Consider the following 51,423-nt stretch of genomic DNA (forward strand, 5'->3'; position numbering starts at 1 on the left):
TCGGCCACCAGGTTTTCGGTCTCCTTGCGAAGACCCGGTACGACGGCGCCGAGCAGAATGGCGCTGCGCACCGATGCCAGTGCATCCTCCGGCGTCACCAAAATCGCCGGCGGCGGGTTGCGCCCCATCCGCTGCAGAGCGGCGAGAACCTCGGCGAGCACGCCGCGGCGCGCGTGCAGCGACCTTCGCACGGCGTCTTCCTTGGTCCGAAGATCGCTCAATTTCTTTTCGCCGTCGACGATCTGCTGCTCAAGATCCTGGCGCTTCTTGGCAGACTCAACGATCGCAGCCCGCAGGGTCTCGTTGGTCTTGTCGATCTCGGCGATGGTCTCCGTCAGCGCATTGGCGCGCTCCTGCGACAGCGTAATGGTCTTCGAAAGTGCGTCGAGCTCGCTGCGCGTGCTGTTGCGGCGAAGGGTGAGGTCGGCGGCAGGATCGGGCGGACCCTGCTCTTGCCCGGCCATCGTGGCCCCGGGCGGTGTAACTTCCTGGGCGCCCGCGGGCAGGCCGATCGCAAGCGCGAACGCAAAGGCCGCCGCTTTCCGGCCAAGCCGTCCTGCGTCGTCTCTTCCCATGCTGAAAACGCTGGCTCTGCCTCGGCGCGTCATCCGTTGCGTGCGTCCATTCGAAAATATGAGGAAAAAACCTAATCTGATTTGGCGCACACGACCAAGCATATTCTCGTTATCAGTGCGTGTTGGCGCGAGCGGGATGTCGGCGGAAAATTGCTGCCCTAGACCCGGTGATAGGGGTGGCCGGAGAGAATGGTGACGGCGCGGTAGAGCTGCTCGGCGATCAGGATGCGCACGAGCTGGTGTGGCCAGGTCATCTTTCCGAGATTGAGCACCGCATCGGCGCGGGCATGAAGGCTGGGGTCGAGGCCATCGGCGCCGCCGATCGCCACCATCAGGTCACGCTTTCCGCTGTCGCGAAACGTGCCGAGAAGCGATGCGAAACCTTCGGAATCGAGCGCTTTTCCGCGTTCGTCGAGAAGTACAAGCAGACTGCCCTCGGCAAGCGCCTTCTCAAGCTGGGAGGCTTCTTCCCGCTTGCGCGTCTCGGCATTCGACGCACGGCTTTCGTTGACCTCGACGACGCGAGACAGCTCAAGACCGATCGCCGGACCGGCCTTGGAAAAGCGATCGAGATAGCGGGCCGCGAGATCCTTTTCCGGCCCCGCCTTGAGGCGGCCGACTGCGAAAAGTCCGATACGCATGACCCTGTCCGTCCTCGCTTATGCTGCACAGCGCACTGCATAGTTCCTGAAATCGGATCGATTCAAGAAGAATCTTATGCAGCGTCGTTACGCGCCTTGTCCGATGTCCGGTCCGATGACTACGATCAGCCGCAACGAACTCCCGGCCGACAACGCCGCTCAAAGCGGCGCCAGCCTTTCGAATTCATGCATGACCGTATCTCGGCTCGTCCGGCATTCAGCTGCGCGGCGACCCGGTCGGTCTCAATGCAAGGTGCCGTCCTCGATCTCAGGAGCCGCCCACATCTTCTCGATGTTGTAGAACTCCCGGATCTCCGGCCGGAAGATGTGTACGATCACATCGCCGGTGTCGATCAGCACCCAGTCACCGCCTTCCAGACCTTCGACACGGGCGTTGCCAAAGCCCCCATCTTTCAGGTCGGTCGTCAGGTGATCGGCAATAGCCATCACATGCCGTGTCGATCGCCCGGAGACAACGACCATGAAGTCTCCCAGCGCCGATTTTCCGGCAATGTTGATGCTGACGATATCTTCTGCCTTCGAGTCCTCTAGGCTTTCGAGGACCAGTTGAAGCGCACGGACAGCGGCTTCGTCGCTAGATCCCGTGCTGCGCGGGAATGCGGAGACCGCATATCCCTTGGCGTGTGCTGTTGTCAGGGTCTTTCCTTTCCACATGAACAAAACAGGCACTTTCGATTCGAACAAAGATCGAACCGTCCATGAATGTAGGCATCAAACGGTAGCGGTTTCAAGACAGCAGAACTGAATCATGGGAATTCACACAACCCGACCGCGCCGCGCGCCTGATGAAGGTTGCTGTACCCCGAATGCTGCCGGTGTTCACCCCTAAATCGATTCCGACCTGGAGGGGGCCGCCGTCGCCGCCCGAAGCGCTGTCGAACTCATCGATGAGCGCGGTCCATGGATGAAGGTCCAGGCGGGCGCGGCGTGAAAAGCGAGACGCCGTGCGTGGTCCTCGTCGATGCGGGCATAATCGAAGGTCCTGGCCATGCGCGAGGAGAGATAGGCAAGTGTCGAACCCGGCCGATCGATGACGGCGATCGGGAAGGTTCGGGCGATCTTCTGCCAGTTCTGCCAGCGGTGGAAGCTCCTCAGGTTGTCGGCGCCCATGATCCAGACGAAGCGGATGTCGCGGTTGCGGGCGCGCACGATCTCCAGAGTGCGGGCGGTATAGCTCTGCCCGAGCGCCTTTTCGAAGGCCGTCACCTTGATGCGCGGGTCACGCGCGATCGCTTCGCTCATGGCGATGCGGTCGGCGAGTGGCGCCAGATTGTTGTGATCCTTGAGCGGGTTGCCCGGAGTCACCATCCACCAGAGCTGGTCGAGCCCGAGGCGTTGGATCGCCGTATCGGCAACCAGCACATGACCCTGGTGCGGCGGGTTGAAGGATCCGCCGAACAGGCCGACCACCATACCGCTTTCGACATGGGGCATGCGCAGGTAGCGGGCGTTCACTGTGCCCGCCGTCACCTCAGGGCCTGACCTGTCCAGCACCGCGCACCCGATATTTGAAGGATGTCAGCTGTTCGACGCCGACCGGTCCGCGCGCATGCATCTTCCCCGTCGCGATACCGATCTCGCCGCCCATGCCGAATTCGCCGCCGTCTGCAAACTGCGTCGAGGCATTGTGCAGCAGGATCGCAGAATCGATTTCCGCAAAGAAGCGCTCGACCACGACCGGATTCTCGGCGATGACCGCTTCCGTATGCGCCGACGACCAGGTGGCGATGTGTTCTATCGCGCCGGAAATACCGTCGACCAGCTTCACCGAGATGATGGCGTCGAGATATTCCGTCGCCCAGTCCTCGTCGGTGGCGGCTTTCAGTCCATCGACGGAGCCTGCGAGTTCGTCGGACACGCGCACTTCGCAACCAGCCGTGAGCAGGGCCTTGAGCAGCGGCTTGGCGAGGCGGTCGGCGTCGTTGCGGTCGATCAACAGCGTTTCGGCAGCACCGCAGATGCCGGTGCGGCGCATCTTGGCGTTGACGACGATCCTTTCCGCCATGGCAAGATCAGCCGAGGCGTCGACATAGATGTGGCAGAGACCTTCGAGGTGAGCGAAGACCGGCACACGTGCCTCGTTCTGGACGCGGGCGACCAGGCTCTTGCCGCCGCGCGGCACGATGACGTCGATGGCGCCGCGAAGACCCGACAACATGGCGCCGACGGCAGCGCGATCGGCGACCGGCACCATCTGAATGGCATGTTCGGGCAGGCCGGCCGCCTTCAGCCCTTCGACCAGGCAGGCGTGGATTGCGCCCGAGGAGTGGAAGCTGTCGGAGCCGCCGCGCAGGATCACGGCATTGCCGGCCTTGAGGCAGAGCGCGCCGGCGTCGGCAGTCACGTTGGGACGGCTCTCATAGATGACGCCGATGACGCCGAGCGGCGTGCGCACGCGCTCGATATGCAGGCCGTTCGGCCGGTCCCATTCGGCAATGATCGCACCGACCGGATCCTTGAACTCCGCAATCGCGCGGATGCCGTTCGCCATGTCGCGGATGCGGCCTTCGGTCAGTGTCAGGCGGTCGATGAAGGCGCTGGCGACGCCGGTCTCGCGGGCGTTTTCGAGGTCGATCGCGTTGGCGGACAGGATCTCTTGGCTGCGCGCGACGATTGCGTCGGCCATGGCAATCAGGGCGGCGTGCTTGCGTTCGGCGCTGGCAATGGCGAGCGGTCGGCTGGCGGCCTTGGCCCTGCGGCCAATCTCCAGCATGATGCTTTCGACATCGTCCTTGTTCTTCACCTCGTCAAGCATGGACCTCATCCTTCCGGCTGCCCTCTACCTCAGCACGTTTTCCGGTCATCACCATATCGTCACGGTGCACCATGGCGGCGCGGCCGGCATAACCGAGGATCGCGGCGATCTCGGCCGATTTCTTGCCGGCGATCTGGCGCGCCTCGTCGGCGTCGTAGCCGGCGAGACCACGGGCGATTTCGCGGCCGGACGTGCCGATAATGGCGATGGTATCACCGCGGCTGAAGCTGCCGGTGACGTCGCGCACACCGGCGGGCAGCAGGCTCTTGCCGGAGCGCAGCGCCTCTTCGGCGCCGGCATCGACGGCAAGCGTTCCAGCCGGCAGCAATTGGCCTGCGATCCAGGTCTTGCGCGCCGTGACCGGCGAGCCTGACGGGGCGAACCAGGAGGAACGCGCGCCCTCTTCGATTGCCGCCAGCGGATGGTCGGGCTTGCCCGAAGCGATGATCATGGCGCAGCCGGCCGTCGTTGCGATCTTGCCGGCATCGATCTTGGTGCGCATGCCGCCGCGCGACAGCTCGGACGCCGCACCGCCGGCCATGGCCTCGATCTCGGGCGTTATCTCGGCGATCGTTTCGAGGAAGCGTGCGTTCGGGTCGAGATGCGGCGGGGCGGTATAGAGCCCGTCGATATCGGAGAGCAGCACCAGGAGATCGGCGCCGACCATGGTGGCAACGCGGGCAGCGAGGCGATCGTTGTCGCCATAACGGATTTCCGTGGTCGCCACCGTGTCGTTCTCGTTGATGATCGGCACGGCGCCGAGCTTCAGCAACTGGTTGATGGTGGCGCGGGCGTTGAGGTAGCGGCGGCGCTCCTCGGTATCGCCGAGCGTCAGCAGCACCTGGCCGGCAACGATGGCATCGGTGGAGAGGCTTTCCGACCAGGCGCGCGCCAGCGCGATCTGACCGACGGCGGCAGCGGCCTGGCTCTCCTCCAGCTTCAGCGCGCCTGCGGGCACGTTGAGTACGGTACGGCCGAGCGCGATCGCGCCCGACGAGACGACAAGCACTTCGACACCCTTGGCCTTGAGGCCGGCGATATCGGTGCACATGGCGTCAAGCCAGGCCTTCTTCAGGCCGGTGGCACGGTCGACCAGCAATGCCGACCCAATCTTGATGACGACCCGGCGATACTTCAAAAGCGGCTTGCGGGTCTTGGTCATCTCAGACGTTCTCCTCACCGGCGTTCGCTTCGCCCGCCTTGGCGGCGACGATAACGCTGCGCAGCGCCCGCAGCGCCTCGGTCATGCCCTTGCCGACGGCGGCGGAGAGCAGCAGGGGTTGTTCGCCGCAGGCCTTGGCCAGTGCCTTGGCCTTCACCTTCAACTCGTCCTCGTCGAGCACGTCGATCTGCGACAGTGCCACGATCTGAGGCTTGTCCTCGAGCCCACCGCCATAGGCTTCGAGCTCGTATTTCACCGTCTTGTAGGCCTTGGCGACATCTTCTTCCTGTGCCGAGACGAGATGGAGCAGCACGCGGGTGCGCTCGACATGGCCGAGGAAGCGGTCGCCGATGCCGACGCCTTCATGGGCACCTTCGATCAGGCCGGGAATGTCGGCGATGATGAACTCGTTGCCGTCGATCGTGGCGACGCCGAGATTGGGATGCAGCGTCGTGAAGGGGTAGTTGGCAATCTTCGGCCGCGCGCGGGTGCAGGCGGCAAGGAACGTCGATTTCCCGGCATTCGGCAGGCCGACGAGACCGGCATCGGCGATCAGCTTCAGCCGCAGCCACAGTGTTTTTTCTTCGCCTTCGAGGCCGGGGTTAGCCCAGTTCGGCGCCTGATTGGTGGAAGACTTGAAATGTGTGTTGCCGAAGCCGCCGTTGCCGCCGGCGGCAAGCCGGTAGCGCTGGCCCTCGGCCACCATGTCGACGATCAGCGTCTCGTTGTCTTCCTCGAAGATCTGGGTGCCGACCGGCACCTTCAGCGTCACGTCGCCGCCACCGGCGCCGGTGCGGTTGCGACCCATGCCGTGCTGGCCGGTCTTCGCCTTGAAATGCTGCTGGTAGCGGAAGTCGATCAGGGTGTTGAGGCCGTTGACCGCTTCCACCCAGACGTCGCCGCCGCGACCACCGTCGCCGCCGTCGGGGCCGCCGAACTCGATGAACTTCTCGCGCCGGAACGATACGGCGCCTGCGCCGCCGTCGCCGGAGCGGATATAGACTTTCGTTTCGTCGAGAAATTTCATTGGTCTGCCATCTGTTCGGTGAAGGTGGGCGGTCTTAGAAAGTGTTGCAGCGACCTTTGCGAGTCCTGAGGGACGCGCGGCGCTGTATTTTGCCGCCATCGATATAGGCGGTTTATTCGGAGGTCAAAGAATATCGTGCGGTTCGTCAGCTACAACATCCAATACGGCGTCGGTCTCGATGGTCGCTTCGATCTCGAAAGGATCGCGGCCTCGATCGGCAACGCCGACATCATCGCGCTGCAGGAAGTGACGCGCGGCTTCCATCGCAACGATCATGTCGATCTGGTCGCCCGCTTCGGCAAACTGTTTCCCGGCCATTTCACTGCCTTTCACGCACCCTGCGACATCGACGTGGGCTCGGCGATCGAAGATGGCCGCGCCGTTAGCCGGCGCTTCCAGTTCGGCAACATGATCCTGTCGCGCTGGCCGATCCTTTCGACGCGGCTGATCCCCCTGCCGCGTACCCGTACGATCAGCCCGATGAACCTGCAGCGCGGCGCGACCGAAGCGCTGATCGTGACACCCGGTGGTCCGCTCCGGGTCTATTCCGTGCATCTCGATCACGTGCTCCCGGCCGAACGCATCGCCCAGATCCGCTACCTGAAGGACCGGCTGCTCGGCTATCCGCTCGAAGGCGGCGCGATCACCGGTGCGGCGGACTTCGGTCTTGCCGAACCGCCGCATCCCGAGGATTTCGTCGTCATGGGTGATTTCAACATGGAGCCGGAAACACCCGAATACAACACCATGGTCGGCTCGCGCGATGCCTACTACGGCCGTTCGCTGCGGATCGAGAATCCGGTGGATGCGCTTGCCCATCTCGGTCGTCTGACACCGGAAAGCTATAGCTGGATTCATCCCGAAAACCCCGAACGACGCATGCATCTCGACTATTGCTTCCTCAGCGCCGGCCTCGCGTCACGCCTGACCGATGCCTGGACCGATTACGACGCCAAGGGCTCCGACCACCTGCCCGTCGGCTTCACGCTCTCCTGAAAAAATCCCCCGCAAAGACGCGCTTTGCGGGGGACTTCCTTAGTGCGGTCGGTGCAGATCGGCGGCGGTCAGCCGCGTTTCGATATGCGCGACCATGGCGTTGCGGGCGAGCGCATAGACCTGGGTGCAGCCGGTGATCCGGAACCCGATCTTTTCCTGCACCTTCAGCGAGCCCGGGTTGTCGGCAAAGACGCCCGAATGCAGCGTCGTTTCCGGCATCCGGCGGAAGAAGCGCTCGATCGCCGCATAGGTCGCCTCGGAAGCAAAGCCCTTGCCCCAGTAGAAGCGGTTCAGCCAGTAGCCGACATGCCACTGGCCGTGGCGGAGCTCGATGCCGACGCAGCCGATATGCACATCGTCGCCTGTGGTGACGGCGAACGTCCAGTCGGGCGTCAGCCCCGAGGTCCGCGCCGTCAGCCAGTCGAACGCGTCCTGCTGATCGTAGGGTGCCGGCACGCGCGCAAGCATGCGCGCCACCTGGAAATCGCCGAGCGACTGGGCGATCGCCTCGGCGTCATTGCGCCGGTGCGGGCGCAGGACCAGGCGCTTGGTCTCGATGACCGGGCAGGGGCCGGGACCAGGGCGGGCGATGACCCGTTGGCGTTCGGAAACGAGCGCGTTCATCGCATGCCTCCCCAGCTTCTCAAGGAAACCCAGGTCTTGCGGTCGAGCCGGTACCATTCGACGGCGATCGAGCCGCCGAGTGCCAGGCTGCCGACCATGCCGCTTCCCTGAAACTGGAAGCCGCACTTCTGAATGACCCGGCGCGACGCAAGGTTCATGACCCGGCAGCGCGCATCGATCTGGTCAATGTCGCGGGTGCGGAAGGCCATGTCGGTCAGGACTTGGGCGGCCTCGGTGGCATAGCCCTGGTTCCAATAGGGTTCGCCCAGCCAATAGCCCAGCTCCGCCGTCTTGCCGTCGGGATGCGGTTCGATACCGCAGCAACCGAGAAATGCGCCATTGTCCGCTTTGGTAATCGCGTAGACGCACTTGCCAATCGTGCCGGCTTTCGCGCGTCGCACGAAGTCGGCGGCATCAGCCGTCGTATACGGGTGCGGCATGCGCGAAACCATGGTCGCGACATTGGCATTGTTGGCAAGATGGGCAAGGGCGTCGATATCGTCTTCATGGGGCGCGCGCAGAACGAGCCGGGGTGACAACAATATCGGGCAATCGGTCCTTGACCGTTGGGGCCTCAGCCTCTGCTCGGGAGACCGGGATTGGTCTTCCCTCAACAACTCGGTTTGCATGGTTTCCTCCAGAAACGAAAAAGGGGAGTTGGGTATTGCCCCATCTCCCCTTTGAAGTCTGGCTTGGAACCATCAGGTGCGTCAGCCGGGTCGATGAGACGCCGGCTGTTTTAGAGCGCTACCGGCTTATTCCGCTGCTTCGGCTTTCGGCATTACAGACACGTACACGCGGCCATTGGCCTTCGTACGGAAGTTCACGTTGCCGGCCGTAAGTGCAAAAATCGTGTGGTCCTTACCGAGGCCGACATTGGCGCCCGGATGCCACTTGGTGCCGCGCTGGCGCAGAATAATGTTGCCGGCGATGACCTGCTCGCCGCCGAACTTCTTCACGCCAAGGCGCTTGGACTCAGAATCGCGACCGTTACGCGACGAACCGCCAGCTTTTTTGTGTGCCATTGGTGTTCTCCTTTAAACCTTAGATCCAGGAACTCAGTTTGCAGCGGCTTCGGCGGCAGCTTCAGACTTCTTCGAAGCCTTCTTTGCCTTGCCACCGGCAGCAGCGATGTCCAGGATGCGGACGGTCGTCTGGTGCTGGCGGTGACCGCGCGAGCGCTTGGAGTTCTGGCGGCGACGCTTCTTGAAGGCGATGACCTTCTTGGCGCGACCCTGCTCAACAACTTCAGCGCTGACAACGGCGCCTTCGACAAACGGAGCACCGATGGTTGCATCGGCGCCAACGCCGACCATCAGGATCTCGGTGAATTCGATCTTGTCGCCTGCAACGCCTTCCAGCTTTTCGATGGTGAGGACGTCGTTGGCGGCCACGCGGTACTGCTTACCGCCGGTCTTGATGACTGCGAACATTTTTTATCCTTTCATGTTCGATCCGGCTCTCTGCCCGAAGACAAGGCCGTCTTTTTCTCAGTCGACAGTTGAGTGGATCTCCTTTTCGGATATCCACCGGTGAATGGGCGCAAATCACACCCGATGCGGTGAGCTAGGCCACACCACTTCATTGCGCGGATTACAAGGATTTGCACAGGTGTGTCAAGGCGAAAGCAACAGGGCCGTTACATATTCTTCAAACAAGGCCCTTGCCAGCACCCGAATCTGCCGCTATGAACCCGACCGCGCCGAACAAGCGCCGACCAGCAAAGCGGAGAGGTGGCTGAGTGGTCGAAAGCACCGCACTCGAAATGCGGCGTACGGGCAACCGTACCGTGGGTTCGAATCCCACCCTCTCCGCCATAATCTATCTCACCACCATTTGATATGCGAAGCAGCCCGACTTCAGGCCGGTTCACGGAAGCTTCCGGGGTTCGTTGTTTAAACGCGCGTCTCTATCAACTCGACTTCGGCGTCCAGGAAACAAAATCGCCAGCAGGCTCGATATCTGTTTCAGGATGGGGGCGGGGACGTCCTTGTTATGTCGGAGGCGGGGCGATCGATCGTTCTCCTTGCCAGCGGTCATCCGGCGCTTCCGATAGCCCGCCCTGATATGGCGATCGCGGGTCGTGCGCCGCGTCAAAGGGTGACCCATCTGACAACGATGTCGCGGCGTTGTCGCCAGCGATTGCGGTTTGCCGAACTATAGCCATCGATGCCCTTGCGAACCGGGCAAGGGCGTCGGCGGCCGGGCTGACGGCACGTTCGTGCTTCCGCGGCGAAACGCAGCTGCGCTAGGCGACTTTCAGCGCCGCGGAAATTTCCGACAAGGTGGCCTTCTCCGCATCGCTGACAGCGACGCCGCCGAAGCCCAGGAAGCCGCCTTCCTTGGCGGCTTCCGCCACCTTCTGGCTGATCTGGTATAGCCATGTGCTGAAGGCTGCGACATCACCCTGCGCCTTGGTCTCGACGAGTGTCCGGGCCTGATTCAGCGTTTCAATGCATCTGGCCTTCATGTCCTCCGGCTTGGCGCCCTTGAGTTTCGTCTGCAGCCCATCGCGAGCGGCGGTCCGGCCCTCCGAGGTTTCGAAGTCGGCGACCAGCGCCTTGACGAGCGGGCTTGCTGCTGCATCGGCTTTTGCCTGCAGAAGTGCGCTGCTGTTGGCGATGCCTTCCTTCATCATCCCCCAGAGGCCGCTCGGCTCCGCGGCCGTCACCGCAATGCCGGCCATCATCACGCTCTCCAGGAGCAGCGTCCATTCTTCCGGGGTGAATGTCGATTTGTCGGCCATGGCCGTCTTCCTTCCTATCCGGTTTCGTCGATGACAATCGCCAACGGTCCGTGCGGAATGCAGGGCCGGCAGCTCATGCTTGGGCTGGATCTTCAGGTCGCCAGTGAGGCGAGCTTGGTCTTCAATGCATCGATTGCGGGTTTCACGATGTCGGAAGCGCCGGGTATCGCCAACACCTTGTCGAAAAGCCCGTTGAGCGTTGGCATCATCGGCCCGACGAGCGCGGAAAGGGCTGCCTTCTGTTCGGCAGACAGTTGCCCGGTGGCGCCCGTGACTTTGTCGAGCCCGGCTGAAATCTCCTCCAGTTTCGGCAGGGCGGCCGTGGCCGAGGCGGCGTCCGTGACACCGGTCAGCGTTGTCTGCAGGCTCGCCAGGCTGTCCTGGACCTGCCGGCCGATGTCGACCCCGGCGACCGTCAAGCTCTGCCCCGCCGTGCCAGCCTGTGGCGCGACCTCTCCGCTCGGTCTGCCGAACAGATAGAAGAGCACGGCTGCAAGCGCGAGCACGGCAATCACCCAGTAGAGCCAGTTGCGCGACCCGGACGGCGTCGCCGCCTCGGCTGCGCGCTGACCGGCTCCACCGACGGACGAAGCCGCTGTCGCGGCGCTGCGGGCGACCTGGCTCGCCGAGGCCGCGGCAGACTGTGCCGAAGCGCCGAGCCCGCCGAGCAAGCCTGTTCCGCCAAGCAGTTCTCTTGCGCCGGAGGGCAGGGCGGCCGCGATGTTGTCCTTCTGGCTCGCGAGCAGTCCGGCGATGCCATTGGCGCTGAGATCGCCGCCGCTCTGCCGGGCAAGGCCACCCAGCACGAGGGGAGCAAGCGTCGCCAGCAACGAACCGCTCGCCCGCGGGTCCATGCCGGAGATCCCGCCGATGGCGTTCGCAAGCGCACTGCCGTCCTTCGCCCCGAAGATTGACGAAATGATCTGTGACCCGTTCTGGCTAAGCGTCGCCTGATCGCCTCCCTGAAGCATCCCGATGAGACTGTCGAGCGATCCGCCCTGTTGACTGGCGGTATCGGCGATCTTCTGCGCCCCGCCCGGTTGCGCCGCGACACCCGTCAGTCCCGCCAGCACCGCGGGAATGGCGGCGCTGACGGCGCCCTGCACCTTGCTGCTGTCGAGCCCGAGCGCCGAGGCGATGCGTGCGATCATGTCAGGGGTAAGCATCTGCGCGATATACGAAACAAGATTGCTGGCCATTGGCTTTTCCTCCACGTTGATGTCGTCGGGCATCGACGGCGCTCATGGAGCGGTCGTCCGACGGCGCGGCAATTGGCTGCAAGCAATTCGCGTTTATCTGATTGTCGGCCGCGAGGCGGGTTCCTCTGGAACCTTCGGCCCAAAAATATTAGCACTTGTGGATGTAAATGGCCAGTTCTCGGCAACTTGCGGAAACGGCAGAACGTGGCTCATTGAACACGCGCGCTAGTGCGCCAGCATGTTGAGCGGCCCGTGACCTGGCAGCCGAGGCAGGAGGGAAGAAGGCGGACCGTCGGCCGCAGGGCCGGTTTAAGGGTCGCGACGACAGCGCCGCAGGATGCTTGCGGTCACGCGCGGGCCGGCCTGACCTGGTGCCCGCACTCATAGTCTGACCCCCGGCCGCGAGGCCAGGGATCCCGTCGGTTTCGCGTTACTTCTTCGGCGATTTCTCCGCCGGCGGCGGTGCCGCCTGCAGGTTGCCGAGAAGCGACGAGATCGCGTTTTCGCCGTTGAAGCCTGCTTCCTTCAGCAGTTGGTCGACGATCGGCTTGTTGGCCTGGTAGGACAGGAGCTGGCCCGCCAACCCGTCGCCAAGGCCGATGCCGTTTGCAGCACCGTCGCCGCCGCCGTTGCGGCCGAGCATGCCGCCGGTGTCGAAGATGCGGATGTCTGAGATCTTCTCGATCGGCTTGACCGCTTCGGCGAGTGCTTCGGGAATGATGCGGATGCGTTCGCGCAGGATCTCGAACTCGATGATGGCGGAGCTCAGCTTGTTGCGGGCCTCGTTGAGCAGCGCCTCGCTCTCGGCTGCGGCCTTGCCGGTTTCGAGCACGCCCTTCGCCTTGATGATCGCGGCGTCGGCCTCGGCGGTGGCGAGCGTCTTGATCGCATCGGCCTGGTCGAGGGCCGCCTGCTTTTCGGCTTCGGCGCCGACGGTCACGGCGGTCGCTTCGGTTTCGGCGTTCTTGCGGGCGTCGATGACGGCGATCTGGCGTTCGCGTTCGGCGATTTCCACGGCCTTTGCGGTTTCCACCTTTTCTTCCGCGGCAATGGCGAGCGCGCGGGCGGTTTCAGCCTGGGCCTTCGCCTCGGACTCTTCCCGGCTCTTGTTGGCAACCGCGATGGCGCTTTCCTGCGAAACGATCTGCAGGTCGCGGCGGGCTTCCGTGTCGCGCTGCTGCACGGCGCGGGTGGCGTCGATGTTGGCGCTTTCACGCGCCTGCTTGGCAAGCGCCTCGCGTTCGGCGATCGCCTGCTCGGCGGCGATGCGAGCTTCTTCCTCGGCGCGCTTGGCCGCCTGTTCCTGCTGCGCGGTTTCGGCGCGGGTGGCGGCCGACTTGTTGGCGATGTCGCGTTCCTGGTTCAGCTCCGCCTCGCGCTTGGTGCGCTCGATCGTCAGCGATTGCTGGCGGGCTTCCAGATCCTTCTGGGCGATCGCGACTTCGGTATCGCGCACGATCTCGTTGCGCTCCTTCTTGCGGCCCTCGGTAATGCGGGTCAGCGCCGCAAGACCATGCGCGTCGAAGAAGTTGTTGGCGTTGAAGTGCTTGATATCCGTCTGGTCGAGACGGGTCAGCGAAACGGATTCGAGTTCGAGACCGTTCGACTGCAGGTCGGCGCCGACCGCTTCCTGCACCGCCTTGACGAAATCCATGCGCTGTTCCTGCAGCGCGTCGAGGCTCATGGTGGCGGCGACCGAGCGCAGACCGTCGACGAACTTGGCCTCGATCAGCACGCGCAGCTGTTCGGCATCGTTGGTGCGGTCACCGAGCGTCTGTGCCGCAAGCGCGATCGAGGAAGCGTCGGGCTTCACGCGCACATAGAATTCCGCGCCGATATCGACGCGCATGCGGTCCTTGGTGATCAGCGCGTCGCCTTCGCCGCGGCGGACTTCGAGGCGAAGCGTCTTCAGGTTGACGCGCGCGATCGAGTGGAAGATCGGCAGCACGATGGAGCCTCCGTCGAGGACCACCTTCTGGCCGCCGAGGCCGGTGCGCACATAGGCTTCGTCGCGGCTCGAGCGGGTATAGAGCGATGCAAGAACAAAGCCGATGCCGAGGATCAGGACGATGCCGATACCGGCCGGCACCAAGAGTTCGTATAACATGGTTGCTCCGTGAGACTTAAGGAGTGGGAGTATTAAGGATTGGGCGGCGTCAGCAGGTCTGACGGCGCGGATATCGCAATGAAAATGTTGGACACGCGATCCACGACGAGCACCTGTGCGCCGATGGCGATCGGTTGCTCGTTGCGGGCGGCGCGTGCGCGCAGCACATGCCAGTTGCCGTGGCGGTCCTTGAGGCGGATGCGTCCCGGCAGGCCCTGGTCCAGCGGACCGACGGTGACTTCGCCGCTGCGGCCGACGAAATCGCCGAGATCGACCACATAGCTTTCGTCACGTGGGACGATCCTTGCCACCCAACGGCTCGACACGCGAACCGCGGGTAGCGAGAGAGCGAGCGCCGGCAGGGCCGCGACAAGCGCCGGCAGCGGCGCCCACAGGGCCCCGGCCACCGCCTGGATGACAAACCCGGTCATGGCGAAGAGGCCGAGGAAGAGCATCAAGAGGACAAGCAGCGGCACGCCGCCGACATTGAACCAGGACATCAGCCCGCCCAGCGCGTTGTGGTCGTCCAGCCAGGCCTTGTCGATCGCCTCGCCCAGCGAAAAGCCGAGCAGCAGGCAGAGGATCTCGATGCCGGTAAAGGCGGCCAGCATCACCGCCGCAATCGCGAATGGCAGAGATTCCGGGGCGAGGAAAGACAGCATGGGCGTTAGTGCTGCTTTGCCTTGAGCGCGGCCAGCCTTGCCTCGATTGCCCTGTCTCGATGCAGGCGGTCCAGTTCGTCCAGTTCGGCGCTGCCGCCATGATCTCCGCCCGGAACGCCGGTGGCGCGGGAGACGGCGGCGGCGGCGCGGGCAGCACCGTCCGCCGGGCTGGCCTTTGCCAGACCCGAAGCTTTGCTCTCGGGGAACTGGGCGATGCTGCGCTTGAGATCGGCAAGCCGCGCCTCGGCCTCGCGGCGGGTGGCAAGCACCGCCTGCAGGGCCTGCTGGCCCTCTTCGAGATCGGTGCGGGCGCCGGCGAGCGCCTTGTCCAGGGCGGCGAGTTGCGATTCCAGATCGATCTGGCGCGCGACGCCGGCTTTGGCGAGGTCTTCCCGGGCAGCGGAGATCGCAGTCCGGATTTTTTCGTCCAGTTTCTCGAGATCGGCGCCGATTTCATCGCGGCGGCTGAGGATGCGATACTCCTCGGCGCGGGCCTGGCCGATATCGACCCGGGCCTCTTCCGCGGCCGCGTCGATTTCGCGGAGCGCCTGTTCGACGATTACGATCTTGTTGCTGCCTTCAGCCTTGTCGACGGCGGCATTGGCGAGACCGGCAATCAAGCGGCCCATGCGAGATAGGATGCCTTCATTCGTCATCATTTTCTTCTCCGTTCGGTCGGAATGCGTGGTGACGCCGATGTGGATCTGATAGCCGCCGTTTTGTGCAACGAGCTGGGCGGCGAAGATATTCAAGGTGCCGGACGAATAGCCGGCGACATCGTATGGGATCGCGACGCGACCGCGCACGGTGGCGACGGTCAGATCCGACGGTCCCTTGATTGCAAAAAGCTTGTCGTCCAGCGGCAGCCTTTCGGTGCTGGCCGGCTGTCCCCGGTTCGCCGCGAAGTCGCGCAACCCCAGCGTGACCATCCGCGCCGGAAGCCCGGTTCGCTCCCGGACTGTTTCGTAGGCAAGCTCGTGCAGCGTTACGAGATTGGCGCCCGCCTTTTCACCCGTGAGTTCTTCGAGCATTGCCAGCATGTTGGCGTAGGCAACGAAGGTTTCCTCCAGCGCGTGTCTGGCCTCCTCGTCTGGCGCGAGATCGTAGCGCAAGATCGACGTGTGGTTGCTCTGAGCCATGCTCAATTACATAAAGCACCGCTTTCGTGCTTTCAAGGATCTGCTCAGGTTTAAGTTGCAATTCTCTTCTGCTGAACGCGCGCAACGGTCGCGGCGCCGGCAATGCGGGTTGCAGCGGCGGAGAAATGGGGCGTCGACAGCGGACGATTGACTGGTGGGTTTTATTCCGCCGCGTTGTTGCGCAGCCAGGTTTCCAGCGCGGCAATCACCGAGAGCCGCAGGCTCGCGCCCTTCGACAGGGCGCGGGTGAGGGACAGGTCGTCGCCGGCAAATCCCATCTCGGCCATGATGTCGTTCGCCCGCATCCGGCGGCGGTTCATGATCGTGCGGATTTCGGCGATCGTTTCGGGAAGCAGGTAGCGACCGCTGGCAATCGCCGGGGGCGCTGCAAGCGGTGGATCGATTTGAGCGCGCGGAGCAAGCCCGTCAGCGGCGCCGTTGCTGCTCAGCCAATTGAGGAACGTTTCACGCTCGGCCGGGCTTGCCTTGGTCCAGGAATTCTTGAGCTTGTCGAGGCGCGTGCGCTCGTCCTTGAGCCCTGCCACGATAAGCGCCTTGCGCAGCGACGGGATGCGCCCGGCGATGAGATCCGCGTAGATATCAGGGAAATCGAGCTTCAGGCGCTGCACGTCCGCGGTTTCGTCGCTCTTGGTTTTCTTCGACATGCTCATTCCCGCGCCGTTCGTTCGCGACATGCTCTAGCGTGCTCGGCCGCCCGGCGCGAGCGAAATAGGTCGCTATCCTCTATCCTTTGTCGGCCGACGTCGTTAGGGAACGCAGGGAGAGTAACGCGACGTTGCGTGCAGAATGCCCTTTGCCGGACATCATGCATCCAGCTTTACGCAAGTCCCTTCGCCTATCGTCACCTCAATGGCCGGGATGTGACACGGCGAATAAAGGACAATGATATGTCAAACGATATCGAGCATTACCGCGATCCATCCGATTCGATGGTTGCCTGCTATCTCGCGAACAATGACGGCGACGAACTGACCGACGTGCTGGTCGCTGCCCTTGAAGATGCCTTCCGCATCCTGAGCGACGAGATCTCCGGCGAAACGATGCATTGAAGCAGGGCGCGTCTCCCCGGCGGGCTACCCCTCCGGGCTGATCCACCATCGGTTGCGAATCGGCGAGGAAACATCCTGTCTTCGCCCGGTTCTAGCCGGCGACATCGACCTTTCCGAGAGAGTTCGGGATGCGCGTCGCCAGCACAAGGGGCGAGGCGCATGATGACAATTTCGATCTGGCATTGGGCAGTGATTTTGCTGGTCATCGATGTGCCCGTATGGCTGATCCTTCGCGCCCTGAAGCGTTGACGCTATGCGCCCGTAGGCGGGCGCGCGGCGGCAGAGGACAGGGCTTCGCGGATCCTGATTGGACGGCACGATCGTCGCTCCGGCACCCTTGTCCGTAACGACTGCCGCCCCGGCCTGCTTACAGGCCGACGGGCGGTGGCATGACCACCGGCTGCTGCTCAGTTTTCCTGCAGCAACGCTTCGGCCGAAAGAGCGACGGATAGGACGGTCGCATCGGTTCCGTTTCTCCCCACCAGCATCAGTCCAGCCGGACGCGCGAGGCCCGGCATCGGCAGGGTGATGGCGGTCAGATCGAACTGGTTGGCGACCTGGCAGTTGCGCAGCAGCAGACTTTCCACGCGGTCGTATTCTTTGGCGTCGTTGTCGACGCTGGCAATCGACACGGCGGCAATCGGCGTCGTCGGCAGTGCGATGAGGTCATAGGGCGAAAGCCGCTCGTCCATGGCGAGGGTGAGCGCATGCCGGGTTTGCAGTAGGGCCGAGATCGCTGCGTCGGCCACCAAGATCCGGCGGCGAAGCGAGACCTTGACCCTGTCGTCGACGGGGGCGGTCTCGTCGCCCAGCCAGTCCGCGTGGACGCGGCTTGCCTCCAGGCCCGCAATCGAGCCGATGCGTGTCGCTTCGCCGAGTTTTTCGATCAAGTCGTCGATGGTACAGTCGAAGATCTCAGCCCCCGCTTTCTCCAACCGGTCGAGGCTTGCCGCGAAGGCATCGGCGACTTCGGGGGAGAGGTCTTCAAACAACCTGCCGCGGGGGATGCCGATCCGTAGGCCTGCGATCGAACGGCCGACGGGCGGTTTTGGTTGCTCGCCGGCCATCACGGCGTCAGCTGCAACGCAGTCGGCAACGGTCCGGGCGAGCGGTCCGAGCGAATCCAGAACCGGCGAGAGCGGAAAGGCGCCATCGAGCGGGATGCGGTTCGCCGTCGGCTTAAAGCCGACGATGCCGTTCAGCGCCGCAGGGATGCGGATGGAGCCGCCGGTGTCGGAGCCGATGGCGATGTCGCAGGTGCCTTCGGCCGCCGAGACACCGGCGCCAGAGGACGAGCCACCGGGGATCAGGCTTTCGTCGGCGGCGTTGCCGGGCACGGGGTAGTGCGGATTGAGGCCGACCGCCGTGAAGGCGAACTCTGTCATATGCGTTTTGCCGATGATCACGGCGCCGGCAGCACGCAGCCGCTGGACAACGAGCGCGTCTTCTTGGGCCGGCGGCGCGCCGCGGCGAATGATGGAGCCGGCAAGCGTCGGTTCGCCGGCGACATCCAGCAGGTCCTTGATCGAAACGATCTTGCCGTCGAGCGGCCCAAGGCTGTCCCCCGCCTGCCGGCGACGGTCGGCTGCGTCGGCCTCGCGGTGCGCGCTCTCTTCATAGAGGCGGACGAAAGCCTTTTCCTCGTGCCGGCGATCGTTGAGCCAGCTCAGGATCTGTTCCAGGCGGTCGCGGACGGAGACGTTGGCGGCGTGGGGCACGATGATCACCTGTCGAATAGGGGCCGCCATCGGCGTCCGGGGCGGGGTCGTTGCCTAGGTTCACCGAGGTCAACGACGGTCACCTTGATAGCAGCATTGGTGGCGATTGCCATCGTGCCATTGTCGCCGCGGCCGGCGCCGACCTTCACCGAACTGTCGCCAAACCGTTCAAATAGTTTCATGCCCCTGTTACGTCGCTGACATCGGGGTGACCAAAGGTCCGGCTCGCGCGGTCGCGCTGCCGAATCGGAGGTCTGTTTGGCCGATATTCTCAAGACGCTTTCAAGGCGTTCTTTCCTCTTTTCCGCCGGTGCCGCGGGCTTCGTGGCCTCATCGGGCCTTGCGACCCCCTTCTATGCGCGCGGCTACGGCCGGCCAGAATTCATTCACGGCGTACAATCGGGCGATGTCGATACCTCTTCCGGGATGATCTGGACGCGGGTGGATCGGCCGTCGAAGGTTTCGGTCGAGTATTCGACCACGGAGAGCTTCTCCAATTCCTTTCGTCTTGCCGATCTCACGGCGACGCCGCAAACCGATTGTGCGGTCAAGTGCTCGCTCGATGGGCTGCTGCCGGATCAGGACATCTTCTACCGCTTCACCGCCACCGATCTCTACGATGTCAACCGCGTCTCCGAGCCGGTGGTCGGCCGGTTTCCCACGGCCCCCTTGCGCAAGCGCTCGGTCCGTTTCGTCTGGTCCGGCGACACCGCCGGCCAGGGCTGGGGCATCGACGATGTCGGCATGAAGACCTATTCGACGATGCGGCTGCACGAGCCGGACTTCTTCATTCATTCCGGCGATACAATCTATGCCGACAACCCGATCCCGGATGAAATCGCATTGCGCGACGGGGGCGTCTGGAAGAACCGGGTGGTGACCCACGAGAAGCGCGACGTGGCGCGCACACTGGAAGAATATCGCGGGCAATGGAAATACAATCTGCTCGACGATCATGTCCGGCAGCTGAATGCCGTCTGCCCCACCTTCTACCAGTGGGACGATCATGAGGTCCTGAACAACTGGTCGGCCTCGACCGATCTTCGCGACGACGCGCGATACCCGGAAAAGGACGTTGCCGTCTACGCGGAGCGGGCCGCCCGGGCTTTCCATGAAATGACGCCGATCCGCACGCCGGCGACACAACCCGGCCGCATCTTCCGCAAGGTCGGCTACGGCCCGCTGCTCGATGTGTTCTTCGTCGATCTGCGCTCCTATCGCGGCGCCAACCAAAGCGAGGACGGTGGCGGCGCGCTGTTCGGCTGGCGGCAGGCGGATTGGCTGAAGCGCGAACTTGCAGCCTCGCGCGCGGTCTGGAAGGTGATCGCCTGCGACATGCCGATCGGTCTCGTCGTCTGGGACGATTACGCCAACAGGCGCGGCTCGGATGCGATCGCCAACGGCGACAATGGCGCGCCTGCCGGTCGTGAGCTGGAGTTTGCCGATCTCCTACGCTTCATCCGCGACAATGCCATCGACAATCTCGTCTGGCTGACGGCGGACGTGCATTATACTGCCGCGCACCGCTACGACCCCGCGCGTGCCGCCTTCAAGGATTTCTCGCCTTTCTGGGAGTTCGTGTCGGGGCCGCTTCACTCCGGTACCTACGGGCCGAAGGAGCTCGACATGACCTTCGGCCCCGAGGTTCGTTTCATCAAGGCGTCGGGTGGCGGCATCGACAGCAACCTGCCGCCATCGGCCGGCCTGCAGTTCTTCGGCATCGTCGATATCAACGGCCAGACACAGCAGATGACCGTGCGTCTGATGGACCGACAGGACCAGGAACTCTGGCGCGTGACGCTCGATCCGGCTGCGATTGCATGACGAATCTGGTAACAGCCGGCAGCTTTCCAAACCCTGATTTCCAGACCCCTGGCGGGTGCAAACCCATGGCCTACCGGCATTTGACCGCGACGCTCATGCGCGCGCCCCCTTTCGCAATCGCAAAAAAACCTGTATGAGCGCGACCATTGAAAAAGCGGCGTGGCCCATCGGGGCTTGCCCTGAACCTCCGAGACGAAAAATGAGCATTCGTAACATCGCGATTATCGCGCACGTTGACCATGGGAAAACGACCCTTGTTGACGAGCTCCTGAAGCAGTCGGGCTCGTTCCGCGAAAACCAGCGCGTTGCCGAACGCGTCATGGACTCCAACGACATCGAAAAAGAACGCGGCATCACCATTCTTGCCAAGGCGACGTCGGTCGAATGGAAGGGAACGCGCATCAACATCGTCGACACCCCCGGCCACGCCGACTTCGGCGGCGAAGTCGAGCGCATCCTGTCGATGGTGGACGGCGCTATCGTTCTCGTCGATGCTTCCGAAGGCCCGATGCCGCAGACGAAGTTCGTTGTCGGCAAGGCGCTGAAGGTCGGCCTGAAGCCGATCGTCGCGATCAACAAGATCGACCGCCCGGATGGCCGCCACGAGGAAGTCATCAACGAAGTTTTCGACCTCTTCGCCAACCTCGATGCCTCCGACGAGCAGCTCGACTTCCCGATCCTCTACGGTTCGGGCCGCGATGGCTGGATGAACGTTGCGCCGGAAGGTCCGAAGGACCAGGGCATGGCCCCGCTTCTCGACCTCGTGCTCAAGCATGTGCCGGAGCCGACGGTTGCCGAAGGCCCGTTCCGCATGATCGGCACGATCCTTGAAGCCAACCCCTTCCTCGGCCGCATCATCACCGGTCGCGTTCACTCGGGCTCGGTCAAGCCGAACCAGGCGGTCAAGGTCCTCGGCCAGGACGGCAAGCTGCTCGAAACCGGCCGTATCTCGAAGATCCTCGCCTTCCGCGGCATCGAGCGTCAGCCGATCGAAGAAGCGCAGGCAGGTGACATCGTTGCGATCGCCGGCCTGACCAAGGGCACCGTCGCCGACACCTTCTGCGACCCGTCGGTCACCGAAGCACTGACGGCACAGCCGATCGACCCGCCGACCGTCACCATGTCGTTCATCGTCAACGACAGCCCGCTTGCCGGCACCGAAGGCGACAAGGTCACGAGTCGTGTCATCCGCGACCGTCTGTTCAAGGAAGCTGAAGGCAACGTCGCGCTCAAGATCGAGGAATCCTCCGAGAAGGATTCGTTCTTCGTGTCCGGTCGCGGCGAATTGCAGCTCGCGGTTCTGATCGAAACCATGCGCCGCGAAGGCTTCGAACTGGCCGTGTCGCGTCCGCGCGTGGTCATGCACAAGGATGACAACGGTCAGCTGCTCGAGCCGATCGAAGAAGTGGTCATCGACGTCGACGAGGAGCATTCCGGCGTCGTCGTTCAGAAGATGTCCGAGCGCAAGGCCGAAATGGTCGAGCTGCGTCCGTCCGGCGGCAATCGCGTCCGCCTGGTGTTCTTCGCTCCGACCCGCGGCCTGATCGGCTACCAGTCGGAACTCTTGACGGATACGCGCGGCACTGCGGTCATGAACCGTCTGTTCCATGCCTACCAGCCGTACAAGGGCGAGATCGGCGGCCGCGTCAACGGCGTGCTGCTCTCCAACGATGCCGGCGAATCCGTCGCCTATGCCATGTTCAACCTGGAAGACCGCGGCCCGATGATCATCGACGCCGGCGAGAAGGTTTATGCCGGTATGATCATCGGCATCCACACCCGCGACAACGACCTCGAAGTCAACGTGTTGAAGGGCAAGAAGCTCACCAACATGCGCGCATCGGGCAAGGACGAAGCCGTCAAGCTGACGCCGCCGATCCGTATGACGCTCGAGCGGGCGCTGTCCTGGATTCAGGACGACGAACTGGTCGAAGTCACGCCGAAGTCGATCCGTCTGCGCAAGCTGCACCTGGACCCGAACGAGCGCAAGCGCTTCGAAAAGGCCCGCACCGCCGGCGCGGCCTGAGCATCCTGAAATTACCAAGCCTTAAAAAACCCCGGAGCGATCCGGGGTTTTTTGCTGTGTGTGCCACGGATGGGCGACTTGCGGATAAAGTTAAAAAGGCGTTAACCTTCCACAGGGTGCCGTTAAAGTTGCCTGTGGGTTAACGCTGGCCGGCAACCGGGCGGGATTCCTGTTCGTCCTGTGTGCGTTTAGAGTCGCGAGTCATGAAGACTGTTTCGATAGAGATTCGGCCCGGAGAGCCGCAGGAAGCGTCGGCAATTGCCGATGTGCACCGCGTTTCGTGGCTGCAGGCCTATGGCGGTCTCATCCCCCATCGTCCCCTGGTGCAGATGGTCAATCGTCGTGACGAGACATGGTGGCGCAAGGCGACCCGCGGTCCTGCGACGCTGCTCGTGGTCGATGTGGCCGGGACCATTGCAGGCTATGCAACGCTCGGCCTCAGCCGCGCCAAGGCCCTGCCGCAGGAGGGCGAGATCTACGAGATCTATCTCCGGCCAGAGTATCAGGGCATCGGTCTCGGGCGCGTCCTCTTCGGCGAGGCCAAGAGCCTGCTGAGGTCGCTCGGCTGCCGTGGCCTCGTCGTCTGGTGCCTCGAAGACAGCGAGCACGCCTACCAGTTTTTCCAGGGTGCCGGCGGCAGCGATATCGCCGAAGGCATGGAAGATTTCGGCGACAAGCACCTGAAGAAGGTCGGCTTCGCCTGGAACTGATCGCCGCCCCCTTGCGGCAACATCATTGAAATCGCAGGCCTATTCCGGAAGCTCATTGTTGGGATCGGCTGCCTTGTCACCGCGCGTGCCATGGTAGGCAGGATTGTCGACGCCGCAGCGGAAGGTCGGCGCCACCTCGTCGGCGACCTTGCGGGCAAGCGTGTTCGGATCGGGATTGGTTAGCGCATCGACATAACCGGCGACGCAGCCCTTGCCGTCATCCTTCTGCGCGACCTTGGAGACGACAAGGACCTGCCCCTGGAGTTCCGGGACGGAAGCGCCCGACGCGTCTGTGTTCTCGATGAACCAGCGCAGGATTGTCGCGACGGCCTTGCCATCCTTTGCTACCCGCCACTCCACGGTCGTGCCGGCGTGGTTGAACGGAATGAAGCTCTCGAATGCGTCGTCGCTGTAGCGTTGGTTCAGGTGACCGAACGAGACGCTCTGGCGAATGTCGGCTTCCTTGAACCGAACAGGATAGTCCGCATGACCGGCACAGGTCATCAGAGCGTACATCCCTTCCTCTTCCGCTATCGTCTTGCACTTGTCGCGGCCGATGTCGGTGTAGACGCTCTCATTGGCCAAGACAGGCCCTGCAGACAGCAAAAGCAGCGCCAGGCCTGCAACCTTTCCGATCATCGTGAACTCCATCGAACGAGAACTGGGGCCTGTGGAGGTTGCTTCGACGGCGCGAAACGACCGCTTGAATCTGCGCTACGGACGAAAGTTATGTTGCATCGCGGCATGTTTCCCTTTATCCGACGGGCAAACTTCCCAACTGACCCTGGAGTAGTCCATGCGCATCGACGCGATTTCCATCGGAAAGAATCCACCAGAAGATGTCAACGTCATCGTTGAAGTTCCCGTCGGCGGCCATCCGATCAAGTACGAGATGGACAAGGAAGCCGGCACGCTGGTTGTCGACCGCTTCCTCTACACGCCGATGACCTATCCGGGCAACTACGGCTTCGTCCCGCACACGCTCTCGGATGACGGCGACCCGATCGACGTTCTGATCTGCAACACCCGTCCGCTGGTTCCGGGTTGCGTCATCAACGTCCGCCCGATCGGCGTGATGATGATGGAAGACAACTCCGGCCAGGATGAAAAGATCATCGCCGTTCCGTCGGGTCATCTGACCCAGCGCTACGACAAGGTGCATGAATACACCGACCTGCCGGAAATCACGCTCAAGCAGATTGAGCACTTCTTCGAGCACTACAAGGATCTGGAGCCCGGCAAGTGGGTGAAGATTTTCGGCTGGAAAGACGCATCCGTCGCCCGTCAGCTGATCAAGGAAGCCGTCGAGCGCGCCAAGGGCGCTAAGTAAGCTTTACCTGCCGATCAGCTCGGCAAGACGCCTCATCAAGTCCTCCGGATCGCCATCGATCCGGAGGATTTTTTTACGCTGCGTATCGCCTGAGATGAGGGAGAGCCTGCTCTTGGCAAGCCCGAGCTTCTTCGCGAGAAAGGCAACCAGCGCCTGGTTGGCCTTGCCTTTCTCCGGAACTGCGCTGACACGCACTTTCAGATGTTCTTCTCCGTCGGCAGCCGCTTCCAGGCCATCAATGGCGTCGCGGCCGCCGTTTGGCGTCAGGCGCACCGTCAGGCGAATGTGATCGCCATGCGCGCTGAAGGCCGGATTGGCCATCGTCAGCCAAGCAGCGCCTGTGCGATCGTCGTATTCAGGAAGAGCTGGATGAAATAGAGGATCACCAGCACGACCAGGGGCGACAGGTCCACGCCGCCCATGTCGGGCAGCACGCGACGGATCGGGCGATAGAGCGGCTCCGTCAGCTGGTAGAGCGAGCGGCCGATCATGTTGATCGCCTGGTTGTTCACGTTGATGACGTTGAACGCATAGAGCCAGGAAAAGATGGCCGACGCGATGACCAGAAACCACGCGATGTTGATGATGAAGTTCAAGGTGCCGATGACAGCAAGCATGCCGGTCTCCAATTCGTTATTGACAGACATGTAGACATTGAGACCTAAACGAGCAAGTACGCCGGATTAACGGGCGCGATCATGTTTAACGTGAGAACGCGTGATATCCGACCCTGAGTAGGAGTCTCTTCCGCATGTCCGCCGTTCATGCCTCGCATCGTTTTGCCGCCTTTCGGCATGTCGGTTATCGCCGCTACTTCTTCTCGCGCTTCCTGGCTTACTTCGCGATCCAGATCATTTCGGTGGCTGTCGGCTGGCAGATCTACGATCTGACGCGTGATCCCTTCGATCTCGGCCTGATCGGTCTCTTCCAGTTTCTGCCGTCCCTCGTGCTGATCCTCGTCACCGGCGCAGCAGCGGACCGCTACAACCGGCGCATGATCATGGGCATCTGCATGGTCGTCAGCACACTCTGCGCCACAGCGCTGTTGCTGCTGACCGTATCGGGATTGTTTTCACCCTGGCCGGTCTACGCGATCCTGGTCGTCTTCGGCATCGAGCGCGCCTTTCTCGCGCCGGCGTCGCAATCGCTGGCGCCCAATCTCGTACCACCCGAAGATCTGCCCAATGCGATCGCCTGGAATTCCACGTCCTGGCAGACAGCGGTGATCGTCGGCCCGGTCGCGGGCGGCCTGATCTATGCGCTCGGCGCCGTCGTGCCCTACGCCGTCGGCGTCTGCTTCTTCCTTGCCTCCGCACTGATGGTCTTTGCCATCCCGAAGCCGGCGACGCGCACGCAGGCCTCTGGCCAGAGCTGGGACACGATCACCGCCGGCTTCCGCTACATCAAGGCCGAGAAGGTGGTTCTGGGCGCGATATCGCTCGATCTCTTCGCCGTGCTGCTCGGCGGTGCGGTTGCACTGATGCCGGTCTTTGCCCGCGACATTCTCGATCTCGGCCCCTGGGGGCTCGGCCTCCTGCGCGCGGCTCCGGGCATCGGTGCCGTCAGCATGGCCGTCTGGCTGGCGGCACACCCGATCCGGCACAGGGCAGGCTTCTACATGTTCACCGGCGTCGCGCTCTTCGGGCTCGGCACGGTTATCTTCGGTCTTTCGGCGACGCCGTGGATCTCGATTGCCGCGCTCGTCGTCATGGGCGCCGCCGACATGATCTCCGTCTATGTGCGCGAAATCCTGATCACGCTCTGGACGCCGGACGAACTGCGCGGCCGGGTCAATGCGGTCAACATGGTCTTCATCGGCGCGTCGAACGAGCTCGGCGAATTCCGCGCCGGCATGATGGCGTCGGGTTTCGGCGCGGTCTTTGCTGTTGCCTTTGGCGGCATGGGGACGCTGCTCGTGTCAGGCCTTTGGGCGCTCGGCTTCCCGCAACTGCGCAGGATCGACACGCTCGACGTGCCTGACCACCACAAGTAACGGAGGCGCGCCAGGCCATTTCTCCTGAAGCATTCCGAGGGAAAGCCGCTTCACGGTTTTCCCGGAAATGCCTTCGGTCGCTCGTCGCGCAGGAAGATCAGTTCCAGGAAGTTTTCCATCCAGGTGCGCAGCGGTCCGTCGTGCTGCATGCGGCCGTCGAGATGGGCCTTGCCCACCTGGGCGCCGGGCATCTCGAAGCGGTGGGCGCCGTGCACGACCCAGCGGTGCATCATGGCGCGGGTGAGCTCGCCGTGGAACTGAATGCCCCAGGCATTGTCGCCATAGCGGAAGGCCTGGTTGGGGTAGGTGTCGCCGGTTGCCAAGAGCTCGGCACCGGCGGGTAGGTCGAAGCCTTCCCGGTGGAAATGGTAGACCATGGCCGGCCAATCCATCAGCGCCTTGCCGGCCTCGGTCGGAACCAACGGATACCAGCCGATCTCGGTCATGCCCTCGTGATGCGGCGCCACGGAGCCGCCGAGATTACGCGCCAGCATCTGCGCGCCGAGGCAGATGCCGAGATAGGGCTTGTTCTCCTTGAGCGGGACTGAAAGCCAGTCGATCTCGCGGCGAACGAACTCTTCCTCGTCATTGGCGCTCATCGGGCCACCGAAGATGATCGTGCCGCTATGGTGCTCCAGGGTCGGCGGCAGGTCGTCGCCGAGGGCCGGCCGGCGGATGTCGAGCCGAAACCCCTTCTGCTCCAGAATCTGGCCGACACGGCCGGCACTCGACCGCTCCTGATGCAGGATGATCAGGACTGGTTTTCGCGCGCTTGTGTCCGGCATCGGCATTTCAGTTTTCCTGTTGCGGCTTGGCGTCCTCGATGGTGTCGCTTCTCGCCGCAGCCTCCTGTCGCTGCAGCACCCGGTCGCGACCGGAGACGCCCAGCAGATCGGCGATGCGCCAGATCACATGGTCTTCCATCTCACTGCGCTCGCCGTCGGCGTAGACGACATCCCAGAGCATGCCGACCAGTTCGATGCGCTGCTCCTCCGAGAGGTGGCGCTTGAGCTCTGCGGTGAATTGGTAGAAGTCGATCGCTTCGCTTTCCGCAGTCTCGCCCGCTTCGATCAACGCGGCAAGGGAGGCGTCATCGAGCTTGTAGTGCTGCTTGACGACCGAGCGCATCTTGCGCCGTTCCGACGCAAGAATCCGGCCGTCGGCCTCCATCACCTGGAAACAGAGGGCGATGACGGCCACGCGCGGATCGCCGTGCTCTATCCGCGTCGCCGGGCCGGTCAGGCCGTCGAGAAACGTCCGTAAGCGTTCAAACATGTATTTTGCCACAGCCCCTTGAGAATTCAGAACAATCGGAAACTAGCCTTTTCCGGCACCTTCTCGCCGGTGGCCGGATCGCGCACGCCGGGATCATCCGGCGGACGGCCGAAGAAGGGATCAGGCCTGTGCTCGCCGTTGGTAACCTCTTCCTTCTCCGTTTTCTTGACCGGTGTCTTGTCGGCGACCGGTTCGGACGGCTTGCGTTCCGTTACCTTGATCGGCTGCGGTTGCGGCTCCTCACGCTCGGCCTCGAGGATCACGGGCGCTTCGCTGCGGCGGGCAACGGGGGTCGGTTCGTGCGCATGCGGCTCCACCGCCACCGGCGGCAGACTGCGGATCGCCTCGTCGGCATTCGACTGGTCGTGGTCGACAGTGGTCGAAAGCGTATGTGGTGGCGCCAGCCATTCGAAGGCATCGAGCCGTCCGCTGACCGGCGAGACCGGCAGCCAGGTCGGCGAGGTCACGCCGTCAGCAGTCCAGGCCGGGTCGCGCGGGCTGCGCAGGGCCTGCGCCATCCAGTGGCGGATGCGGCCTTCGTCACCGGTATCGGCCTCTTCGATATCGGCGAGCAGCAGGAAGATGCTCTCGGTCGGATCGAGCCTGGCGGCCGCTTCCGCCTTGGTGCGGGCCAGAAGCAGTTCGCGCGCCTCGAGCGCCGCTTCCGCGACGGCTGCCATCGCCACGGCATTGTTGGGCTTCAAGGCTTCGAGCTTGCGCGCCCGCTTCAACCGGTCGACGGCGGTGTCGCCGCCACGGGCGCGTACGTAGAGCCTCGCCACGTCCGGATGCGGCTCCTGCTTCCAGTTCTTCTCAAGAATCGAGGCGCCCTTGCGCAGGTTGTCCTCGCGAAACAGTGCCTTGGCGGCCGTCATCGCCGCCGGCACCAAATGTTCGTCGAGCTTCAGCGCAGCGAGCGCATCGTCGCGGGCCGCCTTCGCGTCGCCGTCGAGTTTCGTGATCGCCCGGGCGGTCAAGAGCACGGCCTTCTTGCGGTCGGCCTCCTTGCGCTCGACCACATGGGCGGCGCGGCTCTGGTCGAGAAGACGGAGCGCATCGTCCCATTGGCCGGCCTGGCTCTGGCTGTCGAGCGTCGCGAGTGCTGCCCAGGGCAGGTGCGGTGCTTTCTCGGCGGCACGCTCGGCATATTGCCGGGCGGCCTCGTGGGCGCCGAGACGTTTGGCTTCGAGATAGAGGCCGCGAAGGCCGAGCTCGCGGGTCTCCGGATCGTCGGCCATCAGCTCGAACTTGCGGCGCGCGTCGTCGTACTTGCCTTCGATCAGCGCGGTCTGCGCTTCGAGCAGGTGGATCAGAGGCTCCTGGTCGGCGCTGATCAATCCGCGGGTGCGGGCGGTCATCTTGCGGGCGAGGTTGGCGTCGCCGGCGCCGGCAGCGATCAGGCCGGTCGATAGCGCCTGGTAGCCGCGGTCGCGCTTGCGGGCGCGGAAATAGCGGGTGACGGTATGGGGCGACAGCCAGATGGTGCGCACCAGCCACACGGCGATCAGCACGGCTGCAATCAACGAGATCAGCAGCGATGCGGCACGCATCAGGCTCATCTCGACGAGCTGGCCCTGCCAGATCAGCGAAAGCTCACCCGGTCGGTCCGCGAGCCACGCGAAACCGAGGCCGAGACCAAGCACGATCAGGATGAAAATCAGAATGCGGATCATATCTGGTCCCCTCAGCCCGCTGTGCCTGGCTTTGCCATCGTCGCAGCGACGGCGGCATCGATCGCGGCTTCGACACGCAAACGCTGGTCGAGCCTGGCCTTGAAGGCGTCGCCCACCGGTTTGGCGGCATCCGGCAGCCCGTCCCACTCCAGCGCGGCGCCCTTCAGGTCGCCATTGTTCAGCTTGTCCTCGATGCGGGCGATGACGGCTTCCGGTGTCTCACCCTCGACGCTACCGACGGGTCGCACGCGAATGCCGGACATGGCGCTCGACACCAGCCGGTCGAAGATACCCTCGTTCGGATCGGGCTGGTTGACGGCGTCGAGCATGGCGTCGGCGGTTTTCGGGAATTCGCGGCGCAGATCGGTGCGGGTCGGCACGCCGACCTGGGCATCCTGGGCGAGAGCCGTGACGGCCTGTTCGTCCGGCGCGATGCTGCGCAACGCGTCGAGTTCGGCAAGGAACGGCCCGCCGCGGTCGATTGCCGACTTCAGCGCCGTGACCGCGACGGCCTTGGCCATTTGAATGTCGTTGGCCGGTTCATTGAGCTTCTGCTCGGCAGATTCGATGCGGCTCGTAAGCTCCGCCTTCTCGGCGGTTGCCGTCTGTTGCGCATCGGCAAGCGTCGTCTTCAGGCCTGCAAGCTCCTTGGTGAGGTTGTCGATTTGCGCCTTCAGCGTTTCGACCTCAGCACTCGGTGCGCCGTTTGCGCCCGGTTGGGCGGCTGATTGCTCGAGGGCGGCGATACGGCCTTCGAGCGCTGTGTCGTCGATGACGGCGGCAGGCGTGGGGAGTGCTGCGATCTGGTCGCGCAGTGCCTGCAGCTCGCCGGAGATGTTCTGCTCGACGCCACGGTCAGGGCCAAGTCCGGGGACGATGCCGGCATATTGCAGGCCACCGAAGCCGAGCAGGGTCACGAGGCCACCGAGGATACCGGCGGCAAGCGCGCCGGAGTTCGATACCGGTTTCTGTCGCGGCGCCGGTTCCGGCTCACGGGTGGCGTCGGCGTGCGGCGGCTCTTCGGCGAAGACGGCTGCGGCGGCATCGGCGCGCTGCTCCTCGATCTCTTCCTCCAGTCGGGATCCGGCGGCGCTGTTATCGCTGCTGTCCGTTGCCGTGTCCTCAGCCTTGGCTTCGCTCGCGATGCTTTCGCCGGCCGCGTCCGTCACCGTCTCGCGGGATGCTTCGGCCCCGGCCGGCTCCGCAACGGTTTTTTCCGCTTCGAGGTCGATCGTCAGCGGTTCCTTCTCGGACTTCGAGCGGCGCGGCGGGTTTTCCGATACCATGGTGACCTCTTACCGTTGGTGCCTGTCGGCTCTTCTCTCAAACCTAGTCAGCCGGACCGGTGAGGGAAAGCCCCTGCGTTCCGATTTTGGCCGAATCGGCTCTGAACTAGCGCGGAATGCGGGCGGAAAATCGCCAGCATCGTTTCTCGTTTTGCATTTAGAGCAATCTAAAAAGGCTTTCCTCGTCGGGCCTTGTGGCGATCTGCGACATGGCGTTGCCTGGCAGCGCCTCGGCGACGGCGGCGCTCAGGCAGAGGTAGCGCGGAGCAAGGGACGGAGCGTCCAGGCCGGCCTCCAACAGCAATGTCGTCAGCCGCCGGGCCGTCTCCCGGGAATAGAGCAGAACGGCGTCGGGCCGGTCGGTGCATGCGAGGTCTTGCAGCGCACCGGATGGGTGCACGGTCGGCTCCATGCGATAGCATTCGATCGCCCGATACGCGACGTCGTGCTGCCGGAGCGTGCTTTCGAGACCGTCGGAACGGGGCGAGCCGGTCAGGTAGAGGAGGGGCTGTTTCGGCAAGGTGTCGCCGGCGGCCGAAACGATCAGTCCGGCCAGTGCTTCGCCGGTGCCGTCACCGACGCGAATGTCGGTGAAGCCGAGTTCCGCCGCTGCCCGCGCTGTCGCTTCGCCAACGCAGAAGCACGGAGTTTTCCGGTGCTGTTCCAGTTCGCCGCCCAAAGATGCGAGGACCCGAACCGCTTCGGCGCTCGTCAGGGCAATCGCGGCAAATGGCTGCTTGAGCGCTGCGCGCGCGACGGCAGTGAGATGCGTAGCCTGCATCAGTGGCAGGAGGATCGGCCGATGGCCGGCGGCCTCCAGCCGGCGTGCGGTCGCCTCGGCGGCGGGAAGCGGCCGGGTGACGAGCACGCGCACGGCTCAGGTCCAGCTTGCAAAGAAGCCGGGGCCGGCCTTGGCGCGGACCTTTTCGCCGGCTTTGCGGCCAAGCGCTTCGGCGTCGGTGGCCTTGCCCTCGATGGTGACGCGATGATGCGTCTGGCCGTCGGGCGTGAGGATCATGCCGGAAAAACTGAGAAGGGTGCCGTCCGATGTGGCGAGGCCGGCGATCGGCGTGCGGCAGGAGCCGTCGAGCGTCGCGAGGAAGCCACGCTCGCAGGCGACCGCTTCGTGAGTGCGCGCATCGTCGATCGCGGCAAGCAGATCGTTGATGCGGCTGTCGCCGATCCGGCTTTCGATGCAGATCGCGCCCTGCGCCGGGGCCGGCGGGAAATCCGCGGGGTCGAGCAGTTCGGTCGGAACATCGGTCATGCCGAGCCGCTTCAGGCCGGCATAGGCAAGCAGCGTCGCATCGACCTGGCCCTCGGCGAGCTTTCGAAGTCGCGTCTCGACCTGGCCGCGATAGGTGATGACATTGATATCCGGGCGCAGCCGGCGGATCAGCGCCTGTCGGCGCAGCGACGACGAACCGACGATCACGCCCTCTGGCAGTTCCATCAGTTTCGGTGCCGTGCGGCCGATGAAGGCGTCGCGGATATCCTCGCGCGGCAGGAAGGCGGAAAGACAGAGCCCGTCCGGCAGCTTCGTCGGCATGTCCTTCGACGAATGTACGGCGAAATCGAGTTCGCCCGACAGCAATTGCTGCTCGATTTCTTCGGTGAACAGGCCCTTGCCGCCGATCTCGGCGAGCGAGCGGTCGGTGATGCGGTCGCCCTTGGTCGAGAGGATGACGACCTCGAACATTTCCGGCGCCAGACCATGTGACGCTACGAGACGATCGCGCGTTTCATGGGCTTGAGCGAGCGCCAGCGGGCTGCCGCGCGTACCGATCCGGAAAGGTTTTGTTTGCATCAAAGGCTATCCATTGTTACCGGAGTTCCGTGTACCCACCTTTCGGTGCGACCGCAATCTTTGAGTATTCCCTGATGTCTCCGCCCCTGCGCATCCTCGGCATAGAAACAAGCTGCGACGAAACCGCCGCTTCCGTCATTCTGCGCGATTCCGACGGCAAGGGCCACATTCTTGGTGACGTCGTTCTGAGCCAGCTGGAAGAGCACAGCGCCTATGGCGGCGTCGTTCCGGAGATCGCTGCGCGCGCCCATGTGGAAGCGCTCGATACGCTGATCGAGGAGGCGCTGCTGCGCGCCAACGTCACGCTCGCCGACATTGATGCCATCGCTGCGACAAGTGGTCCCGGTCTGATCGGCGGTCTGATTGTCGGGCTGATGACGGGTAAGGCGATCGCGCGGGCAACGGGCAAGCCACTCTATGCCGTCAACCATCTCGAGGGCCACGCGCTGACGGCGCGGCTGACCGACGGGCTCTCCTTCCCCTATCTGATGCTGCTCGTTTCCGGCGGCCATACGCAACTGATCCTCGTCAAAGGCGTCGGCGAATACGAGCGCTGGGGCACGACGATCGACGATGCGCTCGGTGAGGCCTTCGACAAGACGGCGAAGCTGCTCGGCCTTCCCTATCCGGGTGGCCCGGCGGTCGAGCGTGCGGCGCTTGCCGGTGATCCGCAGCGTTTCGATTTTCCGCGGCCGCTCGTCGGCGATGCCCGGCTCGATTTCTCCTTCTCGGGGCTGAAAACGGCAGTGCGCCAGGCGGCACAGTCGCTGGAGCCGGTGACGGAGCAGGATATCGCCGACATCTGCGCCTCCTTCCAGCGGGCGATCTCGCGCACGCTGAAGGATCGCGTCGGCCGCGGCCTGAAGCGCTTCAAGGCGGAACACAGCGGTGTGGCGCGTCCGGCTCTGGTTGTTGCCGGTGGCGTTGCCGCCAACCAGGTGCTGCGTTCGACGCTGCAGACCCTCTGCGCGCAATCGGGCTTCGACTTCATCGCTCCGCCGCTTTCTCTGTGCACTGACAATGCCGCGATGATCGCCTGGGCCGGCGCCGAACGCCTGGCGGCGGGCATGGCTGCGGACGGTCTCGACGTGGCGCCGCGCTCGCGCTGGCCGCTCGACGCCCAAGCCCAGACACTGCTTGGCTCCGGCAAACGCGGCGCGAAGGCATGAGGGGTTCAGCCAAGCGCATGACTCAATTCAGGGCATACGGATAGAGAATGAACGACACCTCCAAGATCGGGCCCAAAATCGTCGTGGTTGGCGCTGGCGCCTTTGGCACTGCCTTGGCCGCGGTCGCTGCCTCGGCTGAAGGCAGTGACGTGACGCTGCTTGCCCGCCGTGCGGAGATTGCCGATGCGTGCCGCGATACCGGCCGCAACGAGGATGCGCTGCCGGGTATCGATCTGCCGCCTGCGCTGAAACATGCGGCCGACGTCTCCGTTCTCGCCGATGCCGAGGTCGTGCTCTTTGCCATGCCGTCGCAGGCGCATCGTGATGCGGCCCGTCAATATGGTCCGCAGATCAATGCCGCGGCCACCATCGTTACCTGTGCCAAGGGCATGGAGCAGGCGACCGGCCGGCTGCTGACCGATGTTCTGGCAGAGGAACTCCCCGGCCGTTCGATCGGCGTGCTCTCCGGTCCCGGTTTCGCCGCCGATATCGCCAAGGGCCTGCCGACCGCCATGGTGATCGCTGCCGCCGACAACAAGACGGCGACGATGCTTGCCAAGGTCCTGTCTGGGCCCACTTTCCGGCTATACCCGTCGGAGGACCGCATCGGCGTGCAGCTCGGCGGCGCGCTCAAGAACGTGCTGGCGATCGCCTGTGGCATCGTCGAGGGCGCAGGGCTTGGTGACAGCGCCCGCGCCGCGCTGATCTCGCGCGGCCTTGCGGAGATGTCGCGGTTTATTGCCGCCGAGGGTGGCGAGGCCGATACGGTGCGTGGGCTCTCGGGTCTCGGCGATCTCGTGTTGACGGCGACCAGCCACCAGTCGCGCAACCTCCGCTTCGGCATTGCGCTCGGCGAGCACGGCAGCGCCAGCGGGCGCAAGGGCGAACTGGTCGAGGGGGCGTTTGCGGCGTCGGTTGCTGCGCGCGTCGCCCATGATCTCGGCGTCGAAATGCCGATCACCGAAGCGGTGGCGGCGATCATCGACGGCAAGCTCGACGTCAGCACCGCGCTCGAACAATTGATGTCCCGTCCGATCACTCAGGAATGATGGTGGCGTGGGTGTAAAGCGGTCTTCCGCCCGCATCCCACGCCAAACGATAACTTAAGGAGGAAGCATGCTCTTCGCACTTCAATGCACCGACAAATCAGGCGCGCTGCAGCTTCGGCTCGACACCCGCCCCGACCACGTTGCCTATCTCAACGATCTGAATGCCAAGGGCATTCTGAAGATGGCAGGCCCGTTCCTCGGTGACGACGGCAAGCCGACCGGCAGCCTGGTGATCCTTAAGGCCGAGACGATTGAAGAAGCTCGTGCGCTCGCCGAAGCCGACCCCTATGCCAAAGCGGGGCTTTTCTCCAATGTCGAGATCAAGGCCTTCAACTGGGTCTTCAACAATCCGGAGGCTTGAGATCACGATGGCGCATTGGCTTTACAAATCCGAGCCCTTCAAATGGTCCTGGCAGATGCAGAAGGATGCGGGCGCCAAGGGCACCGAATGGACCGGCGTGCGCAACTACCAGGCGCGCAACAACATGCGGGCGATGCAGATCGGCGACAAGGGCTTCTTCTACCACTCGAACGAAGGTCTGGAGATCGTCGGCATCTCGGAGGTCTGCGCGCTTTCGCATCCGGATTCGACTGCCGAAGGCGACGCCCGTTGGGATTGCGTCGATATCCGTGCCGTTGTCGACATGCCGCGCCCGGTGACGCTGAAGGAAATCAAGGACAATCCGAAGCTCGCCAAGATGTCGCTTGTGACCTCCATGCGCCTCTCGGTGCAGCCGGTGACCGAAGACGAATGGATCGAAGTCTGCCGCATGGGTGGGCTCGACAACCCGCCGCGGTAATTTGATTTCCGCCTGTCCGGAAACCGCTTTCGTTTTTCGGACAGGCTCGGAGAGTTTCGTGAAGACCGATCCGCAAAGCTTCATTCTCGCCAATACCAGCGTGCTTTCGCCGCCGCATGTACCGGAGGTGCGCCTGCATCTGGCGACCGAGGCGCATGAGCTCTGGTTGAAAACCGAGGAGGAACTGCAGGAGATCGGCCTGCCGCCGCCGTTCTGGGCCTTTGCCTGGGCCGGAGGGCAGGGGCTTGCCCGTTACATCCTCGATCACCCGGAGGCGGTGCGCGGCCGTCGCGTCGTCGACTTCGCTTCCGGTTCCGGCCTGGTGGCGATCGCCGCGATGAAGGCGGGGGCGGCTTCGGTTGTTGCCGCCGATATCGATCCCTGGGCGGAAACGGCGGTCCAGCTCAATGCCGCACTCAATGGCGTCACTCTTTCCTATACGGGCGAGGACGTGACCGGCCGCGATCTTGAGGCCGATGTCTATCTCGCCGGCGACGTCTTCTACGACAAGGCCTTTGCCGATCGGTTGAAGCCGTGGTTTTCGGATCTGGTCGCCAAGGGGGCGATGGTGATCGTCGGCGATCCCGGCCGCTCCTACTGCCCGCGCGAGATGATGACGGCGCTTGCGACCTACGAAGTTCCCGTGACACGGGCGCTGGAAGACAGCGAGGTCAAGCGCACGACCGTCTGGCGCTTCGGTGCTGCTGAAAAAGCGGCCGGTTGAAACATCCGGCGAATCCCGTCGCGATAGCGGACGGCACGCGCAGCCAATCGACGTCGTCGTCGTGGTTCTGTGAAACCGATCTTCTGAAGTCTCCTCGAACCTATCGCCGGATCACGCAGACGCCGTGTTCATAGGCGCAGGAGCTGTTCATCGTTTGCGGCGTAACGTTGATGATCTTGCCGCGTCTTGACTGCGGGGGCGGCGCGTACGTGCCATCATCGCTATAACCGTAATCGCCTTCCTGGTTGAAGTAGATGCCGTTGCCGACATCGACGTAGGCGGAAATGCCGCCGACATAGGTGCCGATGCCTGGAACGGTGTCTGGATATTCGTCGTTGCCATAGCTGCCATAGTAGTTCGGGCGATAGTCGCGGCGCTGGCCACCGGATGTCCAGATCTCACGGCCGGCGCGGTCACGAACCCATCCGCCGCCGTTGCCCCAGCGATCGGCATAGGGGCCGGGATAGGGGCGATACTGCGGGAGGCGAACATGCCTTGTGCGCGTTTCGACCTCCGGCAGTCCATTGTCGATACCCCGGCGCCCATCATGGCGGCGGCCGCCGGACGTCCAGACGTCGTTGCCCGCCCGGTCGCGGGCCCATCCGCCGCGATGCTCCCAGCCCCCGCCGTAGCCGGGGTAGGGCCTATATTGCGGAAGGCGCACGTGCCGGGTGCGTGTCTCGACCTCCGGCAGACCATTGTTGGCCATCCAGTCGCGACGGGGCATGCGGTTGCGGTTCCAGCCGTTGCGGTAGCCCGAGCGGTCGACCTGGTAGCCCGGGAACGAGCGATCCGAAGACATGCGCATATGGTTGGTGCGCATCTGGAAGCCGCGTGCTCCACCGCCGTCACGGGCCTCCAAGGGGATGCAGGTCGTGGCGATGACCAGGCCGGCGAGTGCTAGCACTTTGGTCGCATGGATTGCCCTGAACAGACTCATTCTGTTCGCCCTCCGGATGACGCTTAACAATTCGTTAAAGTCACTCTGGGCCACTTCCGTCGGAAAGTCACGGAATTGCTTGGCTTTTTGCTGCTATCGTTAACGGACGCCCATGTCTTCGGCGGGCTGGAAAATGGCGCAAATCGTCTAATCGATTAAATTGATTTTGCACCGCAAACACACTTGTCGTTAAGCATTATGGTGATTAAAGGTCCGAAGGACTGAATTGCGCACAATCAGGTGCGATACCGGACTAAAATCGTCCAGTTTTATGGGCGTAAACCCGGGCATTTCCGTGAGGTTCCGATGACGGATGTCACAAGAAGCCGGCCACTCTCGCCGCATCTTCAAATCTATAAACCGATCCCGACGATGGTGATGTCCATTGTGCACCGCATCACCGGCGGCGCACTCTACTTCGGCACCATTCTCGTTGCCTGGTGGCTGATCGCCGCCGCCTCGGGCGCGGCCTACTACGACTGGGTCAGCTGGCTGTTCGGCACGCTGATCGGCAAGCTGGTGCTCTTCGGTTACACCTGGGCGCTGGTGCACCACATGCTCGGCGGCTTGCGCCACTTTGCCTGGGATCTCGGCTACGGTTACGAGAAGCACTTCGCCACCAAGATGGCCAAGGCGACGATCGTCTGTTCGGTGGCGCTGACGCTGCTGATCTGGGTGGTCGGCTATCTCGTCCGTTAACTGAGAGGAAGACACCCATGGATATGCGTACACCTCTCGGCAAGGTTCGCGGTCTTGGCTCCGCCAAGGAAGGCACTGATCACTTCTGGCGCCAGCGCCTGACGGCGGTCGCCAACGTTCCGCTGCTGATCTTCTTCGTCATCTTCCTCGTTCGCTATGCAGGCGCCCCCCACGCGGATGTCGTTGCCGCGCTCGCGAACCCCTTCGTCGCGGTCGTCATGGCCCTCGTCGTGCTCTCGGGCTTGATCCACATGCGTCTCGGCATGCAGGTGATCATCGAGGACTACGTGCATGGCGAAGGCATGAAGATCGGCCTTCTCATGCTCAATACATTTTTCACGATCGCGGTTGGCGGGCTCTGTCTCTTCGCCATCCTGAAGATCGCTTTTGCAGGGTAATTTCGCCATGGCATCGAACAGTTCACCCGCTGCAAACGGCAAGGCCTATCAATATGTCGATCACGCCTTCGACGTCGTCGTCGTCGGCGCCGGCGGCGCGGGCCTGCGCGCCACGCTCGGCATGGCAGAGCAGGGGCTGAAGACCGCCTGCATCACCAAGGTCTTCCCGACCCGCTCGCACACGGTTGCCGCCCAGGGCGGCATCGCCGCTTCGCTGCAGAACATGACGCCGGACAGCTGGCAGTGGCACCTTTACGACACCGTCAAGGGTTCCGACTGGCTCGGCGACGTCGACGCCATGCAGTATCTCGCCATGGAAGCGCCGAAGGCGGTCTATGAGCTCGAGCATTACGGCGTGCCGTTCTCGCGCAACGCGGAAGGCAAGATCTACCAGCGGCCCTTCGGCGGCCACATGCAGAACTACGGCGAAGGTCCGCCGGTGCAGCGCACCTGTGCGGCGGCCGACCGCACCGGCCACGCGATCCTGCACACGCTCTATGGCCAGTCGCTGCGCAACAACGCCGAGTTCTTCATCGAGTATTTCGCGCTCGACCTGATCATGTCGGATGACGGCCGCTGCACCGGCGTCGTCGCCTGGAACCTCGACGACGGCACGATCCATCGCTTCTCCGCCAAGATGGTGGTGCTGGCGACCGGCGGTTACGGCCGCGCCTATTTCTCGGCGACCTCGGCGCACACCTGCACCGGCGACGGCGGCGGCATGATTGCGCGCGCCGGCCTGCCGCTTCAGGACATGGAGTTCGTCCAGTTCCACCCGACCGGCATCTACGGCGCAGGCTGCCTCATCACCGAAGGCGCACGCGGCGAAGGCGGCTACCTCGTCAACTCCGAAGGCGAGCGCTTCATGGAGCGCTATGCGCCGTCCGCCAAGGACCTTGCGTCGCGTGACGTCGTCTCGCGCTGCATGACGATGGAAATCCGTGAAGGCCGCGGCGTCGGCAAGAACAAGGACCACATCTTCCTGCACCTCGACCATCTGGATCCGGCCGTCCTGCACGAGCGCCTGCCGGGCATCTCGGAATCGGCGAAGATTTTTGCCGGCGTCGACGTGACGCGCGAGCCGATCCCGGTTCTGCCGACGGTGCACTACAACATGGGCGGCGTGCCGACCAACTACTGGGGCGAAGTGCTGAATGCCGACAACCAGAACCCGGAGCGCGTCGCGCCCGGCCTGATGGCGGTCGGCGAAGCCGGCTGCGCCTCGGTGCACGGTGCCAACCGCCTCGGCTCCAACTCGCTGATCGACCTCGTGGTCTTCGGCCGTGCCGCCGCCATCCGCGCCGGTCAGGTGATCGACCGCGACGAGGCGATCCCGGAACTCAACAAGGCCGCCTGCGACCGGATCATGGACCGCTTCGACCGCCTGCGTAACGCCAACGGCAGCACGCCGACGGCGGTGCTGCGCGAAAAGATGCAGCGCGCCATGCAGGAAGACGCCGCCGTGTTCCGTACCCAGGAATCGCTGGAATCGGGCTGCAAGCGCATCTCGGCGATCTGGAAAGAGATGCCCGACATCAAGGTCACCGACCGTTCGATGATCTGGAACTCGGACCTCGTCGAGACGCTGGAACTCGAAAACCTCATGGCCAACGCCATCACGACGATCTACGGCGCCGAAGCGCGCAAGGAGAGCCGTGGTTCGCACGCCCGCGAGGACTTCACCGAAGGCCCGCTCGGCGGCCGCGACGACGTCAACTGGCGCAAGCACACGCTTGCCTGGGTCAACGAGGCCGGCGACGTCAAGCTCGACTACCGCCCTGTCCATACCGACCTGATCGCCGACGGCATCGATCCCAAGAAGATCGAGCCGAAGGCCCGCGTCTACTGATCTTGAGGAATAAGGCACATGGTTGAACTCGCTCTCCCCAAGAACTCGCAGATGACGGAAGGCAAGGTCTGGCCGAAGCCGCAGGGCGCGACCAACGTTCGCGAATACCGCATCTACCGTTGGAACCCGGATGATGGCGCCAATCCGCGTATCGATACATTCTATATCGATATCGACGATTGCGGCCCGATGGTGCTCGACGGTCTGCTCTACATCAAGAACAAGATCGATCCGACGCTGACGCTGCGCCGCTCCTGCCGCGAAGGCATCTGCGGCTCCTGCGCGATGAACATCGACGGCACCAACACGCTCGCCTGCACCAAGGGCATGGACGAGGTGAAGGGTGCGGTGAAGGTCTATCCGCTGCCGCACATGCCGGTCGTGAAGGACCTGGTACCCGACCTCACCAACTTCTACGCCCAGCACCGCTCGATCGAGCCCTGGCTGAAGACGGTTTCGCCGACGCCGGCCAAGGAATGGAAGCAGAGCCACGAGGATCGCCTCAAGCTTGACGGCCTCTACGAGTGCATTCTGTGCGCCTGTTGCTCGACCTCCTGTCCGAGCTACTGGTGGAACGGTGACCGCTACCTCGGTCCGGCCGTGTTGCTGCAGGCCTATCGCTGGCTGATCGACAGCCGCGACGAGGCAACCGGTGAGCGTCTCGATAATCTCGAAGACCCCTTCCGCCTCTATCGCTGCCACACGATCATGAACTGCGCCCAGGCCTGCCCGAAGGGGCTGAACCCGGCCAAGGCGATCGGCGAAATCAAGAAGATGCTGGTCGAGCGCCGCGTCTGATCGACGGGTAGAATTCGAATGTGAAAGCGGCGGGTCCCTGGCCCGCCACTTCTGTTTTGATATGCCGGCAGGTGGCTTCGGCCTGGCAATCCTTGATTGTGGGGCGTGTGATTGCCGGACGTTGTTTGCGGCGACGAGTTGTCGTGCGTGTTGCCGACGGTGGCTTGCCCGCGGCTCAGACGTTTCAATCCTGCAACAGGTCGCCAGGAATCGTCGTCCCTTGATTTGTCAGGTGGATTTGCTGTATTTCGGCCTATATTATCGCGTTGCATCATGGTTCGCGGACACGAACAGGAGTAGGGATATGCGGGTTATTCATGCGGCGGCGGGGCTGGCAGTTGTGCTTGCGCTGACCGGATGCCAGCGGACATCAATGGGCGGTTTCAGTTCCCAGGACGCTTCACCCGCTCCCATCCAGGCCGCACCGGTTCCCTCGGTTTCGTCGAACCAGCTTCCGGCACCGACCGGAAACACGTCGCAATTCCCGGCTGCACCGACGAACGGGACGATGACGCCCGGCACGGTTCAGCAGCCCGGCACGCAGGTCGCTGCGGCTGCGGGCGGCGGTCTTGACGTTACCAAGGAATCGATGGTCGGCAACTGGCGTGTATCGAGCGCCGGCAGCTCCTGCGACATGTTCCTGACGCTCACCAATCTCGGCTCCGGCTCGCGCGGCGGCACCCGTGGCTGCGCCGGCGAGCTGACGACGATGGGTTCCTGGGAAGTCGCCGGCACGCAGGTGGTTCTCAAGGATCGCAGCGGCAACGCCATCGCCCGTCTCTACAAGACGGCGGATGCCCGTTTCGACGGCTCGACCAACGGCGGCCAGCCGGTCAGCCTCAGCCGCTGACGCCATAGAGCCCGGTCTCGCGCCGGGCTTTTGTTTTTCCGTCCCATCTCGGGTGAGACGTGCTCAATCCTGACGACAGTATCTACCGCAAGCTCGAAGCGCTCGTCGCGAGCGGCGAGCGTAAGCGCGACCCCGCACAGTTTACGATTGCGCGGCGCTTCGATCACCTTTCCGCTGAGCTGCTGGCCAGCCGCCCGTCGCGCAAGACCAATGCGCTCGGCTGGCTGTTTGCTTCGCGCAAGAAGGACCAGCCGCCGGTCAAGGGTCTCTACATCCATGGTGGCGTCGGGCGCGGCAAGACCATGCTGATGGATCTGTTCTTCGATACGGTGCCGATCCAGCGCAAGCGCCGGGCGCATTTCCATGAATTCATGGCCGATGTGCACGAGCGCATCTACAGGCACCGCCAGAAGCTCAAGAACGGCGAGACCAAGCAGGCGGATCCGATCCCGCCGGTTGCCTCGGAGCTCTTCGGCGAGGCGCGCCTGCTCTGCTTCGACGAGTTTTCGGTAACCGACATTGCCGATGCCATGATCCTCGGCAGGCTCTTTGGCGAGCTTTTTTCCAAGGGCTGCGTGCTGGTCGCGACGTCGAACGTTGCGCCTGACGATCTCTATCGCGACGGCCTCAACCGTGGCCTGTTCCTGCCCTTCATCGATCTCCTCAAGGCGAATGCCGAGGTCATCTCTCTGGACACGGATACCGACTACCGCCTGACGAAGACCGACGGCAGCCCGGTATGGCTTTCGCCGCTCGGCCCGGAGGCGGATGCGGCGATGGCGCGCGCCTGGGCCCAGGAAACCCGCCACGAGGCCGTTGCTCCGGCGGAAGTGCCACGCAAGGGCCGCAAGATCCATGTGCCGGCTGCCGCCGGGCAAAGCGCGCGCTTTGCATTTGCCGATCTCTGCCAGCAGCCGCTGGGGGCGGCCGACTATCTTGCCATCCTCGAACGCTATTCGACGATCTTCGTCGATCACGTGCCACATCTGGGTCCCCACATGCGCAACGAGACCAAGCGCTTCATCCTGCTCGTCGACACGCTCTACGACAACGGCGCGCGATTGTTCGCTTCGGCCGCGGCCGAACCGCAGGATCTGCTGACCCAGAAGAAGGGTACGGAAGGCTTCGAGTTCGACCGCACGGTTTCGCGCCTGATCGAGATGCAAAGTGAGGAATATGCCGCCGAGCACCCCGCCAATCGGGCCGTCTCGTGACGTAGTCGTGACGGAAATTCTTACGTTTACGTAAGAATTTTATGATCTAACCGATTGAAATTACTTCACCAAAAAGTATCGTTTGATATTTTACCATTTGCCGTTTAATGGCTTTCGGCGAAGGTTTGGCGTTTGCCGCGTTTCAGGCCTCGATCATATTGGGATCACAAAGGAAGCACTTTCATGGCGCGCAACAAGATCGCACTTATCGGTTCAGGGATGATTGGTGGTACGCTGGCCCATCTCGCCGGCCTGAAGGAACTGGGCGACATCGTCCTCTTCGACATCGCTGACGGCATCCCGCAGGGCAAGGGCCTCGACATCGCCCAGTCCTCCCCGGTCGAAGGCTTCGACGCGAACCTCACCGGCGCCAGCGACTACTCCGCCATCGAAGGTGCCGACGTCTGCATCGTCACCGCCGGCGTGCCGCGCAAGCCTGGCATGAGCCGCGACGACCTGCTCGGCATCAACCTCAAGGTCATGGAACAGGTTGGCGCAGGCATCAAGAAGTATGCTCCGAACGCCTTCGTCATCTGCATCACCAACCCGCTCGACGCCATGGTCTGGGCACTGCAGAAGTTCTCGGGCCTGCCGAAGAACAAGGTCGTCGGCATGGCCGGCGTCCTCGATAGTTCGCGCTTCCGCCTGTTCCTTTCCCAGGAATTCAACGTTTCCGTCCAGGACGTCACCGCTTTCGTTCTCGGCGGCCACGGCGACACCATGGTGCCGCTCGCCCGCTACTCGACCGTTGCCGGCATCCCGCTGACCGACCTCGTGCAGATGGGCTGGGTCACCAAGGAACGCCTCGAAGAAATCATCCAGCGCACCCGTGACGGCGGCGCCGAAATCGTCGGCCTGCTCAAGACCGGTTCGGCTTATTACGCACCGGCCGCCTCGGCGATCGAAATGGCCGAAGCCTACCTCAAGGACAAGAAGCGCGTCCTGCCCTGCGCTGCGCATCTGACGGGCCAGTACGGCGTCAAGGACATGTATGTCGGCGTGCCGACCGTTATCGGCGCCGGCGGCGTCGAGCGCATCATCGAGATCGATCTCAACAAGGCCGAGAAGGAAGCGTTCGACAAGTCGGTCGCTTCGGTCGCCGGTCTTTGCGAAGCCTGCATCGGCATTGCGCCGAGCCTGAAGCAGTAATCGCGTCCCGCTGAGCGGGCGTCCCCGTATCCGCTCAGCCTCTTTGTTTTTGCCGCATTGGTGCGGGTAGGTGCCTCACCTGCCCGCATAATGCTCCAGACAGGAAAACCACCATGAACATTCATGAATATCAGGCCAAGGCTCTCCTGAAGAGCTATGGCGCACCGGTCGCGGAAGGTGTTGCGATCTTCTCCGCCGATGAAGCCGAGGCAGCTGCCAAGTCGCTCCCGGGCCCGCTCTACGTGGTCAAGAGCCAGATCCATGCCGGCGGCCGCGGCAAGGGCAAGTTCAAGGAACTTTCCGCCGACGCCAAGGGCGGCGTTCGTCTTGCCTTCTCGATCGACGAAGCCAAGGCTCATGCCAAGGAAATGCTCGGCAACACGCTCGTCACCGCGCAGACCGGCCCGGCCGGCAAGCAGGTGAACCGCCTCTACATCGAGGACGGCGCCGACATCGATCGCGAACTGTACCTGTCGCTGCTCGTCGACCGTTCGGTCGGCCAGGTTGCCTTCGTCGTTTCGACGGAAGGCGGCATGGACATCGAGGCCGTTGCGCACGACACGCCGGAAAAGATCGTCAACGTCGCGATCAACCCGGAAGCCGGCGTCACCGCCGCTGATCTTGCCAAGCTCACCGCGGCCCTGAAGCTCGACGGCGAAGCCAAGGCTGACGCCGAAAAGCTCTTCCCGATCCTCTACAAGGCCTTTGTCGAAAAGGACATGAGCCTGCTCGAGATCAACCCGCTGATCGTCATGAAGAACGGCCGCATGCGCGTTCTCGACGCCAAGGTTTCGTTCGACGGCAACGCGCTCTTCCGCCACGACGATATCAAGGCACTGCGCGACGAAACCGAAGAAGACGCCAAGGAAATCGAGGCCTCCAAGTGGGACCTCGCCTATGTGGCGCTCGACGGCAACATCGGCTGCATGGTCAATGGCGCAGGCCTTGCCATGGCGACGATGGACATCATCAAGCTCTACGGCAAGGAGCCGGCGAACTTCTGCGACGTCGGCGGCGGCGCCGGCAAGGAGAAGGTCGCGGCAGCCTTCAAGATCATCACGGCCGACCCGAAGGTCGAGGGCATCCTCGTCAACATCTTCGGCGGCATCATGAAGTGCGATGTTATCGCTGAAGGCGTCGTCGCGGCCGTACAGGAAGTCGGCCTCAAGGTTCCGCTGGTCGTTCGTCTCGAAGGCACGAATGTCGAGCTTGGCAAGAAGATCCTGAACGAATCCGGCCTGGCGATCACCGCCGCCGACGATCTGGATGACGCTGCCAAGAAGATCGTCGCCGCGATCAACGGCTAACTGAAGGACCAGACCTAATGTCGATTCTCGTTAACAAGAACACCAAGGTCCTCGTTCAGGGCCTGACCGGCAAGACCGGCACCTTCCATACCGAACAGGCGCTTGCCTATTACGGCACGCAGATGGTCGGCGGCATTCACCCGAAGAAGGGCGGCGAAACCTGGACCGGCTCCAAGGGCGAAACCCTGCCGATCTTCGCTTCGGTTGCCGAAGGCCGTGAAAAGACCGGTGCGGACGCATCCGTGATCTACGTTCCGCCGGCAGGCGCTGCGGACGCGATCATCGAGGCGATCGATGCGGAAATCCCGTTCATCACCTGCATCACCGAAGGCATCCCGGTTGCCGACATGGTGCGCGTCAAGGCCCGTCTCGACCGCTCCAAGTCGCGCCTGCTCGGCCCGAACTGCCCCGGTATCCTGACGCCGGAAGAATGCAAGATCGGCATCATGCCGGGCTCGATCTTCCGCAAGGGTTCGGTCGGTATAGTTTCGCGCTCGGGTACGCTCACCTATGAAGCCGTGTTCCAGACCTCCAACGAAGGCCTCGGCCAGACGACGGCTGTCGGCATCGGCGGCGACCCGGTCAAGGGTACCGAGTTCATCGACGTGCTCGAGATGTTCCTGGCCGACGAAGCCACGACCTCGATCATCATGATCGGCGAAATCGGCGGCTCGGCCGAAGAGGATGCGGCGCAGTTCCTCATCGACGAAGCCAAGAAGGGCCGCAAGAAGCCGATGGCCGGCTTCATCGCCGGCCGTACCGCGCCGAAGGGCCGCACCATGGGTCACGCCGGCGCTGTCGTTTCCGGCGGCAAGGGCGATGCGGAATCCAAGATCGCCGCGATGGAACAGGCAGGCATCCGCGTGTCGCCTTCGCCGGCCCGTCTCGGCAAGACGCTGGTCGAAGTCCTCAAGGGCTGATCGCAAGACTTCTGCCCGGGCCGGACCGATCCGGCCCGGGCAATCTGCAGTCCGCGTGTTTCCTTGGCTGATGCAAGATCAGGATACGCGGCAATGAAGTGCCACGGTGACCCGGCGCGTCCTCAAGGATGCGCGGCATCGTAGGAAAAAGGCCCGGCGCCCGGACGCGCCGAACGAACATGAACGACCGGGATACCCGGCAACCCAACTTCAGTCAGGAGGCGGACAGAACAGTCCGCGTGAGACCATGACAAGGCAAGAGGCCAACGAGCAATTCCAGCTCACTTCGTTTCTGGACGGCGCCAACGCCGCCTATATCGAGCAGCTCCATGCACGCTACGAGGCGGACCCGGCGTCCGTGTCGGCCGAATGGCAGGCCTTCTTCAAGGCGCTCGCCGACCGGCCGGAAGATGTGGTGAAGGCAGCCAAGGGCGCCTCCTGGAAAAAGAACAACTGGCCGATCCCGGCCAATGGTGAACTGGTCTCGGCGCTCGATGGCGACTGGGGCACGGTCGAGAAGGTCATCGAGAAGAAGGTCAAGGCGAAGGTTGAGGAAACGGCTGCCGCCACCGGTACCGTTGCCAGCGCCGCCGACATCCACCAGGCGACGCGCGATTCCGTCCGCGCCATCATGATGATCCGTGCCTACCGCGCCCGCGGCCACCTGCATGCCAAGCTCGATCCGCTCGGCCTTGCTGCCCCGGTCGAAGACTACAACGAGCTTTCCCCCTCGAACTACGGGTTCGAGGACAAGGATCTCGATCGTAAGATCTTCATCGATAACGTGCTGGGCCTCGAATACGCGACCGTTCGCGAGATGGTCGAGATCCTCGAGCGCACCTACTGCTCGACGATCGGCGTCGAGTTCATGCACATGTCCAACCCGGAAGAGAAGGGCTGGATCCAGGAACGTATCGAAGGTCCGGACAAGGGCGTCGAGTTCACGCCTGAAGGCAAGAAGGCGATTCTGCAGAAGCTGATCGAGTCGGAAGGCTTCGAGCAGTTCATCGACGTCAAGTACAAGGGCACCAAGCGCTTCGGTCTCGACGGCGGGGAATCGCTCATCCCCGCGCTCGAGCAGATCATCAAGCGCGGCGGCCAGGAAGGCCTGAAGGAAATCGTGCTCGGCATGGCCCACCGCGGCCGTCTGAACGTGCTTTCGCAGGTCATGGCCAAGCCCCACCGCGCCATCTTCCACGAGTTCAAGGGCGGGTCCTACGCGCCTGACGACGTCGAAGGTTCGGGCGACGTGAAGTACCACCTCGGTGCTTCCTCCGACCGCGAGTTCGACGGCAACAAGGTTCACCTGTCGCTGACGGCGAACCCCTCGCACCTCGAAATCGTCAACCCTGTGGTCATGGGCAAGGCCCGTGCGAAACAGGACCAGATGGCGACCGTCTTTGAAGGCGACATCATCCCGCTGCGCGAACGTTCCAAGGTCATGCCGCTGCTGCTGCACGGTGATGCTGCCTTCGCAGGCCAGGGCGTGATTGCCGAAATCCTCGGCCTTTCGGGTCTGCGCGGCCACCGCGTCGCCGGCACCGTGCATTTCATCATCAACAACCAGATCGGCTTCACCACCAATCCGGCCTTCTCGCGTTCGTCGCCCTATCCGTCCGACGTCGCCAAGATGATCGAAGCGCCGATCTTCCACGTCAACGGCGACGATCCGGAAGCGGTTGTCTACGCGGCCAAGATCGCCACCGAATTCCGGATGAAGTTCCACAAGCCTGTCGTCATCGACATGTTCTGCTACCGCCGCTTCGGCCATAACGAAGGCGATGAGCCGGCGTTCACCCAGCCGAAGATGTACAAGGTCATCCGCGCCCACAAGACCGTCGTCCAGCTCTACTCCGACCGACTGATTGCCGAAGGCCTGATCACCGAAGGCGAAGTCGAGAAGATGAAGGCCGACTGGCGTGCTCACCTCGAGCAGGAGTTCGAGGCCGGCCAGTCCTACAAGCCGAACAAGGCCGATTGGCTCGATGGTGCCTGGTCGGGCCTGCGCTCGGCCGACAACCAGGATGAACAGCGCCGCGGCAAGACCTCGGTGCCGATGAAGCAGCTCAAGGAAGTCGGCCGCAAGATCTCGGAGATCCCGGCAGGCTTCAATGCGCACCGCACGATCCAGCGCTTCATGGAAAACCGCGCCAACATGATCCAGACCGGCGAAGGCGTCGACTGGGCCATGGCCGAAGCGCTTGCTTTCGGCACGCTTTGCATCGAGGGCACCAAGATCCGCCTGTCGGGCCAGGACTGCGAACGCGGCACCTTCTCGCAGCGCCACTCGGTTCTCTACGATCAGCAGACCGAAGAGCGCTACATTCCGCTCGCGAACCTCGCGCCGACCCAGGCCCGCTACGAAGTCATCAACTCGATGCTTTCGGAAGAGGCGGTTCTTGGCTTCGAATACGGCTACTCGCTTGCCCGCCCCAACGCGCTGACCCTCTGGGAAGCCCAGTTCGGCGATTTCGCCAACGGTGCGCAGGTCGTCTTCGACCAGTTCGTCTCTTCGGGCGAGCGCAAGTGGTTGCGCATGTCGGGTCTCGTCTGCCTGCTGCCGCACGGCTATGAGGGCCAGGGTCCGGAGCATTCCTCCGCCCGCCTCGAACGCTTCCTGCAGCTCTGCGCCGAAGACAACATGCAGGTCGCCAACGTCACGACGCCGGCGAACTACTTCCACATCCTGCGCCGCCAGGTGAAGCGCGACTTCCGCAAGCCGCTGATCCTGATGACGCCGAAGTCGTTGTTGCGCCACAAGCGTGCGATCTCCAGCCTGTCGGAAATGGCCGGCGAAAGCTCGTTCCACCGCCTGCTGTGGGATGACGCCGAGGTCATCAAGGACGGCCCGATCAAGCTGCAGAAGGATTCCAAGATCCGTCGCGTCGTGCTCTGCTCGGGCAAGGTTTATTATGACCTGCTCGAAGAACGCGAAAAGCGCGGCATCGACGACATCTACCTGCTGCGCGTCGAACAGCTCTATCCGTTCCCGGCCAAGGCGCTCATCAACGAGCTCAGCCGCTTCCGCAACGCGGAGATGGTCTGGTGCCAGGAAGAGCCGAAGAACATGGGCGCCTGGTCGTTCATCGACCCGTACCTCGAATGGGTTCTCGCCCATATCGACGCCAAGTATCAGCGCGTGCGCTACACCGGCCGTCCGGCCGCCGCCTCGCCGGCGACGGGCCTGATGTCGAAGCACTTGGCGCAGCTTGCCGCCTTCCTCGAGGACGCGCTGGGGGGCTGATGCTCCCCTCGCTCTGAGCCAATAGAAACAGATATCTGATCAACGGAACAAAAATCATGGCAACAGAAATCCGCGTTCCCACCCTTGGCGAATCCGTCAGCGAAGCGACCGTCGGCACCTGGTTCAAGAAGGTCGGCGACGCCATCAAGGCCGATGAACCCCTGCTCGAACTCGAAACCGACAAGGTGACGATCGAAGTTCCGGCACCGGCCGCAGGCACGCTCTCCGAAATCGTCGCCCAGGCCGGCGAGACCGTCGGTCTTGGCGCGCTGCTCGGCCAGATCGCTGCAGGTGCCGCCGGCGCCGCTGCAGCCGCTCCGGCTGCCGCTGCTGAAAAGAAGGCCGAGCCTGCTGCTGCCGCTCCGGCTGCTGCTGCTGCTCCGGCCGCCTCGTCGATGCCGCCGGCACCGGCTGCTGCCAAGCTGCTCGCTGAGAGCAACCTCTCGGCTGACCAGCTCGATGGCTCCGGCAAGCGTGGCCAGGTGCTGAAGGGTGATGTGCTCGCTGCCGTCGCCAAGGGCATCTCTGCGCCGGCCGCTTCCGAGCCGGCCAAGGTTCAGGCCCGTGCTCCGTCGACGGCGGAAGACGTCGTTCGCGAAGAGCGCGTCAAGATGACCCGCCTGCGCCAGACGATTGCACGCCGCCTCAAGGACGCACAGAACACCGCGGCCATGCTCACCACCTACAACGAGGTGGACATGAGCGCCGTCATGGCGCTGCGCAACAAGTACAAGGACATCTTCGAGAAGAAGCATGGCGTGAAGCTCGGCTTCATGGGCTTCTTCACCAAGGCCGTCACCCACGCGCTGAAGGAAATCCCGGCCGTCAACGCCGAGATCGACGGCACCGACATCATCTACAAGAACTACTGCCACATCGGCGTCGCCGTCGGCACGGACAAGGGTCTTGTCGTTCCGATCGTTCGCGATGCCGACCAGATGTCGATCGCCGAAGTCGAGAAGGACATTGGCCGCCTCGGCAAGGCCGCCCGTGACGGTGCGCTTTCGATGGCCGACATGCAGGGTGGTACCTTCACCATCTCCAACGGCGGTGTCTACGGCTCGCTGATGTCCTCGCCGATCCTCAACGCGCCGCAGTCGGGTATCCTCGGCATGCACAAGATCCAGGATCGCCCGGTCGCCATCGGCGGCCAGGTCGTCATCCGTCCGATGATGTACCTCGCGCTCTCCTACGATCACCGCATCGTCGACGGCAAGGAAGCCGTGACCTTCCTCGTCCGCGTCAAGGAAAGCCTGGAAGATCCGGAACGTCTGGTTCTCGATCTCTAATCTCTGAACAAACGGGGGCGCCTCTGCGCGCCCCCGTCGATCGTCATGCCTGTCGGAGACAGTGGTTCAGCGTTCACCCGCCACCCTTGCCGAGACGGTTTGCCGCGCCGGGAACGTGATACTGATCTGGATTGATCCTGAGAGTGCGAGGGGTGATGGAAGCCGCAGCCGCGTCGACTGAAGTCTGGGTGCTCGGCTGGAGCGTCGTGTTGCTGGTCGCTCACATCCTGGTGCAGGCGCTGTCGCTTGACCTCGCCGGAGACCTCGGTGTCAAATACCTGCTTGGCCCCCGGGATGAGCAGCGCGTTTCGAAGAGCATCGTGGCAGGACGTCTGCTGCGGTCGCTTCGCAACATGCTGGAAACCTACCCTGCCTTCGTCGCCCTTGCGCTTGCATTGGCGGTGACCGGCAAGACCGGCGGTCTTGGTGCGATCGGTGCGGTGACGTGGATTCTGGCACGGGTGGTCTATACCGGCCTCTATGTCGCCGGCATTCCTGTGTTGCGCTCCATCGTCTGGTTCGTGTCGATCATCGCACTGTTGCTGATGGTCGCCCGGCTCATGGCATAGCATCTCTGCGGCAAGGCAAGAGGAGATTGGCATGGCATTCGGACCCAACGTTCCGCCGATCCAGGCGCATATCTGCGTCAAGGACGGGC

51 protein-coding genes, 1 tRNA gene and 1 pseudogene are annotated in these 51,423 nt (G+C 63.4%); 25 read left to right on the plus strand and 28 right to left on the minus strand.

What is annotated here, in order from left to right; genetic code table 11:
* The 7 genes and pseudogenes from I8N66_RS09105 to obgE all read right to left on the minus strand — a co-directional run.
* Positions 1–575 (minus strand): annotated as a pseudogene (locus I8N66_RS09105) (hypothetical protein); the annotation flags it as partial.
* Between the two features lie 158 nt (positions 576–733).
* Entirely contained in the window at positions 734–1,216 is a 483-nt protein-coding gene (gene rlmH / locus I8N66_RS09110) for a 23S rRNA (pseudouridine(1915)-N(3))-methyltransferase RlmH (protein WP_291152622.1), read from the minus strand.
* 243 nt (positions 1,217–1,459) lie between these two features.
* Positions 1,460–1,891 (minus strand): ribosome silencing factor, encoded by a 432-nt coding sequence (rsfS, locus tag I8N66_RS09115; RefSeq protein WP_077968685.1) that lies wholly within the window; start codon positions 1,889–1,891, stop codon positions 1,460–1,462.
* A gap of 171 nt (positions 1,892–2,062) precedes the next feature.
* The gene (locus tag I8N66_RS09120) at positions 2,063–2,692 is read right to left on the minus strand and encodes a nicotinate-nucleotide adenylyltransferase (protein WP_113535429.1); all 630 of its coding nucleotides are present in this window, start codon (positions 2,690–2,692) and stop codon (positions 2,063–2,065) included.
* Between the two features lie 16 nt (positions 2,693–2,708).
* Entirely contained in the window at positions 2,709–3,992 is a 1,284-nt protein-coding gene (locus I8N66_RS09125) for a glutamate-5-semialdehyde dehydrogenase (RefSeq protein ID WP_291152625.1), read from the minus strand.
* Complete coding sequence (proB, locus tag I8N66_RS09130) at positions 3,985–5,154, minus strand: glutamate 5-kinase (RefSeq protein WP_291152627.1); 1,170 nt, start codon at positions 5,152–5,154, stop codon at positions 3,985–3,987. The genes I8N66_RS09125 and proB overlap by 8 nt, the downstream gene beginning before the upstream one ends.
* Position 5,155: 1 nt before the next feature.
* A complete protein-coding gene (gene obgE, locus I8N66_RS09135; RefSeq protein ID WP_113535299.1) occupies positions 5,156–6,181 on the minus strand; it encodes a GTPase ObgE in 1,026 nt (341 codons plus the stop codon).
* 135 nt (positions 6,182–6,316) lie between these two features.
* On the opposite strand from obgE, the gene I8N66_RS09140 reads away from it, so the two are divergent.
* Complete coding sequence (locus I8N66_RS09140) at positions 6,317–7,177, plus strand: endonuclease/exonuclease/phosphatase family protein (RefSeq protein WP_113535298.1); 861 nt, start codon at positions 6,317–6,319, stop codon at positions 7,175–7,177.
* A gap of 39 nt (positions 7,178–7,216) precedes the next feature.
* Here the strand turns inward: I8N66_RS09140 and I8N66_RS09145 are convergent, their stop codons facing one another.
* The 4 genes from I8N66_RS09145 to rplU form a co-directional block, all read right to left on the minus strand.
* Positions 7,217–7,801, minus strand: a complete 585-nt coding sequence (locus I8N66_RS09145) for a GNAT family N-acetyltransferase (protein WP_291152630.1) — start codon at positions 7,799–7,801, stop codon at positions 7,217–7,219.
* Entirely contained in the window at positions 7,798–8,430 is a 633-nt protein-coding gene (locus I8N66_RS09150) for a GNAT family protein (protein WP_034802649.1), read from the minus strand. The genes I8N66_RS09145 and I8N66_RS09150 overlap by 4 nt, the downstream gene beginning before the upstream one ends.
* A 126-nt stretch (positions 8,431–8,556) precedes the next feature.
* Positions 8,557–8,826: a 50S ribosomal protein L27 gene (rpmA, locus tag I8N66_RS09155; RefSeq protein WP_043619976.1), complete on the minus strand. Its 270-nt coding sequence runs from the start codon at positions 8,824–8,826 to the stop codon at positions 8,557–8,559.
* A gap of 33 nt (positions 8,827–8,859) precedes the next feature.
* The gene (gene rplU / locus I8N66_RS09160; protein WP_034802644.1) at positions 8,860–9,234 is read right to left on the minus strand and encodes a 50S ribosomal protein L21; all 375 of its coding nucleotides are present in this window, start codon (positions 9,232–9,234) and stop codon (positions 8,860–8,862) included.
* Between the two features lie 294 nt (positions 9,235–9,528).
* Here rplU and I8N66_RS09165 point away from each other — a divergent pair.
* Positions 9,529–9,618 (plus strand) — tRNA-Ser (locus tag I8N66_RS09165).
* A gap of 431 nt (positions 9,619–10,049) precedes the next feature.
* Here I8N66_RS09165 and I8N66_RS09170 read toward each other — a convergent pair.
* The 6 genes from I8N66_RS09170 to I8N66_RS09195 form a co-directional block, all read right to left on the minus strand.
* Positions 10,050–10,547 carry a hypothetical protein gene (locus I8N66_RS09170; protein WP_034802641.1) on the minus strand — a complete coding sequence of 166 codons (498 nt, stop codon included), beginning with the start codon at positions 10,545–10,547 and terminating at the stop codon, positions 10,050–10,052.
* 92 nt (positions 10,548–10,639) lie between these two features.
* Positions 10,640–11,746 (minus strand): DUF937 domain-containing protein, encoded by a 1,107-nt coding sequence (locus I8N66_RS09175; protein WP_291152650.1) that lies wholly within the window; start codon positions 11,744–11,746, stop codon positions 10,640–10,642.
* Positions 11,747–12,176: 430 nt separating this feature from the next.
* Positions 12,177–13,853 carry a flotillin domain-containing protein gene (locus I8N66_RS09180; RefSeq protein WP_113535294.1) on the minus strand — a complete coding sequence of 559 codons (1,677 nt, stop codon included), beginning with the start codon at positions 13,851–13,853 and terminating at the stop codon, positions 12,177–12,179.
* Positions 13,854–13,885: 32 nt separating this feature from the next.
* Positions 13,886–14,515 (minus strand): OB-fold-containig protein, encoded by a 630-nt coding sequence (locus I8N66_RS09185; protein ID WP_113535293.1) that lies wholly within the window; start codon positions 14,513–14,515, stop codon positions 13,886–13,888.
* 5 nt (positions 14,516–14,520) lie between these two features.
* A complete protein-coding gene (locus tag I8N66_RS09190) occupies positions 14,521–15,654 on the minus strand; it encodes a PspA/IM30 family protein (RefSeq protein ID WP_291152654.1) in 1,134 nt (377 codons plus the stop codon).
* A 161-nt stretch (positions 15,655–15,815) separates the two neighbouring features.
* A complete protein-coding gene (locus tag I8N66_RS09195; protein ID WP_291152657.1) occupies positions 15,816–16,319 on the minus strand; it encodes a hypothetical protein in 504 nt (167 codons plus the stop codon).
* 243 nt (positions 16,320–16,562) lie between these two features.
* Here I8N66_RS09195 and I8N66_RS09200 point away from each other — a divergent pair, with 243 nt between their 5' ends.
* Entirely contained in the window at positions 16,563–16,724 is a 162-nt protein-coding gene (locus I8N66_RS09200) for a hypothetical protein (RefSeq protein WP_291152660.1), read from the plus strand.
* Positions 16,725–17,131: 407 nt separating this feature from the next.
* Here the strand turns inward: I8N66_RS09200 and I8N66_RS09205 are convergent, their stop codons facing one another.
* Positions 17,132–18,472 carry an amidase gene (locus I8N66_RS09205; RefSeq protein ID WP_291152663.1) on the minus strand — a complete coding sequence of 447 codons (1,341 nt, stop codon included), beginning with the start codon at positions 18,470–18,472 and terminating at the stop codon, positions 17,132–17,134.
* Positions 18,473–18,700: 228 nt separating this feature from the next.
* Between I8N66_RS09205 and I8N66_RS09210 the strand changes: the two genes are divergently transcribed.
* From I8N66_RS09210 to I8N66_RS09220, 3 genes are all read left to right on the plus strand, one after another.
* Positions 18,701–20,266 (plus strand): alkaline phosphatase, encoded by a 1,566-nt coding sequence (locus I8N66_RS09210; RefSeq protein ID WP_291152666.1) that lies wholly within the window; start codon positions 18,701–18,703, stop codon positions 20,264–20,266.
* A 199-nt stretch (positions 20,267–20,465) separates the two neighbouring features.
* Positions 20,466–22,292, plus strand: coding sequence for a translational GTPase TypA (gene typA / locus I8N66_RS09215; RefSeq protein ID WP_113535289.1), 1,827 nt, complete (start codon positions 20,466–20,468; stop codon positions 22,290–22,292).
* 203 nt (positions 22,293–22,495) lie between these two features.
* Positions 22,496–23,002 carry a GNAT family N-acetyltransferase gene (locus I8N66_RS09220; protein WP_113535288.1) on the plus strand — a complete coding sequence of 169 codons (507 nt, stop codon included), beginning with the start codon at positions 22,496–22,498 and terminating at the stop codon, positions 23,000–23,002.
* Positions 23,003–23,041: 39 nt separating this feature from the next.
* Here I8N66_RS09220 and I8N66_RS09225 read toward each other — a convergent pair whose 3' ends face one another.
* The gene (locus I8N66_RS09225; protein ID WP_291152671.1) at positions 23,042–23,641 is read right to left on the minus strand and encodes a hypothetical protein; all 600 of its coding nucleotides are present in this window, start codon (positions 23,639–23,641) and stop codon (positions 23,042–23,044) included.
* A gap of 157 nt (positions 23,642–23,798) precedes the next feature.
* Between I8N66_RS09225 and ppa the strand changes: the two genes are divergently transcribed.
* On the plus strand, positions 23,799–24,332 hold the full coding sequence (gene ppa / locus I8N66_RS09230; RefSeq protein WP_113535287.1) for an inorganic diphosphatase: 534 nt from the start codon (positions 23,799–23,801) through the stop codon (positions 24,330–24,332).
* A gap of 3 nt (positions 24,333–24,335) precedes the next feature.
* On the opposite strand, the gene I8N66_RS09235 is transcribed toward ppa, so the two are convergent.
* Both I8N66_RS09235 and I8N66_RS09240 read right to left on the minus strand, forming a co-directional pair.
* A complete protein-coding gene (locus I8N66_RS09235) occupies positions 24,336–24,653 on the minus strand; it encodes a DUF167 domain-containing protein (RefSeq protein WP_291152675.1) in 318 nt (105 codons plus the stop codon).
* Between the two features lie 2 nt (positions 24,654–24,655).
* Positions 24,656–24,949 carry a YggT family protein gene (locus tag I8N66_RS09240; protein WP_113535285.1) on the minus strand — a complete coding sequence of 98 codons (294 nt, stop codon included), beginning with the start codon at positions 24,947–24,949 and terminating at the stop codon, positions 24,656–24,658.
* 134 nt (positions 24,950–25,083) lie between these two features.
* Between I8N66_RS09240 and I8N66_RS09245 the strand changes: the two genes are divergently transcribed.
* Entirely contained in the window at positions 25,084–26,325 is a 1,242-nt protein-coding gene (locus I8N66_RS09245) for an MFS transporter (RefSeq protein ID WP_291152679.1), read from the plus strand.
* Between the two features lie 50 nt (positions 26,326–26,375).
* Here the strand turns inward: I8N66_RS09245 and I8N66_RS09250 are convergent, their stop codons facing one another.
* The 6 genes from I8N66_RS09250 to hemC form a co-directional block, all read right to left on the minus strand.
* Complete coding sequence (locus I8N66_RS09250) at positions 26,376–27,116, minus strand: glutamine amidotransferase (RefSeq protein WP_113535283.1); 741 nt, start codon at positions 27,114–27,116, stop codon at positions 26,376–26,378.
* 1 nt (position 27,117) lies between these two features.
* Complete coding sequence (locus I8N66_RS09255) at positions 27,118–27,600, minus strand: TerB family tellurite resistance protein (RefSeq protein ID WP_223725805.1); 483 nt, start codon at positions 27,598–27,600, stop codon at positions 27,118–27,120.
* A 26-nt stretch (positions 27,601–27,626) separates the two neighbouring features.
* Positions 27,627–29,273, minus strand: coding sequence for a heme biosynthesis protein HemY (locus I8N66_RS09260; RefSeq protein WP_291152685.1), 1,647 nt, complete (start codon positions 29,271–29,273; stop codon positions 27,627–27,629).
* Between the two features lie 11 nt (positions 29,274–29,284).
* Complete coding sequence (locus I8N66_RS09265) at positions 29,285–30,559, minus strand: hypothetical protein (protein WP_291152688.1); 1,275 nt, start codon at positions 30,557–30,559, stop codon at positions 29,285–29,287.
* A 157-nt stretch (positions 30,560–30,716) separates the two neighbouring features.
* The gene (locus I8N66_RS09270) at positions 30,717–31,433 is read right to left on the minus strand and encodes a uroporphyrinogen-III synthase (RefSeq protein ID WP_113535279.1); all 717 of its coding nucleotides are present in this window, start codon (positions 31,431–31,433) and stop codon (positions 30,717–30,719) included.
* Between the two features lie 3 nt (positions 31,434–31,436).
* Entirely contained in the window at positions 31,437–32,366 is a 930-nt protein-coding gene (hemC, locus tag I8N66_RS09275) for a hydroxymethylbilane synthase (RefSeq protein WP_291152693.1), read from the minus strand.
* 74 nt (positions 32,367–32,440) lie between these two features.
* Between hemC and tsaD the strand changes: the two genes are divergently transcribed.
* The 5 genes from tsaD (at position 32,441) to I8N66_RS09300 (ending at position 36,108) form a co-directional block, all read left to right on the plus strand.
* Entirely contained in the window at positions 32,441–33,535 is a 1,095-nt protein-coding gene (gene tsaD / locus I8N66_RS09280) for a tRNA (adenosine(37)-N6)-threonylcarbamoyltransferase complex transferase subunit TsaD (RefSeq protein WP_113535277.1), read from the plus strand.
* A gap of 47 nt (positions 33,536–33,582) precedes the next feature.
* Positions 33,583–34,584, plus strand: a complete 1,002-nt coding sequence (locus I8N66_RS09285; RefSeq protein WP_291152698.1) for an NAD(P)H-dependent glycerol-3-phosphate dehydrogenase — start codon at positions 33,583–33,585, stop codon at positions 34,582–34,584.
* 67 nt (positions 34,585–34,651) lie between these two features.
* On the plus strand, positions 34,652–34,945 hold the full coding sequence (locus tag I8N66_RS09290) for a YciI-like protein (RefSeq protein WP_291152701.1): 294 nt from the start codon (positions 34,652–34,654) through the stop codon (positions 34,943–34,945).
* 7 nt (positions 34,946–34,952) lie between these two features.
* Complete coding sequence (locus I8N66_RS09295) at positions 34,953–35,384, plus strand: EVE domain-containing protein (RefSeq protein ID WP_113535274.1); 432 nt, start codon at positions 34,953–34,955, stop codon at positions 35,382–35,384.
* A 58-nt stretch (positions 35,385–35,442) separates the two neighbouring features.
* Positions 35,443–36,108 (plus strand): methyltransferase, encoded by a 666-nt coding sequence (locus I8N66_RS09300; RefSeq protein ID WP_291152704.1) that lies wholly within the window; start codon positions 35,443–35,445, stop codon positions 36,106–36,108.
* A gap of 100 nt (positions 36,109–36,208) precedes the next feature.
* Here the strand turns inward: I8N66_RS09300 and I8N66_RS09305 are convergent, their stop codons facing one another.
* A complete protein-coding gene (locus I8N66_RS09305) occupies positions 36,209–37,048 on the minus strand; it encodes a hypothetical protein (protein WP_291152708.1) in 840 nt (279 codons plus the stop codon).
* 306 nt (positions 37,049–37,354) lie between these two features.
* On the opposite strand from I8N66_RS09305, the gene sdhC reads away from it, so the two are divergent.
* From sdhC to I8N66_RS09365, 12 genes are all read left to right on the plus strand, one after another.
* Positions 37,355–37,747 (plus strand): succinate dehydrogenase, cytochrome b556 subunit, encoded by a 393-nt coding sequence (gene sdhC, locus I8N66_RS09310; RefSeq protein ID WP_223725795.1) that lies wholly within the window; start codon positions 37,355–37,357, stop codon positions 37,745–37,747.
* A gap of 17 nt (positions 37,748–37,764) precedes the next feature.
* Entirely contained in the window at positions 37,765–38,145 is a 381-nt protein-coding gene (sdhD, locus tag I8N66_RS09315; protein ID WP_113535270.1) for a succinate dehydrogenase, hydrophobic membrane anchor protein, read from the plus strand.
* A gap of 7 nt (positions 38,146–38,152) precedes the next feature.
* Positions 38,153–39,994 (plus strand): succinate dehydrogenase flavoprotein subunit, encoded by a 1,842-nt coding sequence (gene sdhA, locus I8N66_RS09320; protein ID WP_291152713.1) that lies wholly within the window; start codon positions 38,153–38,155, stop codon positions 39,992–39,994.
* An 18-nt stretch (positions 39,995–40,012) separates the two neighbouring features.
* Positions 40,013–40,792 (plus strand): succinate dehydrogenase iron-sulfur subunit, encoded by a 780-nt coding sequence (locus I8N66_RS09325; RefSeq protein WP_223725793.1) that lies wholly within the window; start codon positions 40,013–40,015, stop codon positions 40,790–40,792.
* Between the two features lie 304 nt (positions 40,793–41,096).
* Positions 41,097–41,642 (plus strand): protease inhibitor Inh/omp19 family protein, encoded by a 546-nt coding sequence (locus I8N66_RS09330; protein ID WP_291152716.1) that lies wholly within the window; start codon positions 41,097–41,099, stop codon positions 41,640–41,642.
* A 59-nt stretch (positions 41,643–41,701) separates the two neighbouring features.
* Positions 41,702–42,856: a cell division protein ZapE gene (zapE, locus tag I8N66_RS09335; RefSeq protein ID WP_291152719.1), complete on the plus strand. Its 1,155-nt coding sequence runs from the start codon at positions 41,702–41,704 to the stop codon at positions 42,854–42,856.
* Positions 42,857–43,039: 183 nt separating this feature from the next.
* Positions 43,040–44,005 carry a malate dehydrogenase gene (gene mdh, locus I8N66_RS09340; protein ID WP_113535265.1) on the plus strand — a complete coding sequence of 322 codons (966 nt, stop codon included), beginning with the start codon at positions 43,040–43,042 and terminating at the stop codon, positions 44,003–44,005.
* Positions 44,006–44,118: 113 nt separating this feature from the next.
* Entirely contained in the window at positions 44,119–45,312 is a 1,194-nt protein-coding gene (gene sucC / locus I8N66_RS09345) for an ADP-forming succinate--CoA ligase subunit beta (RefSeq protein ID WP_113535264.1), read from the plus strand.
* A 17-nt stretch (positions 45,313–45,329) separates the two neighbouring features.
* Positions 45,330–46,232 carry a succinate--CoA ligase subunit alpha gene (gene sucD, locus I8N66_RS09350; protein WP_058321727.1) on the plus strand — a complete coding sequence of 301 codons (903 nt, stop codon included), beginning with the start codon at positions 45,330–45,332 and terminating at the stop codon, positions 46,230–46,232.
* Positions 46,233–46,479: 247 nt separating this feature from the next.
* A complete protein-coding gene (locus I8N66_RS09355; protein WP_113535263.1) occupies positions 46,480–49,476 on the plus strand; it encodes a 2-oxoglutarate dehydrogenase E1 component in 2,997 nt (998 codons plus the stop codon).
* 56 nt (positions 49,477–49,532) lie between these two features.
* Positions 49,533–50,765 carry a 2-oxoglutarate dehydrogenase complex dihydrolipoyllysine-residue succinyltransferase gene (odhB, locus tag I8N66_RS09360; protein ID WP_291152729.1) on the plus strand — a complete coding sequence of 411 codons (1,233 nt, stop codon included), beginning with the start codon at positions 49,533–49,535 and terminating at the stop codon, positions 50,763–50,765.
* A gap of 155 nt (positions 50,766–50,920) precedes the next feature.
* Entirely contained in the window at positions 50,921–51,334 is a 414-nt protein-coding gene (locus I8N66_RS09365) for an MAPEG family protein (protein WP_113535261.1), read from the plus strand.
* Positions 51,335–51,423: the final 89 nt, after the last annotated feature.

Origin of the sequence: Ensifer sp. SSB1, assembly GCF_016652895.1 — a bacterium.
In the GTDB taxonomy this organism is placed as follows: domain Bacteria; phylum Pseudomonadota; class Alphaproteobacteria; order Rhizobiales; family Rhizobiaceae; genus Ensifer.

Bases quoted from the DNA above. Each gene is read 5' to 3' on its own strand.
- rlmH (WP_291152622.1), bottom strand. From the start codon at position 1,216: ATGCGTATCGGACTTTTCGCAGTCGGCCGCCTCAAGGCGGGGCCGGAA.
- rsfS (WP_077968685.1), bottom strand. From the start codon at position 1,891: ATGTGGAAAGGAAAGACCCTGACAACAGCACACGCCAAGGGATATGCG.
- I8N66_RS09125 (WP_291152625.1), bottom strand. From the start codon at position 3,992: ATGCTTGACGAGGTGAAGAACAAGGACGATGTCGAAAGCATCATGCTG.
- proB (WP_291152627.1), bottom strand. From the start codon at position 5,154: ATGACCAAGACCCGCAAGCCGCTTTTGAAGTATCGCCGGGTCGTCATC.
- obgE (WP_113535299.1), bottom strand. From the start codon at position 6,181: ATGAAATTTCTCGACGAAACGAAAGTCTATATCCGCTCCGGCGACGGC.
- I8N66_RS09145 (WP_291152630.1), bottom strand. From the start codon at position 7,801: ATGAACGCGCTCGTTTCCGAACGCCAACGGGTCATCGCCCGCCCTGGT.
- I8N66_RS09150 (WP_034802649.1), bottom strand. From the start codon at position 8,430: ATGCAAACCGAGTTGTTGAGGGAAGACCAATCCCGGTCTCCCGAGCAG.
- rpmA (WP_043619976.1), bottom strand. From the start codon at position 8,826: ATGGCACACAAAAAAGCTGGCGGTTCGTCGCGTAACGGTCGCGATTCT.
- rplU (WP_034802644.1), bottom strand. From the start codon at position 9,234: ATGTTCGCAGTCATCAAGACCGGCGGTAAGCAGTACCGCGTGGCCGCC.
- I8N66_RS09170 (WP_034802641.1), bottom strand. From the start codon at position 10,547: ATGGCCGACAAATCGACATTCACCCCGGAAGAATGGACGCTGCTCCTG.
- I8N66_RS09175 (WP_291152650.1), bottom strand. From the start codon at position 11,746: ATGGCCAGCAATCTTGTTTCGTATATCGCGCAGATGCTTACCCCTGAC.
- I8N66_RS09180 (WP_113535294.1), bottom strand. From the start codon at position 13,853: ATGTTATACGAACTCTTGGTGCCGGCCGGTATCGGCATCGTCCTGATC.
- I8N66_RS09185 (WP_113535293.1), bottom strand. From the start codon at position 14,515: ATGCTGTCTTTCCTCGCCCCGGAATCTCTGCCATTCGCGATTGCGGCG.
- I8N66_RS09190 (WP_291152654.1), bottom strand. From the start codon at position 15,654: ATGGCTCAGAGCAACCACACGTCGATCTTGCGCTACGATCTCGCGCCA.
- I8N66_RS09195 (WP_291152657.1), bottom strand. From the start codon at position 16,319: ATGTCGAAGAAAACCAAGAGCGACGAAACCGCGGACGTGCAGCGCCTG.
- I8N66_RS09200 (WP_291152660.1), top strand. From the start codon at position 16,563: ATGTCAAACGATATCGAGCATTACCGCGATCCATCCGATTCGATGGTT.
- I8N66_RS09205 (WP_291152663.1), bottom strand. From the start codon at position 18,472: ATGGCGGCCCCTATTCGACAGGTGATCATCGTGCCCCACGCCGCCAAC.
- typA (WP_113535289.1), top strand. From the start codon at position 20,466: ATGAGCATTCGTAACATCGCGATTATCGCGCACGTTGACCATGGGAAA.
- I8N66_RS09220 (WP_113535288.1), top strand. From the start codon at position 22,496: ATGAAGACTGTTTCGATAGAGATTCGGCCCGGAGAGCCGCAGGAAGCG.
- I8N66_RS09225 (WP_291152671.1), bottom strand. From the start codon at position 23,641: ATGATCGGAAAGGTTGCAGGCCTGGCGCTGCTTTTGCTGTCTGCAGGG.
- ppa (WP_113535287.1), top strand. From the start codon at position 23,799: ATGCGCATCGACGCGATTTCCATCGGAAAGAATCCACCAGAAGATGTC.
- I8N66_RS09235 (WP_291152675.1), bottom strand. From the start codon at position 24,653: ATGGCCAATCCGGCCTTCAGCGCGCATGGCGATCACATTCGCCTGACG.
- I8N66_RS09240 (WP_113535285.1), bottom strand. From the start codon at position 24,949: ATGCTTGCTGTCATCGGCACCTTGAACTTCATCATCAACATCGCGTGG.
- I8N66_RS09245 (WP_291152679.1), top strand. From the start codon at position 25,084: ATGTCCGCCGTTCATGCCTCGCATCGTTTTGCCGCCTTTCGGCATGTC.
- I8N66_RS09250 (WP_113535283.1), bottom strand. From the start codon at position 27,116: ATGCCGATGCCGGACACAAGCGCGCGAAAACCAGTCCTGATCATCCTG.
- I8N66_RS09255 (WP_223725805.1), bottom strand. From the start codon at position 27,600: ATGTTTGAACGCTTACGGACGTTTCTCGACGGCCTGACCGGCCCGGCG.
- I8N66_RS09260 (WP_291152685.1), bottom strand. From the start codon at position 29,273: ATGATCCGCATTCTGATTTTCATCCTGATCGTGCTTGGTCTCGGCCTC.
- I8N66_RS09265 (WP_291152688.1), bottom strand. From the start codon at position 30,559: ATGGTATCGGAAAACCCGCCGCGCCGCTCGAAGTCCGAGAAGGAACCG.
- hemC (WP_291152693.1), bottom strand. From the start codon at position 32,366: ATGCAAACAAAACCTTTCCGGATCGGTACGCGCGGCAGCCCGCTGGCG.
- tsaD (WP_113535277.1), top strand. From the start codon at position 32,441: ATGTCTCCGCCCCTGCGCATCCTCGGCATAGAAACAAGCTGCGACGAA.
- I8N66_RS09285 (WP_291152698.1), top strand. From the start codon at position 33,583: ATGAACGACACCTCCAAGATCGGGCCCAAAATCGTCGTGGTTGGCGCT.
- I8N66_RS09290 (WP_291152701.1), top strand. From the start codon at position 34,652: ATGCTCTTCGCACTTCAATGCACCGACAAATCAGGCGCGCTGCAGCTT.
- I8N66_RS09295 (WP_113535274.1), top strand. From the start codon at position 34,953: ATGGCGCATTGGCTTTACAAATCCGAGCCCTTCAAATGGTCCTGGCAG.
- I8N66_RS09305 (WP_291152708.1), bottom strand. From the start codon at position 37,048: ATGAGTCTGTTCAGGGCAATCCATGCGACCAAAGTGCTAGCACTCGCC.
- sdhC (WP_223725795.1), top strand. From the start codon at position 37,355: ATGACGGATGTCACAAGAAGCCGGCCACTCTCGCCGCATCTTCAAATC.
- sdhD (WP_113535270.1), top strand. From the start codon at position 37,765: ATGGATATGCGTACACCTCTCGGCAAGGTTCGCGGTCTTGGCTCCGCC.
- sdhA (WP_291152713.1), top strand. From the start codon at position 38,153: ATGGCATCGAACAGTTCACCCGCTGCAAACGGCAAGGCCTATCAATAT.
- I8N66_RS09325 (WP_223725793.1), top strand. From the start codon at position 40,013: ATGGTTGAACTCGCTCTCCCCAAGAACTCGCAGATGACGGAAGGCAAG.
- I8N66_RS09330 (WP_291152716.1), top strand. From the start codon at position 41,097: ATGCGGGTTATTCATGCGGCGGCGGGGCTGGCAGTTGTGCTTGCGCTG.
- mdh (WP_113535265.1), top strand. From the start codon at position 43,040: ATGGCGCGCAACAAGATCGCACTTATCGGTTCAGGGATGATTGGTGGT.
- sucC (WP_113535264.1), top strand. From the start codon at position 44,119: ATGAACATTCATGAATATCAGGCCAAGGCTCTCCTGAAGAGCTATGGC.
- sucD (WP_058321727.1), top strand. From the start codon at position 45,330: ATGTCGATTCTCGTTAACAAGAACACCAAGGTCCTCGTTCAGGGCCTG.
- I8N66_RS09355 (WP_113535263.1), top strand. From the start codon at position 46,480: ATGACAAGGCAAGAGGCCAACGAGCAATTCCAGCTCACTTCGTTTCTG.
- odhB (WP_291152729.1), top strand. From the start codon at position 49,533: ATGGCAACAGAAATCCGCGTTCCCACCCTTGGCGAATCCGTCAGCGAA.
- I8N66_RS09365 (WP_113535261.1), top strand. From the start codon at position 50,921: ATGGAAGCCGCAGCCGCGTCGACTGAAGTCTGGGTGCTCGGCTGGAGC.